This is a genomic window from Maritimibacter alexandrii (assembly GCF_005871115.1).
Taxonomy (GTDB): Bacteria; Pseudomonadota; Alphaproteobacteria; order Rhodobacterales; family Rhodobacteraceae; genus Maritimibacter; species Maritimibacter alkaliphilus.
The window spans coordinates 336,251-389,415 of the sequence record NZ_SWKQ01000009.1 but is presented as its reverse complement, the minus strand read 5'-3'; the positions used below and the strand labels follow the sequence as shown (position 1 = coordinate 389,415).

The following is a 53,165-nucleotide window of genomic DNA, read 5'->3' as shown; positions in this document are numbered from 1 at the left end:
TTCGGCGCGATGCCCGCGTCCTTGTATTCGTCGATCATCTTCTGGGCGTAGTCGGCCTGCGTGAACCCATCGAAGGGCATTTCGACCGACGGTGATTTCAGCTCGGGCGTGAAGTCGGCGCCCAGCTCGTCGAACAGCGCGATCGACTCGGCATGGGTCATCAGCGTGCCTCCCATGGCCGCGTAAAGGTCGGTGCGCCAGCCTGCGGTGCCGTCCATATAGGCCTCGACGATTTCGCCGACGGGGTTCGCGGCATCCATCTTGCCGGTCAGCGTGCGGAACTCGGCCAGCGTGATGTCCGAGGTGCGGCATTCGGCGACGGCGGGGGTGTCGCCGTCGGCACCCGCGAACGGCGTGGTGCACTTCGCGCCGAGGTCCGTGGCAAGGATGTCGGTCGTGGTGTGCAGGTCGTTCTGCGCGTGGCGACAGACCAGTTCCTTGTCAGCGGTAAAGGTCACGTCGCATTCGAGGATACCGGCCCCCATCCGCGCGGCGGCGCGGTTCGATTCCACAGTGTGCTCGGGGAACATGAGCGGCGCGCCACGGTGACCGATCGAGAATTTCTGCGCGGTCATGTCCATGTCCTGACAGGCCATGAGCTTGTCCTTGAGCGCGCCCTCCTCCATCCGGTCGATCAGGTAGTAGGGGCGGGGGCCCAGTTCGATGGGGGCGGCGATGGCGGCGCCTGCCAGAATCGCGCTGGCGAGGGCGAAGGTGAGCGTGCGGGTCATGTCGGAATACTCCCTGTTGACCTGTCCGATGCGCATAGAATGGGCGGGCTTGAAACCGGGGCATGACGGTTTCGCGAAACCTTGGTGACAGTCCTTCCGGGGGCGGCTAGCGTCTGGCCATGACAGGCATTCTCACCGTGACGTTGAACCCCGCGCTGGACATGTCGACCTCGGTCGACAGGGTGCGGCCCGATGACAAGCTGCGTTGCGCCATGCCGTCGCTCGACACCGGCGGCGGCGGCGTCAACGTCGCGCGCGCCATCGGCGAGCTTGGCGGGCGGGCCGGCGCTTTCGTCGCGCTGGCGGGGCATAAGGGCGCGCAGTTTCGCGATCTTCTGGAGGACGAGCCGCTTGACCCGGTGGTGTTCGACATTCCCGGCGACACGCGCCAGTCGCTCGCCGTGACCGACGAGGGCACGGGCGAGCAGTTCCGGTTCGTCATGCCGGGGCCGCGCTGGTCGCCGGCTCTGGCCGAGGCCGCGATCCGGGCCATCGTCGCGGCGGCCCCGCGGGACGGTTTCGTGGTTCTGTCGGGCAGCCAGCCGCCCGGCGTCCCGGTGCATTTCCCCACCGGACTGGCCGCCGAGATCGAAGCGGTGGGGGCGCGGCTCATCCTCGACACCTCCGGCCCGCCGCTGCGCGCGCTTCTGGGCGTCGGCCATGCCCGCCATCACGTGCTCAGGCTCGACGGGGCCGAGAGCGCCGAACTGGCGGGACGAAGGCTCGTCACCCGCGAAGAAGTCGCGGATTTCGCCCAGTCCCTCATCGTGGGCGGGATCGCCGAGGTCGTGGTGCTGGCGCTTGGGGCGGACGGGTCGGTTCTGGCGACGGCGCAGGGGCGCTGGCACGCCAACACCATCGACGTCCCGGTGAAGTCCAAGGTCGGCGCGGGCGACAGCTTTGTGGGGGCCTTCACGCTTGCCCTGTCGCGCGGGGCGGCGCCCGAGGCCGCGCTGGTGCAGGGCTGCGCGGCGGCCTCGGCCGCCGTGACGACGGATGCGACCGCGCTGTGCCGGCGCGAAGATGTCGAGGCCTTGGCGCGCACCGCCACCCTGACGCCCCTGTGACAGCGTGACTGTTTCGCAAACCACCAAAGCGTGCTAACTTCCGCGCCCATTGGACAACGGTGTTTCGACAGTCAGGGATCGACCATGAAACGCATCATTCTCGGCGCGGGCTTTGCGCTCGTGCTGGCCGCCCCGGCCTCGGCGGCGGGCATCATCGAAACCGCCTGCATGAAATCGGGTCGCACGGCGGCCTCTTCGGTTCTGTGCAACTGCATTCAGGGCGTGGCCGATCAGCTGCTCGCCCCGCATGAGCAGCGCAAGGGCGCCGCGTTCTTCGCGGACCCGCACAAGAGCCAGGAGACGCGCCAGAGCGCGGATGCAAACGACGGCGCCTTTTGGCGCAAGTGGAAGGATTACGGCGTGATCGCAGCGAAAAGCTGCGGCTAGATCGCCTTCAGCAATCCCTTGGTGCAGGCTTCGACAAGGTCGAGCGTCTCGTCGAACGCGCGGGTGTAATAGGGGTCGGGCACGTGATCCATGCCCGTCTCGGGTGCATAGTCGGTGAACAGGCGCACGGGCGTCGTGTTGCCGGGTGGGCGCTTCCGTTCGATGTCGCGCAGGTTCTCCGCGTCCATCGCGAGGATCAGGTCGAAGGTGTCGAAGTCGGCCGCGTCGAACTGGCGCGCCCTGAGCGGTGACAGGTCGTAGCCACGCCTGCGCGCCGCGCGCTGCATGTCGCCATAGGGTGGCTCGCCGATATGCCAGCCGGACGTGCCCGCGCTGTCGAAAGTCAGGTCATGGTCCGCGCCCATCCGGCGCGCGACGCCTTCGGCGGTGGGCGAGCGGCAGATGTTGCCCAGACAGACGAACAGGATACGCGTGGTCACGGCTCAGTCCTCACCGTCGCGCAGCCTGAGGTGCGCCTTGATCTGCCCGTGGTCCGAGGCGAGCTTGTTGTAGGGGGCTTCGGGGTGCGAGCCGTCGGTGATATGGTCGTTCAGGACCGAGAAATACTCCATATCCGCGATCCGCTTGTCGTAATCCGGGTGGAAGTGGCGGCTGAGGTAGATCTGGTCGATGCTTTCGAACACCCCCGCGAAGGCGGTGGTATAGACCATGTCGCGCAGGGACTTGCGAACGAACAGCCCCTCGGCGGCGTGCAGGCGGTTGCGCTCCACCTGTTCCTTGATGGTCGCGGCTTCCTCCGAAGAATAACGGTCGGAATAGCTTTCGGCGTCGTGGCGCAGCATCCACTGGTAGTTGCGGAACGGCACCTCGCCCGAGACGATCTCGGAACTCACCGCATGTTCGCCGTCGTTGAAGTCGCCCATGACGGCGACCGGATGGCCCTTTGCCAGCTCCGCCACGATCTCACGCCGCAGCACCCAGGCTTCGGCCATGCGGCGCACGGCGGCGCGCATTGACCCCATCGCGCGGCCCACGGGATCGTAATGGACAAGGTCTTCTTCCGGGGCGAAGTCCGCGCCTTCGGGCCTGATGAACTCGCCCAATTTCGACTTCAGGTGGCAGTTGAAGAGGGTAATGACCTGATCCCCAACCGGAATTCGAACCTTGAGGATCGGGCGCGACAAGCGGCGCAGCGTGAACGCTCCGGCGTCGAGGTCGCCGTTCAAACCGCGCAGGGGTTGGAACGGGATGGTCAGGGGCGTGGTGAAATCCTGAATGACCTCCGGTTCCCTCATGAAGCCGAAGCGCGACAGGACCGCCACACCGGGGCGGCGCTTGCCGGGCTGCCCCGTGTCGGCGGCATTGCGGGCAAAGGCCAGCGCCGCGTCGTCATAAGGCTCCACCCCCAGTTTCCGGAAAATGACCTTGCGATGATACGCCTTGCCCTTCGACGGGATCACCGCATCGTTCAACGTGCGCGCCCGGTCGGAAGCCTCCGCGATCACCTCGCGCAGCGGTTCCTCTTCGAAAATCTCCTGAAAACCGATCACATCGGCATCAAGATCGACAAGCTGGCTCGCCATCCAGTCGCGCTTCCACGCGTATTCCTCGGGCGTGTAGGACTGGAACTCGTAATACTCCTTGTCCGGCCCGATCAGGTTCTTGACGTTGAAGGATGCGAGGGTGAACTCCATCAGGGGCTCCCTGTGTCAGAGGGTGTCGAGGGCTTGGGCGAAACTCGTCGGGTCCACATTGCCGCCGGAGGCGACGACGATCAGCGTGTCGGCCTCGGTCTCGCGCGCATGGAACAGCGCGGCGGCCAGCGCCACAGCGCCACCGGGTTCCACCACGATCTTCAGCCGCAGAAATGCATGGGCCATGGCGCGCAAGGCGTCTGCATCGGGCACGGCGAGGCCGGGTCCGCAAAGCGCGTGCATGATCGGGAAAGTCAGTTGTCCCGGTGCGGGCGTGATGATCGCGTCGCAGATCGAGCCGGTGAGCGCCGGGTTGCGCTGGATGCTGCCGGAGGCGAGCGACCGTGCCACGTCGTCGAACCCCTCCGGCTCGACCGGCCTGACCCGCATTCCCGGCGCGTCGGCGTTGAGCGCGATTGCCGTGCCGGAGGTCAGCCCGCCACCCCCGCAGGGGATCAGGACTTCGGCTTGCGTGACGCCAAGCGCCTTGGCCTGCGCCGCGATCTCAAGCCCCACCGTGCCCTGGCCCGCGATCACCTCGGGCTCGTCGAACGGTTTGATGAGCGTCAGCCCGCGTTCCTCGGCCAGCGCCGCGCCGATCGCGTCGCGGTCTTCCGTCGCGCGGTCATAGGTCACGACCTCGGCCCCCAGCGCGCGGGTGTTTTCAAGCTTCAGCCGCGGCGCGTCCGACGGCATCACGATCACCGCAGGCACGCCGAAATCCCGTGCCGCCTGCGCGACACCCTGCGCATGGTTCCCAGAGGAAAACGCGATGACCCCCTTCTTGCGCACTTCGGGGTGGATCGAGGACACCGCCGAGCGTCCGCCGCGATACTTGAAGCTGCCGGTGACCTGAAGGCACTCGGCTTTGATCAGAATGCGCTTTCCCGCGATCTCGTCGAGAAACGGAGAATGAAGAAGCGGCGTCACGCGGGCATGGCCGTGAATGCGGATCGCCGCCGCCCGGATCATGTCGAGGTTCATCGGCAGTCGTCCAGCCACGCGTTGATCGTTTCGACCGCCTCCGGTTCGTCCAGAAACGGCGCGTGGCCGCGCCCCGGCACTTCGGCGTAGCGCATTTCGGGGATGCGGTTTCGCATTTCGGCTGCGGTCTCGGCGGTCAGCACGTCGGACCCGGCGCCGCGTATGACGGCGAGCGGTTTTGCGGCCAGAGCCATGAAGAGCGGCCAGAGGTCCGGCATCTCCGCATTCATCGCGGCGAGGAAACTTTCACGCAGGGCGGGATCGTACCGAATGTCGAGGCCATCGTCGGTTTCGACGTAGGACCGTTCCGCTTCTTCGCGCCAACGGGACGCGGGGACATCTTCGAACCCGTTGACCGTCTGCGCCCGGATCGTCGCCATTTCGTCCAGCGTGGCGGCTTTGGGTTTGCGCCCGATGTAGCCGTCGATGACCTTCAGCCCTTCGCGATCCACCACGGGGCCGACATCGTTCAGGCAGACGCCAAGCACCCGGTCGGCCTGCGTGGCGGCGATCACCATCGAGATCAGGCCACCGCGCGACGTGCCCAGAAAAGCCGCCTTGTCGATCCCCAGATGCGCCATCAGGGCCAGCACGTCACCCGCCTCGGCAGGCACGGTATAGGTCGACCAATCGGCCCGGTCGCTTTGCCCGCGCCCGCGATAATCCATACGGATCAGGCGCACATTCTTCAGGTGCGGCGCGACGAAATCGAAATCGCGATGGTTCCGGGTAAGGCCGGACAGGGCGATCAGCGGCAGTCCTTCGCCCTCGTCGGTATAGGCGATGGACAGCCCGTCAGGCGTCGTGAAGTGCTGAACCTCGGTCATCAGATGGCCTTCGCGATGTCGGGAATGGTCGTGAGATCTGTGAGCATTTCGTGCGGCGGGTGACCAAGCCGGTCCATCGGTTCGCCCGCGCGGTTCACCCAAGCCGTGAAGAAGCCGTATCCGCAGGCCGCCGAGGCATCCCACCCATTCGACGAAACGAACAGAACCTGCTCGTTTTCACAGCCGAACCGTTTGTTCACGAGGTCGTAGACCGCATCCGCCGGTTTGAAGATGCCGACGCTTTCGACGCTCAGGCAATCGTCGAGAAGATCGCCGATCCCCGCGGACTGCACGGCGCCGTCCAGCATGTCCGGCGAACCGTTGGAAAGGATCGCGGTCGAAAAGCCCGCCTCTTTCAGCGCGGCGAGCATCGCGGGCACTTCCGGATAGGCCGAAAGCTCCCAATACAGCGCCAGCAGGCGTTCGCGCAGCGCCTCGTCGCCGAGCAGCCCCTGTTTGTCGAGCGCCCAGTCCAGCCCGTCCTGCGTGACGGTCCAGAAATCGGTGTGCTCGCCCGTGACCGCGCGCAGCCATGTGTATTGCAGTTGTTTCGTGCGCCAGTCGGCGGCGAGGGCGGGCCAGACCTTGGCCAGCGCCTCGTTCCCCGGTTCCTCCGCAGCCTCCCGCGCGGCGGCGGACACGTCGAACAGCGTGCCGTAGGCGTCGAAAATGCAGGTGGTAATGGCCATGTCGTCCTCCCGTTTCGAGCGGGAGACTTGCATGGGTGCCGCGCGAGGGAAAGGGGTCAGAACTGCCCGGTCACGACCAGCAGCACCCACCAGCCGCCGAGGAAGAAGGCCGAAAGGGTGGTGAGGTAGGCCGGGATCGCCGTCATGAGCGCGCGGCCGGGCATCGGCGGGCGTTCCTTGGGGATCGGCGGGCGGATCGCATAGGCCAGTGCGCCGATCACCGAAATCAGGAACAGGCCGGGCGTATCCGTGGCCCACGACATGCCGATCATTCCAGCGAAGAGCGAGGCCGCGGGCAGGGCCGAGACGCGCGGAAAGCCGGGGCGCATCATCAGTTGCACCAGCGTGCCGCCGGACAAGGGCCAGATCGGCAGAAGCGCGATGAAGTTGAACGCGCCGAGCGTCAGCGCCAGCGTGCCGAAAAGGTGTTGCAGCGGGTGGCCCGCGAACAGGTCGGACAGGGCGAAGGCCAGCACCATCGGGGCAAGGCCCAGCGCGGGGCCCATGAGCACGACGAAGAAATGTTCGAGATCGGTGAGATGCGGATCGCGCGACACCGGCCCGGACCGGGGCATCGGGATGAGGCGAAAGCGCACGTCCGCGTGGCCCGCAAGACGGTGACCCAGCACGATGCCAAGCTCGTGTATGGTAAGCGCGATCAGCAACGAGGCACTCGTCACCACGTCGAAGGTCAGCGCGATGGCGGCGAGGATCGTGCCCAGAATGATGACGTGGGAACCTGAGACACCGATGAGCGGAATAGGTCTGCGGCCTGCGTACATGGCGGGTCGCACTACCGTCACGGTAGCGCCGACCAACACCATGCTTAGCAGAAAAAAGGTCATGTGACCCCGGCGTTCACAGGGGGCCGCCCGGAGAGATTACGAGGGACGTATCCGGGGCGGCCCTGCCTTTGTTATGCCGGGATTGCGGCAGGTCAGGCAACGATTAAGGCCGAAACTGATTGTTTCCAATTGCGCGGTGGCGCGAAACGGGGGTCAATGCGCCCATTGTCCAGGCATCGGAGGATCGGACATGCCCAGACGGCTAGAGATGCTGCGCAGCCATGCGCGCGAGACCCGCGAAGCCCTCGAGGCCGAATACGAGCGCCGGATCGAGGCGCTGGGCGGGCGATGGGAGCGAGGGCGGCTGATCTTCGACGCCGAGGTGCGGCGGCGCCAGAGGCGGGCCAGACAGGCGTTCGCCGAATATGTGCGCGGCATCAAGCCGCTCAACGTCATCACCGCGCCGGTGATCTATTCCGTGCTCATCGCCTTCGTTGTGATGGACCTGTTCGTCACGGTCTACATGCACGTCTGCTTCCCGGTCTACGGCATCCCCAAAGTGCGCCGGCGGGACCATGTGAAGGTCGACCGCCACCGGCTGCCCTATCTCAACTGGGTGCAGAAGGTGAACTGCGTCTATTGCGGATATGGGAACGGGGTCATCGCCTATGCCCGCGAAATCGCCGCGCGGACCGAGGCCTATTGGTGCCCGATCAAGCACGCGGAACGCTGGGACGGGGCGCATGACCATTACGCGGGCTTCATGGACTACGGCGACGAGCGCGATTTCGTCTCGCGCTGGGCCGACAGCCGGTCGCAGATCACCGGGGGAAAGCGGGCCGATCGGCCCGTGCACGTGGATGTGAACCAGGACTAGGAAAGCCGGTCAGTTCCGGCGGAAGGTCAGGTAATGCGGCACGCGGCCCTCGCGCAGGGCCTTTTGTTCGTAGCGAGTCGACAGCCAGTCGCCCCACGGCTCGCGCCAGTCGGCGGGGCCTTCGGCCAGCCAGTCGAACCCGGCCTTGGGCACTTCTTCAAGCGTCTGGCGCACGTAGTCGGGAATATCGGTGGCCACGCGGAACTCGGCCCCCGGTTTCAGGACACGGTGCAGCGGTTCGAGGTGCTCGGGCGTCACGAAGCGACGGCGGTGGTGGCGTTTCTTGGGCCACGGGTCGGGGTAGAGCAGAAACGCTTTCGAGATCGAACCCTCCGGCAGCACGTCGAACAGGTCGCGCGCATCGCCCGCGTGGACGCGGATGTTCGTCGCCTCGGACTGGCGCAGCTTGCCCAGCATCATCGCGACCCCGTTCACGAAAGGCTCGCAACCGATCAGGCCGACGTTCGGATAGGTCTCGCCCTGATGGACAAGGTGCTCGCCCCCGCCGAAGCCGATTTCGAGCCAGACGTCGCGCCCGCCGAACAGGCTGGCGAGGTCGAGGTTTTCACGCTCCGGGTTCTCGTCCCAGCCGACCGGGCCGGGGGAGAGTTTCGGCAGGTCTTCTTCGAGATAGGCGATCTGGCTTTCGCGCAGCCCCTTAGCCTTGAACCGTCCGTAGAAATTGCGCCACGGCGCGCCGCTTTGATGTCTCGTCTCGCTCATGCGCCGCGCATACCCGCAGGCGGGAGGCGGATCAATATGTGCTGGTGTGCACATAAAGTGTATGAAATTGGAGAATGGTGCAAGACGCGGCGCTGATGCATCTCTTGGCCATCGCCCGGATGGGCCAACAGTCAAGGAATGAAACAATGAACGCACAAACGCTCGCCTATGTCGCGCCTCTCGCACGGCTTCTCCTCTCCGCGATGTTCATCATCTCGGGTCTTCAGAAAATCACCGGATACGCCGGGACCGCAGGGTATATGGAGGCGATGGGTGTGGCCCCCGGCCTTCTGCCCATCGTGATCCTCGTCGAAGTCGTGGGCGGGATCGCGCTGCTCGTGGGCTTTCAGGCGCGTCTGGCGGCCTTTCTGCTTGCCGGGTTCTCGGTCGTGTCGGGGCTTCTGTTCCACCTGATCCCGTCCTTCGGGATGGAGGACGCGATGGCCGCGCAGGGTCAAGTGATCTCGTTCATGAAGAACGTGACCATCGCGGGCGGGATGCTGATGGTCGTGGCGTTCGGCCCGGGCCGCGTGTCGGTGTCGCGCAATGAGGCTGGGCTCGTCCCCGCCGAGTGATTTCGCCCGGCCTTGCGTCCGGTCGACCTGAGCGGGGGAGGCGCTGCCTCCCCCACACCCCCTCCGAGGTATTTTCAGACCGAAGAAGAGGACGGGTAGTGCCAAAATGAAAGGCCCCGGCATAGTGCCGGGGCCTTGCGTCATTCATTTCTGGCTCGTCAGACCGCCGCTTTGAACGCGTCCACGAGGTCCGTCTTTTCCCACGAAAAGCCCCCGTCGTCCTCGGCCGGGCGGCCGAAGTGGCCGTAGGCCGCCGTGCGCTGGTAGATCGGGCGGTTCATGCCGAGATGTTCGCGGATGCCGCGCGGGGTCAGGTTCATGACCTTGGCCGCCGCCTTTTCGATCGCGGCTTCGTCCACCGTGCCCGTGCCGTAGGTGTCGACGTAGATCGACAGCGGTTTGGCGACGCCGATGGCGTAGGACAGTTGCAGCGTGCATTTCTTGGCAAGGCCCGCCGCCACCACGTTCTTGGCGAGGTAGCGCGCGGCATAGGCCGCCGAGCGGTCCACTTTGGTCGGGTCTTTGCCCGAAAAGGCGCCGCCGCCGTGGGGGGCCGCACCGCCATAAGTGTCGACGATGATCTTGCGGCCCGTGAGGCCCGCGTCGCCGTCCGGCCCGCCGATGACGAACTTGCCGGTCGGGTTCACGTGCCATTCGGTCTCGTCCGTGATCCACTCGGCCGGCAGCACCTCTTCGATGTAAGGCGTGACGAGGGCGCGCACGTCGTCCGAGGTCATGGTGTCGTCGAGGTGCTGGGTCGACAGGACGAGCGAGGTCACCGCGACGGGCTGGCCGTTTTCATACCGCACCGAAAGCTGGCTTTTCGCATCCGGACCAAGCTGGACAATGCCTTCGTTCTTGCGGGCATCGGCCAGACGCTTGAGGATCTTGTGGGCATAGAGGATCGGGGCGGGCATGAGCGCCGTCGTCTCGTCCGTCGCGTAGCCGAACATGATGCCCTGATCGCCCGCGCCCTCGTCCTTGTTGTCGGCTGCGTCGACGCCCTGGGCGATGTCGGCGGACTGGGCGTGAAGGTAGTTGTCGACCTTCATGTTGGCCCAGTGAAAGCCCTTCTGTTCATAGCCGATGTCCTTGACGCAATCGCGCGCGATCTCTTCCACGCGTTCGATCACGCTGGCGGGGCCGCGCACCTCGCCGCCGATGACGACGCGGTCGGTGGTCGCGAAGGTTTCGCAGGCCACGCGGGAATAGGGGTCTTCGGACAGGAAGGCGTCGAGAACCGCATCGGAAATCCGGTCGCAGACCTTATCCGGGTGGCCCTCGGAAACGGATTCCGAAGTGAATACGTAGTTGGATCGTGCCATGAAAAGTGCTCCGTTATGATATCCCCGCCACGTCAGGAAGCCGTTGTGGCGGTTGGGTCACCTTGCGTTACAGGGGTGCCGCAACCGGGTCAACGGATTTGCGCCGCGCGAAGGCCAGAAGCCCGGCGAACAGCGCCGAAAGCGCCACAATGAAGGGCAGATCGCCGATCCGGGCATAGACAGTGGGCGGCAGAGGTGCGGGAAGGTCCGCGTCGAGGAACCCGGCTTCGTTCAGGGGCAGCGCGGCGGTGACATTGCCCTTGGCGTCGATCATGGCGCTGATCCCGGTGTTGGCGGCACGTGCGAGCGGCAGGCCGAACTCGATGGCGCGGAACCGGGCGTGGACGAGGTGTTGCTGCGGGCCGGAAAAGGTGCCGAACCACGCATCGTTCGTCAATTGCAGGATCATGTCGGCGCGTCCCTTCGCGCCCCGGATGTCGCGCGGAAAGATCGCCTCGTAGCAGATCAGCGGCAGGGCCTTGCCCAGCGTGCCGGGAAGCTGGTGGATCACCGGGCCGTCGCCCTCTTCGAAGCCATAGCCGGATTGCTGGGCCAGACCCCGGATGCCGATCTTGGCGAGCTGGTTGCCGAAGGGGACGAATTCCCCGAACGGGACGAGGTGGTGCTTGTCGTAAATCCACGCAGGCTCGCCCGGCGCATCGTAGTAGACGATGGAATTGCGATAGGTCGATCCCTCGCGCCGCTGGATGCCCGCCACGAGGGGCGCGGGGGCGGCGGAGCGGAAGGCGCGTTCTTCAAGCAGCGGGGCTTGACCCTGAAGCGCGGGGATCGAGGTTTCGGGCCAGACCACCAGATCAGGCTCGCGCCCATCGGCGGGGGCCGAGGAGAGCGCCGTGGCGCGTTCGAAGAAGGTCATGACCCAGTCCGGCTCCCACTTCAGGTGCTGGGCCGCGTTGGGCTGGACGAGCCGCAGGACGTTTTCGGTCGTGGGGGGCAGGGGCCGCTGGTCGGCGAGAAAGCCGAAACCGGCAAGCGCCACGCCCGCCGCGACCACGCCGACCCTGAGCCAGCCGGAATAGATCGCGACATAGATGAGCGCCGCGAAGAAGAGTGTGACCCAGCCGAGCCCATAGGCGCCGATCCACGCCGCAATCTGCGCGACCGGCGTGTCGATCCAGATCAGCCCCGGCCCACCCCATGAAAACCCGGTGAAGGCCCAGGCCCGCACGTATTCGGCGAGCCCCAGCGCGATCGGCAGCGCGACCCAGCGCAGGGCCGGGCGGACGAGCGCGGCAAGGGCCGAGGCCACGCCCCAGTACAGCGCCATACCGCCGGCGAGCAGGATGACCGCGAAAGGTGCCATCCAGCCGTGTGCCTTGATGTCGACGAGGAAGGGATTGACCAGCCAGCTCCACTGCACCGCGAAGAACCCGGTGCCGACCATCCAGCCGAGCACGCCCGCGCGTTTCCAGCTCGGGGCGTCCAGAACCAGACCCAGACCCATCGCGAAGGCGACGATGCTGACGGTGTAAAGGCCGAAGGGTTCGTGACCGACCGCGGCCATGCCGCCAAAGAAAAGGGCTGCGAACAGCCCCTTCCACTTCGCCGCGGCAAGCCGCTGCATCGCCTCGCGCATCTACGCCTTGCCTTCGCCCGGAAGCCTGACGCGCAGGCGCTTGATCCGCCGGGGTTCGGCATCGACCACTTCGAACTCGGCACCCGAGGGATGTTCGATCACCTCGCCGCGCGCGGGCACGCGGCCCGCCTCGAGAAAGACGAGACCGCCCAGAGTGTCGATCTCTTCCTCTTCCACGTCCTCGGTGACGAGCGACAGGCCCGACGCCTCTTCGAATTCTTCAAGCGGCGCGCGCGCCTCGACCAGCCACGACCCCGAAGGTTCCTGCATCCACAGGGCGCCCTCTTCCAGATCGTGTTCATCTTCGATCTCGCCGATGACCTGCTCCACGAGGTCTTCGAGCGTCACCAGACCGTCGACGCCGCCGTATTCGTCGATGACGAGCGCCATGTGCATCCGGTCCGTCTGCATCTTTTGCAACAGGACGCCGATGGGCATGGACGGCGGCGCATAGATCAGCGGGCGCACGAGGTCACCCATATCGAAATCCGGGCTGTCACCGTTGAAGCCGTGCTTGAGCGCGAAATCCTTGAGGTGGACCAGCCCGATGGGCGTGTCCAGCGTGCCCCGGAACACCGGCAGGCGCGTGTTGCCGGATTCGCGGAATTTCTCGACCAGATCGGGGAGCGAGATATCCTCGGCGACCGCGACGACCTCGACCTTCGGGATCATCACGTCCTCCACGCGCATCCGGCGCAGGTTCAACATGCCAAGGGGAACGGCGCGGGCGCTGTCGCCACCGCCAGCCGGAGCATCATGTGCCTCGGCCTCATCCGTGTCCGAGGGGCTGAGCGCCCCGATGATACGTCCGAAGAATCCTTCGGACCGTGCGTTTTCCTCTTCCTCGCGCGCGCTCTGCGCCGCGCTAGAAGACCCGTCGGTGTCGCCCATCTGTCCTTTCCACTGGCCCGGAGATCACGTCTCCGTCCCTCCATATGGGTCGGCGAGACCCATCTTGCCAAGTATTTCCGTTTCCAGCCCTTCCATCAGGGCCGCATCTTTGTCGTCTATGTGGTCATAACCCAACAGATGAAGGGTTCCATGTACGACAAGATGGGTCACATGATCCACCATCGGTTTGCCGGCCTCGGCGGCTTCCCGCGCGCAGGTGTCATAGGCGATGGCGATATCGCCCAGTTCCATGTCCTCGGGCGGGTAGGGGTCGCCCCCCGGCTGATCCGCGCCGCGTTCCTCGGATGGCCATGACAGCACGTTGGTCGGCGTCGGCTTGTCCCGGAACTCAATGTTGAGCGCGGCGATCCGGTCGTCATCGCAGGCAAGCAGCGCGATCTCGGCACCCGCGATGCCCAGCCTTGCGAGCGTCGCCGCGCAGGCGGTTTCGGCCAGAGCTTCGAGCCCCAGCGCCACCCAGCGGTCGTCCTCATATACCACGTCCACGATCATCGGGCCGCTCTTACCCGGCTTCGGGCGTCACGGGAACGCTCATTGCGCCATCACGTCGTCTTGCCGCACCCCGGTCAGATCCTCGCTCACCGCCCAGAGCCGCGCCGCGATATCCTCACGCTCGGCGTAGTCGGCGGTCGAGGCGACACCCACCGGGCCGACCAGTTCGCGAAAGCCCACCGGGCCATAGTTATCGCCGCCGGTCACATCATCGGCTGTGGCGGCGTAGAGGATCGCCTCCGACGCCTTCTCCGGCACCTGCGAGATGAACGGGATGATGAAGGTGCCGACGATCCAGCCCATGATCGGGATGGTTGCTAGGCGGTCATAGACCCCCTGCGAGCGTGAGAACCCCGGATGCGCGGCGACCGAAGTGATGCCCCAGCCCTGCGCCTCGCTGCGCCGCTGAAGCTCTTTCGCGAACATCAGGCAGGCGAGCTTGGTCTTGCCATAGGCCACCATCGGCTTGAACTTGCCCTTGGTCTGAAGGTCGTCGAAATCGAACTCGCCGTATTTGTGCGCCCCCGAGGACAGCGCGACGACCCGCGCGTTCGACCGTGACAGAAGCGGCAGCAACCCGACCACCATCGCGAAATGGGCAAGGTGGTTGACCCCGAACATCATCTCGAACCCGTCCTTGGTCTCGCTGCGCCCCAGTTCGGCCATGACGGCGGCGTTGCAGATCAGGATGTCGAGCCGGTCCAGCTCGGCCAGCGTCTTGGCCGTGAAGGCCTTGACCGAGGCCATGTCGGCAAGGTCCACCTGCCGGAAACTGAGCTTGGTTCCCGGCACCTCGGCACGGATCTTGTCCAGCACAGCCTCGCCCCGTTCGACCGAGCGTCCGGCCATGATGACATGCGCCCCGGCACGGGCGAGACCCGCGACGATCGCGGTGCACAACCCGCTCGTCCCCGTGACCATCGCCACCTGGCCGTCGAGCGACCCCATATCCTCAGGCGTCCATGCCATGCGTCACCTCGTGTTGTCGAAACGAGGCGTATCATCCATCGCGTCAGCTGTATACGCGGGCCTCAGGCGCTTTGTTTCTGGGGCCGGGCGATGCCCGCCTCGCGCAGGATGTCGGCGACCAGATGCTCTCGCCGATAGGCCATGATGTGCACGCCCGAGACGCCCGCGATATCCTTCACCTGCTGGATGAGTTCGACACAGATCCTGCGCCCCTCGTCCCCCGGTTTTTCGGCCTTTTCCAACCGGTCGATCACGCTGTCGGGGATATGGATGCCCGGCACGTTCGAGCGCATCCAGCGCGCGGCCTTGGCCGAGGCGAGCGGGCCGACGCCCGCAAGGATGAACACCCGCTTGTCGAGCCCCATGTCGCGCACCCGCTCCATGAACCGTTCGAAACGCGGAATGTCGAAGATGTAGTTGGTCTGGATGAAATCCGCCCCCGCCTCGACCTTTTTGGCGAGCCGGTCGGCGCGGTAGTCGACCGGATCGACGCAGGGGTTTTCGGCCGCCCCGATGAAAAGGCGCGGGGGTTTTGCGATCTCGCGCCCCGACAGGAACCGCCCCTCGTCGCGCATCGTCTTGATGAGCCGGATCAGGGAAACGCTGTCCAGATCGAACACCGGCTTCGCGCCCGGCTGGTCCCCGGCGCCCACGTCGTCGCCCGTGAGGCACAGCACATTGCGCACGCCCATCGCGGCGGCGCCCAGCACGTCGCCCTGAATGGCGATCCGGTTCCGGTCGCGACACGAGATCTGGTAGACCGAGCCATGCCCCGTGCGCGTGAGGAGCGAGCAGATGCCGATGGACGACATATGGCAATTGGCCCCGGACGCATCCGTCGCGTTGATCGCATCCGTGACCTCGGCCAGCGGTTTGGCGGCGGCGAACACATCCTCGGGGTCGGCGCTGTCGGGCGGGTTCAATTCGGACGTGACCGCGAACTCGCCTGCCCTCAGGGTGCGCTCCAGCACGGACCCGGCCTTGTGCCCTTCCGGGATCGGTTCATAGGGGCGGATCGCGTTGGGGTCGGAGTAGAACATGCTCATCGCGCGGCCCCTTCCTTGCGGGTCTCTTCGGTCAGCGGGGCCGAGGTCGGTGCACTGGCGCGGGCCTCGGGGTAGGTGCGCGCCAGCGCGGTTCGGTTCGCCTCGGTCCCTTCGGTCAATTGCTGCACGCGTTCCCGGCTGGCGCGCAGCCAGGCGGAACTCCCTTCCAACCGCCGATCAACGGGGGGCAGGACGACCCCGATCTTGTCGCCGTGCTTCATCCGCGAGGCGCCATCCCATGCCTCGACCCAGACGCAACGCATGTCGGGCTTCACCTCGCAGAACCCGCCCGGACGCACTCCGCCGCAGGGGCCATTGCGCAACTGCTTGGGGCAGTTCATCGGACAGGACATGCCGGTCGAGGACAGCACGCATTGCCCGCACATCTTGCAGTCGAACAAAAGCCCCTTGGTCACGCGCTCGACGGCGGCGACGGGGCGTTCGAGCCGCGCATATCCGAGCTTGGACAAGAGCGGGTCCAGCGAGACGAGAAGGCTTTCGAGCCTTTGGTAAACCCATTCGAACTGGCGTGAGCGGCGGACTGCGAAGCGGCGCAACGCGTACATGGCGACCTCCCTCTGGCTGCCCCCACGATAACGCAAATGATCCGAGTTGTAGCTGTGATTGTCTCCAAGCTGGCGGTCTGATGCGAGACTTGGCTTGGGCGGATCAATCGGAAAGCAGTGCAGCCCAAACACTGGACGGCTGTTTCAGACCAAGCCGCTCCACGATTTCACCCTTTAAGACGGGCAATGTCTTCGTCCTCCATTCACGTAGTGGTGAAAATGTCGTGGACTTAAGGCCGACGGTTGCCCCAAGTCGGTTTAAGGTCTGCTGCGAGAAAACATTAATGTGGTCCACCGGAGCACAGAGTTTTCCATTTTCACGCACGACCCCTTCGGACAAAGGTCCCTTCTTTGCTGCTTTATAGAGCGGAGCACCATTCGGCGTGGCCAACACAATCGCGCCGCCGGGAGCTAGTGAGCCAGCCAGCAAGCGAATCATGTCTTGAGGAAAAGATAGGTGCTCAAAAACCTGGTTGCTGAAAATGATATCGAATTGGCGTCCTTCAGTTGAAGCAATCACTTCCAGCCCCCGATTTTTTGCGTATTCAACCTTTTCGGCGGCAAGTTCGACACCTGTTGCTTTCACTCCCATTCCGGCTGCCGCTGCACAGTGGTCACCCCATCCCATTCCAAAATCAAGAAATCGTATATCCCGCGCATGTTTCTTAGTTAGTGACATGCAGGCGCGCACTTGCCTATTGATGGTGTCGAAATGCTTGATTGACTGTCGTGCGTACTTGTCCCTGAACAAGTTTTTCGAGTTGATCCAACGACCGTAAACCTCTTCAGCAAAGGCATCCGAAGGAACGCGCGTTTGAAAGATCATATCGCAAGCATTGCATTGCGCGAGAACGAAGGCTTCTTCGGCTAGCCTTTCTGGCGCCGGGTCGCCCGACTCAAATGCCTTGCGGATTTGGGACACAACGCGATCTGAAGTATAGGGCTCTTCATAAATTTTCTTGATATCTCTTGATCTGCAAACTGGGCATTCTTCACGGGGAAGTAGCAAGTTCTCGGTCATTTCCATAAAGCGTTTTCATAGTATGGGTTCATATTCATTCCCTATGTCTATTAGCGCAATTCTGCGAGTTCCACTTGGACGGCAAGAACAACGAGCGATGAGTACCTTGTTCTAGCCCTTGGCCGGGTCGGCGGCGTCGTAGGCTTCGATGATCTTGGCGACAAGGTGGTGGCGCACCACGTCCTTCGCCGTGAAGTAGTTGAACGCGATGTCGTCGATGCCCTTGAGAAGCGTTTCGGCATCGTGCAGGCCCGAGTTCACGCCGCGCGGCAGATCCACTTGACTGCGGTCGCCGGTGATGACCATGCGCGAGCCTTCGCCGAGCCGGGTCAGGAACATTTTCATCTGCATGGTCGTGGCGTTCTGCGCCTCATCCAGCACCACGAAGGCATTCGATAGCGTGCGCCCCCGCATGAAGGCCAGCGGCGCGATTTCGATCCGCTTTTCGGCGATCAGCTTTTCGACCTGCTTGCCCGGAAGGAAGTCGTTCAGCGCGTCGTAAAGCGGCTGCATGTAAGGATCGACCTTCTCCTTCATGTCGCCGGGCAGGAAGCCCAGACGCTCGCCCGCTTCGACGGCGGGGCGCGACAGGATGATCTTGTCGACATGGCCCGAGATGAACAGGTTCACCCCCACGGCGACGGCGAGATAGGTCTTGCCGGTGCCCGCAGGTCCGATGCCGAAGGCCAGTTCGCGTTTGAACAGGTTTTTCACATAGGCCTTCTGCGCGTCCGTGCGCGGTTCGACCAGCTTCTTGCGGGTCTTGATCTCGACCCGGCCGCCCTTGAACATCTCAAGCTGCGCATCCGGGCCGGGACCGTCTTCGTGGTGGCCCATCCGGATCTCGCCGTCGATGTCTCCGGCCTCGATCTGCTTGCCCTGTTCGAGCCGCTGATAAAGCGCCTGCAAGACTGCTGCCGCCTGCCCACGCGCCTCTCCGTCACCGACGACGGCAAGCTGGTTGCCACGGCGCAGGATATGCACGTTCATCTGGTGTTCGATCTGGGCGAGGTTTCGGTCGAATTCCCCGCACAAGTCGATGAGCAATCGGTTGTCGGGAAACTCCAGCAGGGTTTCGTGAATGTCTTCGGGTTTCGGCGGGTTTAACGCATCTAGTCCCAAGTATGTCTCCGTATCACGGGTGCCTGTACTAATGATGGTGCCTCCGACCCCTCGCACACGCAAGCATTAGTGCGCGAAAATTACGCAACTGATACAAAAAGGGCGCTTTCGGGTCGGCTTCGGATTAAGCGGTGTGCACAAATGAAAGCCCCGACGGGCGCGAATGGTTCCCGCGCCCTGTGATGTTATCCATCCGAGGCTGAACGAGTCGTTGCCGGGGCGTGCGGCAAAGGAAAAGGCCCGGCACTTGGCCGGGCCTTGTCGATGTCTTCGGTCGTGCCGGATCAGCGCGGCAGATAGTCCGGAAGGTCCGGCGACACGCGCCATTCGCCGATCACGGCGCCGCGCGGAAGTTCGTTGGAGCAGCGCGGCAGGCCCGATTTCGGGTCCGAACGGTCGCCGCCGTAGCCTTCGAGGCCGTCGTCGGTGATCCATGCTTCGCAGCCGTCGGGCAGAACCGCGACAGCGGCGATGCCGTCACGCGGGCCGGGGGAGTCGCCGATGGTGCGGTCGACGTTGGTCGCGATCAGCTTGGGCGCGCCGCCATCATAGGCGGTGGCCGAACAGCCTGCCACGACGACAGGCGCGAGCAGCGCAATAAGTGCGGTCTTCATTTTCATGGGTTCGGGTACCTGTAGCAGACGATTTCCACGCGGCGGTTCTTTTGCATGTTGGCCGCAGAGTTGTTGGGCGCGATCGGACGGCGCTCGCCGAAGCCGACGACACGGTCCACGACCGCCCCCGACTGGCGCGCGACACCGGCCACGGTGTTGGCGCGGTTCTGCGACAGGCGCATGTTGTATTCGTCCGACGCACGGCTGTCGGTATGCCCGTAAACGGCATAGGCGAAGGCGCCGGCGCTTGCGAAGAACTGGCGCAGCCACTGCTGGCCCTGTGCGGTCAGCTGGTAGCTGTCGGTCTTGAACAGGACATCCGTGTTCTGAACGGCACAGGTGTTCTTTTCCAGACACATATGGCGCCCGGTCTTGGGATCGCGGCGCGACACCATATACCCTTCGACGCCACCGTCCGCCCACCAATGCATGCATCCATCCGGGTCTACCCAAAGCCCCCAGTTGATCTTGCCGGTGACTGTCACTTGCGATTGCGCTGCGGCTGGGGTCGTGACCCCCGCAGCAGCGGAGAGCCCCAGAACGGCTGCGGCAGCCAGCGTTCTGAGACTGGAAATAACCCGGTACTTCACTCCTGATCCCCCAAAAAATGGCCGTGTGGCGACGGCGCGATATCTATTGGAGGAAGGTTAAACCGATGAAAGTCTTTATGTAAATGCTGGGCAGATTGAATTTGTCCAAGCTGTGTGGACATTCTGTATCATATATGTGGATTGCTAGTGATTGCTGGGAAAATCCACACAATTCCTAGTGTTAGTGAGTGGGCCCTACACCAAGGCGCCGGCCAGTGAATTGGGCCCGGCCTCGGTGATTCTCACCCGTCTGAGGTCGCCGGGGGCGATTCCCTCTGCTTTCACGTGAACGGCGTGAAGGTAGTCGGATTTCCCGGCCATCTGGCCCTCCATCCGGCCCGGTTTTTCAAACAGAACGCCGATTTCGCGGCCCACCATGCCGTCCATCACGCCGCGCGCCTGTTCGTTGATGAGGGCTTGCAGGCGGTGCAGACGGTCCGACGCCTCGGCCTCGTCCACCAGCGGACGCTCGGCGGCGGGCGTGCCGGGGCGCGAGGAATACTTGAAGCTGAAGGCCTGCCCATAATTCACGGCACGGATCAGGTCGAGCGTGTCCTCGAAATCGCGATCGGTCTCTTCCGGGAAGCCGACGATGAAATCGCCCGAGATCAGGATGTCGGGGCGGGCCGCCCGGATGCGTTCGATCAACCGCAGGTATTCTTCGGCGGTGTGCTTGCGGTTCATCCGTTTGAGGATGCGGTCCGACCCCGATTGCACCGGCAGATGCAGGTAGGGCATCAGTTTCGCGCATTCGCCATGCGCCGCGATCAGGTCGTCGGACATATCGTTGGGGTGCGAGGTGGTGAAGCGGATACGCTCCAGCCCGTCGATGTCGTTCAGCGCCCAGATGAGCCGCGCGAGCGACCAGTCGCCGCCGTCGCCCGCGCCGTGATAGGCATTCACATTCTGGCCCAACAAGGTAATCTCACGCACCCCGCGTTCGACCAGCTCGCGCGCTTCCCGCAGAATGCGCTCCGGCGGGCGGCTGACCTCGGCACCGCGCGTATAGGGCACGACGCAGAAGGCGCAGAACTTGTCGCAGCCTTCCTGCACGGTCAGGAACGCGGTCGGCGCGCGCTTGGCGGTCGGGCGGTTCTTCAGAACCTCGAACTTGTCCTCGAGCGGGAAGTCGGTATCGAGCGCCTTTTCGCCCCGGCCGACCTTTTCGACCATCTCGGGCAGGCGGTGATAGGTCTGGGGGCCGACGACAAGATCGACCATCGGCTGACGCCGCATGATCTCTTCCCCTTCGGCCTGCGCCACGCAGCCCGCGACGCCGATCTTCAGGTCCGGTTTCGCATCCTTCAGATCCTTGAACCGCCCCAGCTCGGAATAGACCTTTTCGGCGGCCTTTTCGCGGATGTGGCAGGTGTTCAGAAGGATCATGTCGGCCTCGTCCGGCGAGCCGACTTCGACATAGCCCTGACCGCCCATGGCCTCGGCCATGCGCTCGCTGTCGTAGACGTTCATCTGGCAGCCGTAGGTGCGGATGAACAGTTTCTTCGGGTCCGTGCTCTGATCGGTCATGTCGCGCGTTCTCCGGGGCCTTCGATCAAGGCGGCGTCGTAACGCGTTTGCCCTATCGCCGCAACGGTTGCATTGGCGCGGGCGTTCAGGGAAAGTTTACCCAGACCCCGCCACAAGGGGCATTTGGGGCAGAGAATGCGTTACACATCGCTCGCACAGTTCATCGACCGGGGCAAAGCGGCCTTTGCGAAGGGGCCAGTGGCGCTGATCTTCGTCGAGGATCTGGTCGAGGTCGAAAGCGCGATCCGCTACCATCAGTTGACCGGGTTTCGCGGGATCGTTCTGTTCGCGCCGCGGGAACTGGACCTGACCCATTCGCTCGAACAGGAAATTCACCGGGTGGATTATCCGGTGCTGCATGTCGGCGACGTGCAGAAGGCGGTGAATGCCGTTATCGACATCGCCGAGGGCACTTGGCTTTATTACTGCTACAACGCCGAATACCTGTTCTTTCCGTTCTGCGAGACGCGCAACGTCAACGAACTTCTGGTGTTTCACACCGAGGAACGGCGCAGCGCGATGCTGGCCTATGTGGTCGACCTTTATGCCGGTGATCTCAAACGCTATCCCGATGCGGTGTCGCTCGATCACGCCTGGCTCGACAAGTCGGGCTACTATGCGCTCGGGCGCCCGGACCCTGAGAACAACAATTACCCCAAGGAGCGGCAGCTCGATTTCTTCGGCGGCCTGCGCTGGCGGTTCGAGGAACACGTGCCCAAGGACCGGCGCAAGATCGACCGGATCGCACTGTTCAAGGCCCGGCCCGACCTGGTTCTGCGCGCGGACCACACGTTCAACGACGAGGAATACAACACCTACGCCTGTCCGTGGCACAACAACCTGACGGCGGCGATCGTGAGCTTTCGGACCGCCAAGGCGCTGAAGTCCAACGCGGGGTCCACCTTCGACATTCCGACGTTCAAATGGCACAACTCGGTGCCGTTCGACTGGACGTCGCAGCAGCTTCTGGACCTCGGGTTGATGGAGCCGGGGCAGTGGTTCTGACTGGTTGAGGCCCGTGGTGAGCGCGGCGCGGCGAAGCAGAGGCCCCGGGTTTACATCAAATCACATGCGCCTATGTTTAGGGGGAACCCCGCAAGCACCCGCGCGTTCACGCGTGGCCTTGCCGAACTCACTCCCGACCAAACGAGGCACTTATGACCGAAGTCAAATCGGGCGACACCGTCCGTATTCACTACACCGGCACACTGAACGACGGCACCGTCTTCGACAGTTCCGACGGGCGCGATCCGCTCGAATTCACCGTGGGCTCGGGCCAGATCATCCCCGGACTGGACAAGGCGATCCCCGGCATGACGCCCGGCGACAAGAAAACCGTTCCGGTCCCGGCGGACGAGGCCTATGGCCCGCATCATCCCGAAGGTGTGACCGAGATTCCGCGCGGCGACATTCCCGCCGACATCCCGCTGGAAACCGGCATCATGCTTCAGATGTCCACGCCGGACGGGCGCCAGATCCCGGTGACCGTGACCGACGTGACCGAGGAAAAGGTCACGATCGACGCCAACCACCAGCTTGCGGGCAAAGACCTGACGTTCAATATCGAACTGGTCGAAATCGCCTGATCCGACCCGACCGGGGGTCTCCGCCGACGGCGATGCCAAGGCGGAACACCCCCCGGCGGCCCGGCGTTTTCCCTTCGACAGACAAGGAAGGAGGACGCCATGACCGCTGTAATGGCTAAAGCCGCCACGATGATCGCCGCGCCTCCGCTCGTATGCTACGAGGCGTTCGCGACCCCCGACCGGATGACGGAATTCTGGTTCCCCAGGGTGTCCGGCCCGATCGAGAAGGGCGTGACCCTGACGTGGTACGTGGGCACGGCGCCCGATGCCCATCCCATCACCGTCGAGGTGGTCGAGGCGATGCCGGGCGAACGCATCGACATCCGCTGGGGCGACGGCACGCAGATGACCGACGTGTCGTGGACCTTCATCGAGAAGGGCCCGATGACCGAGGTGAAAGTCACCGAAACCGGGTTCGAGGGCGACGAGGCCGCACAGGCGGCGCAAGCCATCGATTCAACGGGCGGGTTCAGTCAGGTGCTCATCGCTGCCAAGGCGCTGATCGAGCACGACGTATCCATCAATGTGGTCGAGGATCGCGCGGCCGGCTGATCAGCGTTTGGCGCGCAGCCGGATCACTACGTCGACTTTCGACACTTCGGCCCCGTCCGGCGCCGCGGGGAGGGCCGCGATTTCAAGATCTTCCTCGGGCGCATCCATCAGCTCACCCGAATCTTCCCAGAAGAAATGCGGGTGGTTGGTGGTGTTGGTGTCGAAGTAGCCCTTGGTGCCGTTCACGAGGATTTCGCGCAGAAGCCCGACCTCGGAGAACGACCGAAGCGTGTTGTAGACCGTCGCAAGCGATACCTTTTCACCGGCCTCGCGCGTCGCGTCGAACAGGCTTTCGGCGGTGACATGCCGATGCTCGCCGTCGCCGACCAGCAGCGCCGCGATGGCCACGCGCTGCCGCGTCGGGCGCAGCCCGGCGCTTTCGAGCCACTTGCGGCCCATATCCTGTGACTGGCTGTGGGTCATCTTCACCCTCTGACTTCGTCTGGCGGTATATATAGTCAACAATACCTGTGCATTTCAATCGGATTCCCCGCACCCACCGTGAAGGCAGGGCAGGAGCGCCGCACTTGCCACTCACTTCGCGCGGGTGATAGACGGGCCGAAGCAAACCGATGTACCGTTCATAACACGTAGCCAGGGGGCCTGATGGCAGAGTATCCAACGAGTTTCGACAAGGACGACCTGCTGAAGTGCGCCCGCGGCGAGCTTTTCGGCGAAGGAAACGCGCAACTTCCCGCGCCGCCGATGCTGATGATGGACCGGATCACCGATATCTCCGGCGATGGCGGCAAGCACGGCAAGGGCCACGTGGTCGCGGAATTCGATATCGTGCCGGATCTTTGGTTCTTCGACTGCCATTTCCCCGGCAACCCGATCATGCCCGGTTGTCTCGGCCTCGACGGACTGTGGCAGCTCACCGGTTTCAACCTCGGCTGGCGCGGCTGGCAGGGGCGCGGCTATGCGCTGGGTGTGGGTGAGGTGAAGCTCACCGGCATGGTCCGGCCCGACCGCAAGAAACTGACGTATTACGTGGACTTCACGAAAGCCGTGCAGACCCGTCGCCTGACGATGGGTGTCGCCGACGGGATCGTCGAAGCGGACGGCGAAGTCATCTATCAGGTCAAGGACATGAAGGTCGCGCTTTCGGAAAGCTGACCGAAACCATCCGGGGACGGGCGCACCAGATAAGGAGCCAGAAATGCAACGTGTCGTCGTGACAGGTCTTGGGGTCGTGTCCCCCATCGGTCTGAACACCGAAGAGGTCACGCAGTCGCTGAAGGCTGGCCGCTCAGGCATCACCGCCAATGCGGACATGGCCGAATACGGCTTTCGCAGCCAGATCGCGGGGGCGGTGGATATCGACCTCAAGGAAAATGTGGACAAGCGCGCGCTTCGGTTCATGGGGCCGGGCGCGGCCTATGCCTATCTCGCGATGGGGCAGGCGATTGCCGATGCCGGGCTGGACGACTCCGATGTGGTCAACGAACGCACGGGGCTGATCGCTGGCTCGGGCGGCCCGTCGACCAGTTCGATGTTTCAGGCCCACCAGACGGTTCTGAAATCCGGTTCGCCCAAGCGCATCGGCCCGCTCGCCGTGCCGAAATGCATGTCCTCGACGATCAGCGCGAACCTCGCCACGCAATACAAGATCAAGGGCATCAACTACTCGATCACCTCGGCCTGTTCCACGTCGCTTCACTGTATCGGCAGCGCCGCCGAGCAGATCATGATGGGCAAGCAGGACGTGATGTTCGCGGGCGGGGCGGAAGAGCTCGACTGGACCCTGTCCTGCCTCTTCGACGCGATGGGCGCGATGTCGTCCAAATTCAACGACACGCCCGACAAGGCCTCGCGCGCCTTCGACAAGGACCGCGACGGGTTCGTGATCGCGGGCGGCGGCGGGATCGTCGTGCTCGAAAGCCTCGACCACGCGCTGGCACGCGGTGCCAAAATCTATGGCGAAGTGACGGGTTTCGCCGCGACTTCGGACGGGCACGACATGGTCGCGCCGTCGGGCGAGGGCGGCGAACGGGCCATGCGGTTGGCGCTGTCCACGCTGCCCGAAGGTCGGAAAGTGGGCTATATCAACGCCCACGGCACCTCGACCCCGGTTGGCGATGTCGGAGAAGTTGAAGCGGTGCGCCGCGTCTTCGGCGAAGGCTCCACCCCGCTCATCAGTTCGACCAAGTCCATGACGGGCCACGCGCAGGGCGCGGCGGGTGCGATGGAGGCGATCTTCTCGATCCTCATGCTGGATCAGGATTTCATTACCCCGTCGATCAACGTCGAAACACTCGACCCGGCGATCCACGAGGGCGAGATCGCGACGACACTGGTCGAAAACGCGGGGCTCGACACCGTGATGACCAACAGCTTCGGCTTCGGCGGGACCAACGGGTCGATGCTGATCAGCAAATATAACGGATAGGGACCGGGGACATGGGTGAGTTGATGAAGGGCAAGCGCGGCCTTGTCATGGGCGTCGCCAACGATCGCTCGATCGCGTGGGGGATCGCCAAGGCGATGGCCGACGAGGGCGCGGAGCTCGCCTTTTCCTATCAGGGCGAGGCCTTCGGCAAGCGGGTCGAACCGCTGGCCCAGTCGCTCGGCTCCGACATCCTTGTCGATATGGACGTGACCGACGATTCCAAACTCGACGCGGGCTTCGCGGCCTTGTGGGAACGGTGGGACCGGATCGATTTCCTCGTCCACGCCATCGCGTTTTCGGACAAGTCGGAACTGACCGGGCGGTTCCTCAACACCTCCCGCGCGAACTTCAAGAACTCCATGGATATCTCTTGCTACTCGCTGATCGAAGTGGCGCGGCGGGTCGAGCCTTACATGACCGACGGCGGCACGATCCTGACCCTGACCTATGGCGGGTCCAACCGCGTGACGCCGTTCTACAATGTGATGGGCGTGGCCAAGGCGGCGCTGGAGGCGAGCGTGCGCTACCTCGCCAACGACCTCGGCCCGCAGGGCATTCGCGTGAACGCGATCAGCCCCGGTCCGATGAAAACGCTGGCGGGCGCGGCCATCGGCGGCGCGCGCAAGACGTTCCGGCACACCGAGGCGAACTCGCCCCTGCGCCAGAACGCGACGCTCGAATCCATCGGCGGCACGGCGGTCTACCTCGCCTCGCCCTATGGCGAATGCACGACGGGTGAGATCATCACCGTCGATTGCGGGTTCCACGTGCTCGGGATGCCGCAGCCGGAAAACCTGTAGGCTCACGACCATCTATCAATGCAGGGGCGCGGGCCACGGTCCGCGCCCTTTTCGTGTCCGGCGCATGGGCCGGACGCTCTGCCAGTGGACGCCCCGATTGACCTGCGCTATCAGCGCCCGAACGCAGCGAGGAGGCTTTCCATGTCCGGCCACGGCACCCCGATCCCGATGACCAGCCGCAAGTCCGGCCCGCTCAAGGGCGTGGCCGACGTGCCGGGGGACAAGTCGATCAGCCACCGCTCGCTCCTGCTCGGCGCGATGGCCGTGGGTGAGACCCGCGTGACCGGGCTGCTCGAAGGCGAAGACGTGCTGGCGACCGCTGCGGCAATGCAGGCTTTCGGGGCCGAAGTGGAGCGGTTGGGCGACGGCGAATGGCGGGTGAACGGTGTCGGCGTCGGTGGCTTTGCCGAGCCTGAAGACGTGATCGACTGCGGCAATGCGGGCACCGGCGTGCGGCTCATCATGGGCTGCATGGCGACCTCGCCGATCACCGCGACCTTCACGGGCGACGCCTCGCTCCGCTCGCGCCCGATGGGCCGGGTGACTGATCCCATCGCGCTGTTCGGCGCGCAAAGCTACGGACGCACGGGCGGGCGGCTCCCGATGACCGTGGTGGGCGCGAAGAACCCGGTGCCGGTGCGATACAAGACGCCCATGGCCTCGGCGCAGGTCAAATCCGCCGTGCTGCTTGCGGGCCTCAATGCCCCGGGTGAGACCGTGGTGATCGAGGCCGAGGCGACGCGCGATCACACCGAGCGGATGCTGGCGGGGTTCGGGGCCGAGATCAGCGTCGAGGACACGGGCGAGGGTCGCGTCATCACGCTGGTTGGTCAGCCGGAACTGAAGCCCCAGACCATCGCCGTGCCGCGCGATCCGTCCTCGGCGGCGTTCCCGGTCTGCGCGGCGCTGATCGTGCCGGGGTCCGACGTGCTGGTGCCGAACATCGGCCTGAACCCGACCCGCGCCGGGCTGTTCACCACGCTCATCGAAATGGGCGCGGACCTGACCTATGAGAACGAACGCGAAGAGGGGGGCGAGCCTGTGGCCGACCTGCGCGCGCGTTTCTCGCCCGACATGAAAGGCATCCGTGTGCCGGAAGAGCGTGCGGCGTCCATGATCGACGAATACCCGGTGCTGTCCGTGGTCGCGGCCTTTGCGACCGGCAAGACCGAGATGGTCGGCGTGCATGAGCTGCGCGTCAAGGAAAGCGACCGGATCGACGCAATGGCGCGTGGGCTCGAGGCGAACGGGGTCACCATCGAGGAAGGCCGCGACTTCATGACCGTGCACGGCTTGGGTCCGGATGTTGTGCCGGGGGGCGGCACCGCTGCCGCGCGGCTCGACCACCGGATCGCGATGAGCTTCATGGTCATGGGTATGGCCGCGCAATCGCCCGTAAGCATCGATGACGGCCAACCCATCGCCACCTCGTTCCCGATTTTCGAGCCGCTGATGGCGGGTCTCGGCGCGACCATCGAGCGTTCGACCGCCTGATATTGGCGGTTCCCTCGCCGCCGTTCCTCTGGCTTAGTGACGGTGGGGATTGGGAGCGACGCATGGGACGTATCGGGATTTTCTGGTTTTTGCTCGCCGTGACGCTTTTGGTCTACGGGCTTCTGGTCGGCTGGGCGGGGCAGGACATGATCGCGCTTACCAACGGGGCGGCGATCCCTGACCTGCGGGTAACGGGATACGGGGTCGACGACATCCGGGCGCTGCTCGAAGGGGCCGAGCCGGGGTTTCCCGAAGCCTATGCGCGCATCTCGCGGACATGGGACGTCGCCGTGCCGGTCCTGTTCGGTGTGACCTTCGCCTACGGGATCTGGCTGGGGGGCGGGGCGTGGCGCTGGCTTGCTCTGGTGCCGGTGGTCATGGGCCTGTCGGACCTGACCGAGAACGCGCTGGTCACGCAAAGCCTGCTCGCCGGCCCCGACGCCCTCGATCCGGGCACGATTGGGCGGGCGAGCGCCGCCACCATGCTCAAATGGCTGCTTCTGCCTGTGTCGATCTTGCTCCTCGTCGCGACTTTCTTCAAAACGCGGGCACGAGCGAGCAAGGGGTAGCGGTTTGAGCTTCACGGTAGCCATCGATGGGCCTGCGGCAGCGGGCAAGGGCACGATTTCCAAAGCGGTGGCGCGGCATTTCGGCTTCGCCCATCTGGACACGGGCCTGCTCTATCGCGCCGTGGGCAAACGCGTGCTGGACGGCGAAGACGCGGTGGCGGCGGCCCGGTCGCTGCGCGCCGAGGACCTCGAGGTGCTGGGGCTGCGCACGCCCAAGGTCGCGCAGGCGGCGAGCAAGGTGGCGGTCGAACCCGAGGTGCGCGAGGCGCTGGTGGATTTCCAACGCGCCTTCGCGGCACGCGCAGGCGGCGCGGTTCTGGACGGGCGCGACATCGGGACCGTGATCTGCCCTGAGGCCGCCGTGAAGCTTTTTGTGACAGCCAGCCCCGAGGTGCGGGCGGTGCGCCGGCACAAGGAACTGCTCGAAACCGGGCATGACGCTGGCTACGACAGCGTTCTGGCCGACGTGCGCGCGCGCGACGAGCGGGACCGGACCCGCGCGACGGCGCCCTTGAAGCCAGCGGATGACGCGGTGACCATCGACACGAGTCACATGACGATCGAGGCGGCGGTGGCGGCGGCGGTCGCGATGGTGAACAAGGTGCGCGGGGCCTGAGAGGTTTCGCCCGCTTGCGCGGGCGACCCGCTGGGGGGGGAGGCGCTGCCTCCCCGTCGCCATTGTCTCTCGGACCAATGGCGCGACAACGGCAACCACCCTCCGAGGTATTTGTGGACCAGAGAAGGTGGACCGTCAGGCCCCTTTGCCGAAACGCGGGAAGAGGCGGCGCTTCGGTTGGCCTGCGTCTTGTGTGTAGCCGAATGCTTCGAAGTCTTTCGCATAGAGCACGACGATCTGGTCTAGGTCTTTGTCTGCAAGTTCCCGGCGCGTTGCGCCATCCACGCTCCGGTTTCTATGGGGGAGCGGGGCCCCGAGGTTTGCCGCGTTCTGAAGTGCAGGCCTGTCACGACCAAGCGTTTCGAGGTGGAATATCCGGTCTGGCAGGAGCGTGCCGTCGTCGCCTGCCAAGAAATCGACCTGCGGACGGACGAAGTGGAACTTGGCGCTGCGGTCGTCCGGGTCGCGCATGAACTGCGCAGGCAGCCAGTCGTGGACGAACGCCCTTAGAGTCTCGACCGGGCGCAGATGGTTGAACAGCGACACGGCCCGCGCGACAGGGTCGCGGACCACGGTGAAGGTGAAGTAGTCGGCCCACATCTCATCCGTCACGTAGTGGTGGCGGGTGTAGTCGCGCGCGGACAGATGGGCGAGGCGGGGTGGACCGACGGCTTTCGACGGGTTGCGCCCCAGCATCAGCGGCGCGCGCTGGCCCCATGTCAGGCCCAGATCGTCCAGAAACGCCTGTTCGACGCTTTGACCGCCGCATTTCGGGATATGGACGAAGATCGTGCGGTGGGGATGCGAGATCATGCGCCGAACCGGGCCTCGATGAGCGGCTTATAGGCCTGCCAACCCCGCGCCATCGACGGGTCGATCCCCTGACGCACCTGCCATTTGGACAGCGTCGGCATGTCGCCCCCGGATTTCTCGGGCGCGGCGCAGGCGTCGGTCCAGTCGAGGCCGAGCGCTTTCAGAACGGGGGTCAAAGTGGCGCGCGGCGCGGCTGTGAGGGTGTCGAGGTGGATGTCATGCCACGCGGACCCCGCGCGCGCCGCGCCGAGCGCGCAGAAGTCGAGGTGCCGGTCGTATTGCGCGCTCAGATCGCCCCAGTCGTAGCTGTAGCGGTGCCCGTCGCGGAAGTCGTTCTTGAAGCAGGACCAGCAGGTCGCCTGTTTGTCGCGCCGCATGTGGATGATCTGCGCGTCAGGAAACAGCATCGGGATCGCCCAGGCGAAATAGTAGTTTTCGGGCATCTTGTCGACGAAGATGCCTGTGTTGGGGACGCCTTGCAGATAAGCGGTGCGGGCGGCCTCGAGCCGGTCGGTGTCCAGCCCGTCGAGAAAGGCGATGTGCGGGTTGCGGCCTGTGCCGTCGCGCATGAGCGCAGGCCCAAGCGCGATCCGTTCGCCAAGGTTCGTGATTTCGGGGTGTGCGGCGAGCATCTGACTGATGAGCGAGGTGCCGGAGCGCGGCATTCCAAGGACGAAGACCATCCGGGGCGGTCTCGCGTCCAGCCGCAGGTCGGGGGCGGCGCGCACGGCGGCAAGCGTGTCGCGGGCAAGCGCCGCCATCGCGCCATTGTCGTATCGGACGCCTTTCAGGCGATTGGCCGCGACCACCGCGTCGAAGGCTCGCTGGGGTTTGCCGAGATCGTCATAGGCCTTGCCCAACATGAACAAAAGTTGCGCGCGCAGCGGGGTCGACAGCGCCTTCTGCCTCGCGAAACCTTCGATCCGGGCCAGCACCTTGTCGCCGGGAGTATAGGGCGTGCCGTAGGTGTAGATCCACAGACCGGCGAGGCTGCCGGGATCGGCCGCGAACACCTTGTCGAGCGCCGCGTGCATGTCATCGAACCGGCCCGCGTTCAGGGCCGCTTCGGCGGTGACGAGGTGCTGGTGCAACGTGTCGGTCATGGTCTTCCCTTCCCGGCGCAGTCTGCCCGACATCGAGACCCCATGGAAAGGTGCCGCGCGGGGCCGCCCGCCGCTTTCACGCGCCGGTCAAAGCGACCGCGCCAGCGGGAACAGGGCACGCAGCCGGGGCGAGCGAAGCCACAATCCGCCCCACATGAAAAGGCCGAGGTAGATGGAGAAGAGCTTGTTCGACAAAAGCGGCATGTCGGCGAAGATCTGCATCGTCATCGCACCGCCGAGGATCGCCATCGACAGCACCGCGCCAAGCACCGCCGTCAGCGGAACGGCATAGAGCAGCACGCAGATCAGTTCGAGGATGCCGATCATCAGAACCGGACTGCCCTCCCACCCGAGCGACACCATGGTTTCGTCGGCAATCGGCATCCCGGACAGTTTCGGATAGACCGACGCGCCGAGGATGAAGAGGATATAGAGGCCGGACAACACCCAGCCGAGACGTGTCATGGTCTTCTGCGACATGAAAAACTCCTGATCGTACGCGCCATCGAAGCACTGCCGCTCCCCGTCCTGTCAAGGTGCTTTGCCCTTGCGTTATGGGGCCGAGAGCCGTATACGCGCGCCCAGACAGGCGTTAAGCCGCATGCCAGAGAGCGAGCAGGGTCGGGTAACCGGCCCTCTTTGTTTTGCGGAGCCTGTCTGGAAACCCATGAAAGACCGGCGGAGACAACCGTCTGGCCCGAATAGAACTGTAAAGGAACTGATCCGCTTATGAGCGCTAACGCATCTATGGAGGAATTCGAGGCCCTCCTTAACGAATCCCTCGAAATGGACACGCCGGACGAAGGTACGGTTGTCAAAGGCAAGGTCATCGCTGTCGAAGCCGGCCAAGCCATCATCGACGTCGGCTACAAGATGGAAGGCCGTGTCGATCTTAAAGAATTCGCGAACCCCGGCGAAGCGCCCGACATCACCGTCGGCGACGAAGTCGAGGTTTACCTGCGCGCGGCTGAAAACGCCCGTGGCGAAGCCGTCATCTCGCGCGAGATGGCCCGCCGCGAAGAAGCCTGGGACCGTCTGGAAAAAGCTTACGCCGACGACGCTCGTGTCGAAGGTGCGATCTTCGGTCGCGTCAAAGGCGGCTTCACCGTCGATCTCGGCGGTGCCGTTGCGTTCCTGCCCGGCTCGCAGGTCGATGTGCGCCCCGTGCGTGACGCTGGCCCGCTCATGGGTCTCAAGCAGCCGTTCCAGATCCTCAAGATGGACCGCCGCCGTGGCAACATCGTCGTGTCGCGCCGTGCCATCCTTGAAGAATCGCGTGCCGAGCAGCGTGCGGAAGTCATCGGCAACCTGTCCGAAGGCCAGACGGTCGAGGGTGTGGTCAAGAACATCACCGAGTACGGCGCGTTCGTCGACTTGGGCGGCGTCGATGGCCTGCTGCACGTGACCGACATGGCCTGGCGCCGTGTGAACCACCCGTCCGAGATCCTCTCGATTGGCGAGACGATCAACGTTCAGGTCATCAAGATCAACAAAGAGACGCACCGCATCTCGCTCGGCATGAAGCAGCTTCAGGAAGATCCGTGGGATCTGGTCGCTGCCAAGTATCCGCTCGAGAGCGTCCACAAGGGCCGCGTCACGAACATCACCGACTACGGTGCGTTCGTCGAGCTGGAGCCGGGTGTCGAAGGCCTCGTCCACGTTTCGGAAATGTCCTGGACCAAGAAGAACGTCCACCCGGGCAAGATCGTCTCCACCTCGCAAGAGGTCGAGGTCATGGTTCTCGAGATCGACCAGGCGAAGCGTCGCGTTTCGCTCGGCCTCAAGCAGACCATGCGCAACCCGTGGGAAGTCTTTGCCGAGACGCACCCCGAGGGCACGCAGGTCGAAGGCGAAGTCAAGAACATCACCGAATTCGGTCTGTTCATCGGACTCGACAACGACATCGACGGCATGGTGCACCTGTCGGACATCTCGTGGGACCAGCGTGGCGAAGACGCCATCCAGCAGTTCCACAAGGGCGACGTGGTCAAAGCCGTCGTCACCGAGGTGGACACGGACAAAGAGCGTATCTCGCTCTCGATCAAGGCGCTCGACGGCGACCCGTTTGCCGAAGCCGTTGGCGGCGTGAAGCGCGGCCAGATCATCACCGTGACCGTGACCGCGATCGAAGATGGCGGGATCGAAGTGGAATACGAAGGCATGAAGTCCTTCATCCGCCGCTCCGACCTGTCGCGTGACCGTGCCGAGCAGCGCCCCGAGCGTTTCCAGGTCGGTGACCACGTCGACGTGCGCGTGACCAACGTAGACGCCAAGTCGCGCCGCCTCGGTCTGTCGATCAAGGCCCGCGAGATCGCCGAAGAGAAAGAAGCCGTGGAGCAGTTCGGTTCGTCCGACTCCGGTGCTTCGCTCGGCGACATCCTCGGCGCCGCGCTCAACAAGGGCGACGAATAAGCCTTTCGCGTAAAGCGATGAGAATTGAGACGGCCCCGGAGCGTTCCGGGGCCGTTTTCTTTTGTCGCGGCGACATGGCGCGCCGACCGCGATACACTTGGTTCAGGAGGGGCGTATGAGACAGAAACGCAAGGAATGGATGGGTGTCGTCGGCGCATTGGGTCTGGCCGCGTTTCTTTTGGGAATGTTCGGCGGCATCTACTCGCTCGGCATGGCGATCGCGCTGTCGGTGTCGGTGTGGGCGGTCGGCGCCACGCTCGTCCTCGTCCTGACCGACCCGCCCGAGGGCGACTGATCCGGCGCCCGAATCATAAGGTGCTAACCATGCGGTTCGCGGGGTCGTGGCGGGCGGTTTCGCCGGGCGCACCACCTAACGGTCGGGATTTCCATGAAAAAATCGGCACTTTGCCGCCAAATTCGGCGCGCGGCCCAAGCCTCGGCTGTTTCGCGACGAAATCTTTCCCCCTATAGTCAGGGGGTAAGCGGCGTGCTGCCAACAAACGCCGGTCAGTCCTTCGGGGGGAAGACGGGATGATCCGTTCGGAGCTCATTCAGAAGATCGCGGACGAAAATCCGCATCTCTACCAGCGCGATGTCGAGCGCATCGTGAACACCATCTTCGAAGAAATCATCGAAGCGATGGCGCGCGGCGACCGGGTCGAGTTGCGCGGTTTCGGCGCCTTTTCCGTCAAGCAACGGGATGCCAGAGTAGGGCGGAACCCGCGCACGGGTGAATCGGTTGATGTCGAAGAGAAGCACGTGCCTTTCTTCAAGACCGGCAAGCTGCTGCGCGACCGACTGAACGGGAACTGAAAGGCCCTTTCCCATGCGTTACATTCGCTACGCGTTTCTGGGCGCGCTGGCCGTGGTGCTTATCACCGTGGCGCTCGCCAATCGCAACATCGTCGAACTTCGTCTGCTGCCGGAAGAAATGGCCGGTTTTCTGGGCTGGAGCTGGACCATCAATCTGCCGCTTTTCATCGTCATCTTCCTCGCCATCATCGCGGGCGTGATGATCGGGTTCGTCTGGGAATGGTTCCGGGAACACAACCAGCGCGCCGAAGGGCGCCGGGCCAAATCCGCCGCCGTGAAGTTGGCGGGCGAGGTGCAGAGCCTCAAGCGCGAGAAGGCCGGGCCGAAGGACGATGTTCTGGCGCTTCTGGAGGATGGGCGGTAAGCACACGCCCATGACCGACATCCGAGTGAAAATCTGCGGGCTGACGAGCGCGGAGGCGGTGGCCGCCGCCGCCGACGCCGGTGCGCGTTATGTCGGCTTCGTGTTCTTCCCGAAATCCCCGCGCAACATCTCGGTCGATCTCGCTGCGGAGCTGGCCGCCGAGGTGCCGCCGGGCATCGCCAAGGTCGCGTTGGTGGTGAACGCGGACAACACGCTGCTCGACGAGATCACATCGCGCGTGCCGCTCGACATGCTGCAACTTCACGGGTCTGAGACGCCGGAACGGGTGGCCGAGGTGCGCGCGCGCTATGGCCTGCCGGTGATGAAGGCGGTCGGGATCGCGGATGCCGCCGATCTTGCGCGCATCGACGACTATATCGGCGTCGCCGACCAGATCCTCGTCGATGCCAAGCCCCCGAAAGAAGCGGAGCTTCCCGGCGGCAACGGTCTGGCGTTCGACTGGCGGCTCTTGCAGGGGCGGCACTGGACGGTGCCGTGGATGCTGGCCGGCGGCCTGACCCCCAAAAACGTGGCTCTGGCGGCGAAGCTGACGGGTGCACGGCAGGTCGATGTCTCGTCGGGCGTGGAAAGCGCGCCGGGGGTGAAGGACGAAGGGCTCGTCCGCGACTTTCTGGGGGCGGTCGGGTGACCGTGGCTTTCCGCGCCGCGCGCGCCGACGATGTGCCCGCGGTGATGGCCCTGCTCATGGAGGATCGTGCGCCGGGTGCGCAACCTGTGCGGGACGACGATCCGGTCCAGATGTACCTCGCCATGATCGCAGACGGCACGACCCAGCTGATCGTGGGGTGGCGCGCGGGCGAGGTCGTGGCCTGCTATCACCTGACGATCCTCCACCTGGTGTCGCCGTCCACGCCGATCCACGCACAGGTGGAATCAGTGCGTGTGCGCGCGGACCTGCGCGGGCAGGGGATCGGCGCGGCGATGATGCGCGATGCCGAGGACCGGGCGCGGGCGGCGGATGCCACGCTCATGCAGTTCACATCGAACGCCTCGCGCGGTGACGCGCATCGGTTCTATGAACGGCTGGGGTTCAAGGCGACGCACGCGGGATTCAAGAAGGATCTGATCTCGCGTTAACCGGGGATTCACCGCGACTCGGCCATGGTTAACCCATGACACATCTCATCCCGCCTCAGAGCCCCGACCATTGGCTGTCCGCAGCTTTCACCTCCAACACCGCTACCTCCGGCGGCGTCATCAAGCGCCGGATCAGCGACATCGACCGGATCGTCGGGCGCGACCGTTTTCTGGGCGAAGTGCGCGCGCGCGGGTTTCAGGCCGTCGAAAACGGCGACAACCTGATCGTCTTCTGCAACGCCCAGCCCGTGCGGCTGGCCGCCGCACGCGCGGGGGTCACGGCCCACTGATTGCCACGCTGCCGTGCTTGCTCTTGCCCGATGCCTATTCTAGGAACGGGCAAGACTGCCCGGGAGCGCGATATGGCTGACGATCTCTTCAATTCCTTCATGAACGGCCCAGACGAGAAGGGCCGGTTTGGCGATTTCGGCGGACGTTTCGTGTCCGAGACGCTCATGCCGCTGATCCTCGAGCTTGAAGCGCAGTATGAACATGCCAAGACCGACCAGAGCTTCTGGGACGAAATGGAATTCCTGTGGAAGCACTATGTCGGCCGCCCGTCGCCGCTTTATTTTGCCGAGCGTCTGACCGAAGAGCTTGGCGGGGCGAAAATCTATCTCAAGCGGGATGAGTTGAACCACACCGGCGCGCACAAGATCAACAACGTGCTGGGGCAGATCATCCTCGCCCGCCGTATGGGCAAGACCCGGATCATCGCCGAAACCGGCGCGGGCCAGCACGGGGTGGCGACGGCGACCGTCTGCGCCAAATTCGGGCTGAAATGCATCGTCTACATGGGCGCGCATGATGTCGAGCGTCAGGCGCCCAACGTGTTCCGCATGAAGCTGTTGGGGGCCGAGGTCGTTCCGGTGACCTCCGGTCGCGGCACGCTGAAGGATGCGATGAACGACGCGCTGCGCGACTGGGTGACCAATGTGCGCGACACGTTCTACTGCATCGGCACGGTGGCCGGCCCGCACCCCTATCCGGCGATGGTCCGCGATTTTCAGGCGATCATCGGCAAGGAAGCCAAGGAACAGATGATGGAGGCGGAAGGGCGCCTTCCCGACACCATCATCGCGGCCATCGGCGGCGGGTCCAACGCGATGGGCCTGTTCTATCCGTTCCTCGACGACAAATCCGTGCGCATCATCGGCGTCGAAGCCGGCGGCAAGGGCGTGAACGAAAAGATGGAGCACTGCGCGTCGCTGACCGGCGGTCGCCCCGGCGTGCTGCATGGCAACCGCACCTATCTGCTTCAGGACGAAGACGGTCAGATCCTCGAAGGGCATTCGATATCGGCGGGTCTGGATTATCCGGGCATCGGGCCGGAGCATTCGTGGCTGCATGACATCGGTCGCGCCGAATACGTGTCGATCACAGATACCGAGGCGCTCGAAGCGTTCCAGCTTCTGTGCCAGACCGAAGGCATCATTCCGGCGCTGGAGCCGTCTCACGCGATGGGCCATGTGATGAAAATCGCGGGCGATCTGCCCAAGGATCACATCATCTGCATGAACCTGTGTGGGCGCGGCGACAAAGACATTTTCACGGTCGCCAAAGCGCTGGGCACGGATATGGCGGGTCTGAGCGACTAGTGATCGGCCTATAAACTCAGGTTTAGACCCGTCTGCGCCGGGTTTAAAACGCCGGTCATAAACTCGACGCTCATAGCCTGACCCATGCGTTCGCCGCAGCCTCTTCTCGGGTGCCACGATCCAGGCACCGGAGGAGAACGCAAAGGAACGCATAATGAAACTCGACATTTTTAAAGTGACGGCAGCCGTATTGCTGTCGGCCGGCATCGCTACGGCCGCGCCGCAGGACACGATCAACGAGATCGTGAAGGGGCTCGCAGGCGAAGGATTCACGCGGGTCGAAATCAAGAACCGACTGAATGGCGTCAAGATCGAAGCCCACGGCCCGAACGGTTCGGTGGAACGGATTTACGACGGGAAAGGCGTGCTGATGAAGGAAGAAACGCACAGCCGTCAGGGCACGTTCGGCTTCGGTGACCGTGACCGGGATCGGGACCGCAGCGGCCAGCGCAGCGCCACCAATGGTTTCGCCCATGACGACGACGGTCCCGACCATGACCGCGACGACGATCACGGCGGCCGTGACCGGGACCGTGACCGCGACCGTGACGACCACGGCGGACATGACAGCGACGACGATCACGGTGGGCGCGACCGCGACCGCGAAGACCGTGACCATGGCGGTCGGGATCGCGAAGATCGCGACGACGACTGAGCCTGCGACACAGGAACGCTCCCATCGCGATTGCGGCATCGGGTGGGGGCGTGCCATCTTGCGGGCGGGAGGAATGGATTTGCGGCGTCTCGTGATCGTGGCGGTTTGGCTTTTGGCGGGCACCGGGCTCGCCCGCGCCGACGTGGATCTCGACACGTTGATGCGAAGCCTGTCGCAACAGGGGTTCACGCGGATGCAGGTCTCGACGACCCTGCTGGGCAGAACCCGGATTTTCGCCACCTCAGACCAGTTTCATCGCGAAATCGTCGTGAACACGAACACGGGCGAGATCCTTCGCGATTTCTGGCAGGTGCGCTCCGAGTCCTCTTCCCGGTCCCAGGCGCAGATCCTCGATCCGTCCGGGGTGAGCGACAGGGACGACCGCGACGACCGAAGCGGATCGTCGGGCTCAAGTGGCCGCTCGGGGCGGGACGATCGCGACGACAGAGACTCGTATGACGACGACGATTACGACGACGATTACGACGACGACGACCGTGATCGCGACTCCGATCGTGAGGATGACGATTGATGCAGGGGCGGAGGCGATTGGCGCAGGACCGGGTCATCATCGTGATCGCGCTGGTCGTTCAGGCGCTCTGCGCCGGGTTCTTCATTTCCGATATTCTTTCCTCGCGCATCGGGTTCAGAAGCACGCCGATCCCGTGGCGGATGCGCGAGCTCATCGAAATCGGGGCTGCGCTTGGGCTCCTGCTCGGGTTCGTGCTGGGCGTTCTGGCTCTGACGCGGGTGCGCCGCCACCACCGGCTGGCCGAAGAGCGCCTGCGCGAGGCGTCGGCGGCGTTTCTGGACCTCGTGGCCAAACGGTTCGACGACTGGGCCCTGACGCCTGCCGAACGTGACGTGGCGCTGTTCGCCATCAAGGGGATGAGCCTGGCCGATATCGCGGCGGTCAGGGGCACGTCCGAAGGCACGGTCAAGGCGCAGACCAACGCCATCTATCGAAAAGCGGGGGTGAGCGGCCGGGCCCAGATGTTGAGCGACCTGATTGACACGCTGATGGACGATCAGGTGATGCAGGACTTTCCACCACCGACCGTCCCCGAACCGCATGAGATCGCGGCCAAGACGCGCGACGTCGAAGTCCGCTCATGAAAAGAGGCGGCGCACTGCGCCGCCTCTGATCCGTGAGAGAGACCTCACTTAGTTGGTGGAGTTCTTCACTTCCGTATCGGACTCCGTCTCGGCGTCGGCCGAAGCGCTTTCTTCCAGATCGTTGGTGGCTTCAGCGCCGCCACCGGCTTCGGTCCGGGTGTTCAGGTCGATGTCGATGTCGGGATCGATCGAACCTTCTTCCGGCAGAATCTCGGTGGTCTGGTTGCTGACGTTCGTGTCATCCGAGTCTTCGATCTCTTCGTCGGTGAAGATGGTGGTCGCGGCGTACTGGTCCACGCCCATCTCCATCTGCGTCATGGTGTCGGACACGACCATGCCGTCGGCGTCGAGGATCAGAATGCGGCCACCAGCGTCGCTGGACGCCATGAAGGTCAGGTTGCCGTCGCGGCCCTGACGCACGGTGTTCACGTCGTAGCCTTCGGCGGTCAGGTCGGCCATGCCCTTGGCATAGACTTCCTGATTCAGGCCCGATTCCACGTTCTGAGCGAAAGCGGCCGTGCCGGCGATAAGGGCGACGGTCGAAAGGGTCATCAGCTTGCGTTTCATAACTTCAGTCTCCTGTTGTCCCCGCGTCTCGTTTAACCGCGGGCCCCGGCTGCTGTTGGCGGTCAGTTCACGTGGACCCTCATGGTCCGTCGAGGACCGCCCGCCGGGCGCTATGGTCTGCCAACACGAGACTCGATCATTTGGTTCCTCACCCCGGTGCGTTTTTTTCAAATGATTGATTTTTTACGAAAAAGGGTGGCGCCAAGCGTTGACGCCACCCTGTCCCCACCGATGTGATTTCGCCCCTGCGGTCAGGAGCCGAGACCCACGGACACATCAAGGCCGATGCCCAGTCCGCCGTTCTTGCTGCCCGAGGCGCTGACGTCGGCATCGACATCGGCCTCGAGGCCCGATTGCCCGTCCGACGACCCGACCGCGGCGCCGACATCGGCGTCGAGACCGAGACCGGACGAGCCGTCCGTGCCGGATGTGCCGACGGTGGCTCCGGCCTCTGCCGCAAGACCTGCACCGCCGTCCGAGCCAGCCACGCCGACGCCCACGTCTGCGTCGACACCAGCGGCGACATCCGCCCCGGTGGAGCTGCCGTCGGTCGCAGGCCCATCGCTGCCGGGGTTATCTCCGCCAGCCATGTCGTCGCCGTCACCCGGCGGCGTCGTCGGATCGTCGGACGCGGCACCGCCCGTCCGACCGTTTCCGGTGTCCGGGCCGATCGGCGTGGTGACGGACTGGCGGGCGGCGGTGCGCAGGTCGCCGGTGCAGGCGACCTGTTCATCCGACACCACGTTGCCGTCTTCGGACAGGATCAGGATCCGCCCGTCGTCACCGGCGCAGGCGTAAAACGTCAGCCGCCCCAGGCTGTCCTGGCGAACGGTGCCGACCGAATACCCTTCGGCGCGAAGTTGCGTGGTGCCCATCTGATAGACGCTGTCGTTCAAAGCCGTCTGTGCGATGGTCGGTGCTGCGGAACAGGCAGCGGCGATCGTTACTGCGGAAACACGTTGCGTAAAAGTCATTGTCTGGTCCTCTTCGGTCTGCGGTGACCCCCACCCAGATGGGGACGCGACAACCCGAGGCTTGATCGGACGAACCCGCCCGACCATCGGGCTGAACACGTAACCTACATGTTGGCCAAACTGCCGGCGGCCCGGATCAGTTCCCAATTGAGACGCAACAAATCGTTTCGCGTGAAAGTTGTGGCGCTTCCGCAATGCGAAGAGGCGGCACCGAAGTGCCGCCTCTCGCAAAGGTCAGGTCTGTCGGTCAGCTGTGTGACCGTGCGACCCCGGATTAGCTGTCGCTGTCAGCCGACAGGCCAAGGTTCAGGCCGGTGTTGAGGCCGATGGACGCGCTGCCGTCGCCATCGTCGCCTTCGCCTTCGACCGACACACCGGCGTCCACGCCAGCGCCAAGGCCGACCGAGGCGGAGTCGCCGCCGTCGTCGCCTTCGGCGTCGATCCCGACGTCAAGGCCGGTCCCGACGTTGACCGAGGCGGAGCCGTCGCCATCGTCGCCTTCAGCGTCGATGCCGATGTTCGTGTCCGACCCCACGCCAGCCGACAGGCTGCCCGAGTCGTCGCCATCGTCCGACATGGTTTCCACACCGATCATGGTGTCGGAGTCGGCCATTGCGCTCAGCGAGCCGCCGTCTTCGTCACCTTCGGCTTCGATCGCGGCCGAGGCGCTCAGGTCGGTCATCGTGTCCGACATGACTTCGCCGTCTTCGCTCATGATGAGGATACGGCCATTGGTGTTGTTGCGGGCCATGAAGGTCAGCGAGCCTTCGCCGTCCTGACGCACCGAGTCGACGTTGTAGCCATCGCCGCGCAGTTCGGCCATGCCCATCGCATAGACTTCCTGGTTGAGTTCAGCTTGGGCCGAGTCCTGTGCGAAAGCGGTCGCGGCAGGCGTAGCGGCCAGAAGGGCGATTGCAGTCATCGTAGCAAAGCGGTTCATAATCTCTCTCCAATCTGCTGTGGCACCCCTTGGATGCCCCTTCCAATGCGTTGGTCGCCGGGATCGCATCGACCGTCGTGGCCGGATGAGGGCGCCCCCCGTTGGAAGCTGTGACCGGACAACAGCCTCAAAGTCCGAAAGTTCCTGTCTCGGTTGCGAAAAAACTTTAATTTTTCCAATGGGCTATCGGCTGAAACTTTTCACGGGGCGGACTCGTGCCAGTTCAGTTGGTGCTGGAAACAAAGAGAATTTTTTTGAAGTGACTGTTCGCTTCGGGGGCCGGACGCCAGCCAAGGCCAAATCAAGGGCCGCAACTTTTTTTCGGGTCGTTCAGATCGAATGCTCTTCCAGCACCCTCAGCGGGACGACTTCGAGCGCGCGTCCGTGGGTCGCTTCCAGCCGGACCTTGGGCGCGCAACCCTCGTCATGGGCCTGAAGGAACCGGGCGGCACACAGGCACCACTGATCGCCGGGCTTGAGGCCGGGAAAGCTGAACTCGGGCCGGGGTGTCGACAGGTCGTTGCCCACGTATTTCGAATAGGCGAGGAACTCGGCGGTCATGACCGCGCAGACCGTGTGATTGCCGGTGTCCGCGTTGCAAGTGTTGCAATAGCTGTCACGGAAGTATCCCGTCTTGGGGTCGTCCGAGCATAGCAGCAATGTCCCGCCAAGGACGTTGATCGGTTCAATCGGTTCTGGCTTCATGGGCGGTCCGGGTGATCTGTCTCAGTCTCTCGATATTGTCTTCGAAGACGCCGGGTTCGGTAAAGCCCCGGTCGGCTGAATTGATCGCGATGACGACGTCGCGGGTGCGGTCGATCCAGATGTATTGACCATAGACGCCGATGGCGAATACCTCGCCGGGCTGCGGATCGGCGGGCAGCCACCATTGGTAGCCATAGCGCGCCTCTCCTTGCGCGGTCGGCGCTGTGGGGGCCGTCGATGCCTCCACCCAGTCGGCGGGAACGATCTGCTGGCCCTGCCACATGCCGTCCTGCGCGATCATCTGGCCGAAGCGGGCATAGTCGCGGGTCCGCAGGTTGAGACCGCCCAGCACAAAGGCATTTCCGTCGCCGTCGGCCATGTAATAGGGGTCGGCTTCCAGCCCGAGCGGCTCGATGATCCGGTCTTCGAGAAGCGGTGGAATGCGTTCGCCCGTCGCGCCGCGAATGACCATGCCAAGCACATGGGTATCCATCGAGACATAATACCACTCCGCCCCCGGCTCGGCGCGACGATCCATCAGGTCGCGGGTGAAATCGTCAAGCGACCCGCCAAGCGCGATCACGCGGCCCATGCGGTTGATGTCGGACCAGAAGTCCAGATAATCCTCGTCGAACGCGACGCCCGAGGCCATGTTCGCAACCTGCGCGATGGTGGCACCGTCATAGGCCGTCCCTTCGAGCGATGGGGCATATGTGGTGACCGGATCGTCGATGGAGGCGATCACGCCCTCGTCGATCATGATGCCGAGAAGGGCCGACAGCCAGCTTTTGGCGACCGACCATGACACGCGTCGATCTTCGGGCGAGGTGCCTTGGTAATAGTCCTCATAGACGATCTCGCCCCCGGACAGGACGACCATCGCGGTCACGGTGCGGGTTTCGATCCAGTCGTCGATCCCGGCGGGCAGCGTCATCGCCTCGCCCTCGGGCAAGGCCGAAACCGGGCCGTCGCCGCGCGACATCGGAACCGTGTTGAACAGCGCGTCCATGTTCGAGAAATTTTCGACGATGCGTCCCTCGTCGAACAGCGTCTGCACGGCCATGAGACGTTTGAGTTCCTCGCCGCGCGTGATGCCGATCAGGGCGGCAATCGCGACGATGGCGACGAGGATGTAACCCAGTTTGCGCATGATAACACTCCCGATGCCCGGACTATGGCGTCAGGGGGCCTGCCAGTCCACCCAACGCCCGTGGAAATCGACGCGGCCAAGGTTATGCACCTCGCCGCCGGGCCATGTGGTCAGGGTCATGGCCGCGCCCGGCCCCTGTCCGTCGGCTTCCATCGACAGCCGCGCGATCGGGGCGTCGAGGGTCGCGGCCTTGCCCGCCGCTTCGAACGCGATTTCGCAGGCGGCCTTGGTGGCGGGCGGGAAGTATTGCCACGCGATCGTGTGGAACACGAGGTGGATGTGGCCGGGCCGCCGGATCGCCACGCGGATCGGCAGGAACGACATGGCGTCGCTCTGATCCACCTGCGCGTCATAGACCGCGATCGCCGCCCGCGTGCGCTCGATCCGCTCGGGCTGGTCGGCCCAGAGGTAGGACAGCAGGCGAAGTTCATCCGCCGGGTCGTGCACGTCGAGCGGGGCCACGTCGATCCCGCGCCGGTCCGTAACCTCGATCTTCGCTTCGGGCGGGCAGGGGCCGGTCCAGTCGGGCGACAGCGTCACGGCGGGATCGGCGGGCCCGCGATAGCCGCAGGGCAGGTCGAGCGCGTAGCGATCCCACATCAGGTTCAATCCGGCGCTCGCGCCCAATTCCGTCAGCACGAAGGGCAGGCCATAGCGGTCGGCGAGCCAGTGACCGGCGGCGATCATCACCGCCGAGCGGCGAACCTCGTTCGTCTGCGGCGGCAGCGCGAGATAGGTGAGCAGCGTGTCGGTCCGGGTTGCAAGCGCCGCGTCGAGGGCGGCGCCAAGCGTCGCGTCGTCCGTCGCCGGGTTCGGCGGGTAACAGGCAGCAAGTTCCGGGTCTTCGCCCGCCAGTACCAGAGCGTGCAGCCCGCCCAGCAGGCGCAGGGGCACCGATTGGCCCGAGGGGCCGATGTCGCCCTCGAAGGCGAGCATCCGGTCCATCACCGGGCTACCCGGTGCGATGCGGTCGGCGACAAGGCGCAAGACACGGGCGGAGAACGGCGAGCCTAGAGCTTCGTTGCTCTTGGCCTGTTCGCGGAAGGCGGTGGCGATAGTCATCTGAACTTGTCGACCAGTTTCTGAAGCGGTGAACGGTCTTCCTGCGGTGCCGGCGGCTCCTTTGCCTTCGCAGGGGCGGGTTTCGGCGCGGGTTTTTCGGGCTTGGGTTTGGCACCCCCCGTGCGCAGCGCGACGGCATTGGTGAACTTGGCGTTATCGTCGCTCACAAGGTGCTCGGCCCCGTCCGAGATGCCGCGCAGCATGTCGTCGAGCCACTTTTCTTCCTGCTTGGCGAAGTCGGACAGCACGTAGGGCGACACGCGGTCCTTGTGGCCCGGATGGCCGATGCCCAGCCGGACGCGGCCATAGTGCGGGCTGATATGCTGGTGGATCGAGCGCAACCCGTTATGGCCCGCATGGCCCCCGCCCAGCTTCAACTTCACCTTGAACGGCGGCAGGTCCAGCTCGTCGTGGAACACCGTCACGTGCGTCGAGTCGAGTTTGTAGAAGCGCATCGCTTCGCCCACCGACTGACCCGACAGGTTCATGAACGTTTCGGGCTTGAGCAGGATGACCTTCTCGCCACCCAGGTTGCCCTCGCTCACCTGTCCCTGAAATTTGGACCGCCACGGGGCGAAGCCGTGATCCTCGCGAATCCGGTCCACGGCCATGAAGCCGATGTTATGGCGGTTGCCCGCGTATTTGCTGCCCGGATTGCCGAGGCCGACGAAGAGTTTCATGGCGGCAATCTAGGGGCGGACGGGCGCGAGGTAAATGTCCTGCCGTCCCGCTGGACTTTCACCCCGCCCGGTCTAGGATCGTCGCCAAAACCGGGCAGGGCGGACCATGGCGCAATTCACATTGAAAGACATCACGCTTCGCGTGCCGGGCAAGGCGCTGACCAAGCCGCTGCGGGTGGCGTTGGAGACGGGCCGCTACGAATGGAACGAGCGCGACGCGATCGAACGGCATGTGAAGCCGGGCGACAAGGTGCTCGATATCGGGGCGGGGGCCGGCTACATCTCGATCATCGCCGGGCGCGCGGCGGGGCCCGAGAACGTGATCTCGGTCGAGGGCAACCCGGTGATGATGGAGGCGCTGCGCCACAACCTCGACGAAAACGGGGCGCAGGCGACGCGGGTGCTGCACGGCGCCGTGGTAGCCGACAATTTCGACGAGGATACGGTTCTGTTCGCGGCGCGCGATGCGTTCTGGTCGTCCTCGATCGCGAACGAAAAGACCAATCCCGACAAGATCGTCGAGGTGCCCGCGCTGAAGCTGTCGGCGCTGCTCGACGAACACCAGCCCACGATCGTGTCGATGGATGTGGAAGGGGGTGAACTGGAACTGTGCCAGCAGCCCTGGCCGCCCTGCGTGCGCATGGTGGTGATGGAGATCCACACCAGCCAGTATCCACCCTCGGCGGTGAAGGCGATCTTCGACGGCATGTCGAAAAACAACATGACGCTCATGCCGTGGGGCACTCGGGGCGAGGTCATCGTGCTGCAAAGGTGCGATAAATGAAAAACGGGGCCTGATCGGCCCCGTTTCTTTTGTTCCACGATGGGAAGAGACTTACGCCTCTTCGCCCTCGGTCACATCCTCTTCGGCTTCGCCCTCGTCCTCGTCCGCACCGGCGGAGCGCAGGCCCGACGGGGCCGAGATGTTGGCGATCACGAAATCACGCTCGACGGTCGGCTTGGCGCCCTGCGGCAGTTCGACGTCCGAGATGTGGATCACGTCACCGATGTCACGGCCGGCGAGATCGACGACGATCTTTTCGGGAATGTCACCCGCGACCACATCAAGCTCGACTTCCGGACGAACGTGCACGACCACGCCACCCTTCTTCACGCCCGGAGCCTTCTCTTCGTTGATGAACTCGACGGGAATGAACAGGTTGATGCGCGAGGTGCGGCGCAGGCGCAGGAAATCGACGTGGGTCGGAAGATCCTTGACCACGTCGCGCTGCACGTTGCGGCAGATCACGCGGACATCGTCCTGACCTTCAACCTTGAGGTTGAAGAGGGTCGACAGGAAACGACCGTCCTTGAGCTTCTTGAGAAGCATGTTGAAGTTGATGTTGATCGGCAGCGGATCGACGTCGCCACCATACACGATACCAGGTACGTTGCCTTCGCGGCGTGCTTGACGAGCGGCCCCCTTGCCCGTCCCCGTCCGTACCGTGGCGTGAAAGTCAGGTATTTCACCAGCCATGGGTTTTCTCCAGATTGTAAAGGTCTGCGGCGTTCCTCCAAGGGTGCAACCCCGCATGAGTGTGCGCGTATACGCGGGAATCATGGGTTTGGGAAGGGAAAAAGCGCGCGCGCCCCGGCGGCCTCGCGGTGGCCCGCCGGGCCGGGCGAAACGGATACCCTTTTCTTCATCGTTCTCCGAATACTTGGGGGGGGGGTACGAGGGGCAGTACCCCTCTCATGGACCGGCCGGGGGCGCAGGCCCGCGACGAAACACGAATGCGTCGTGACGCCCGTTCCCGTTTGCGCTATCGGTCCCGGTGCATGACCCTGTTCGACGCCCTCAGAATCTCCCGCGGACCGGCCTTCGTCCTGATGGCGACGGGCGTCTATTGGGGTGGCCTCGCGGGCATGATGCCCGACGTCAAGGCGCATGTGGCGGCCTCGGACGGGGTGATGGGCGCGGTGCTGGTGGCGCCCGCCGCAGCCTCGATCCTCGCGATGGGGGCGGCCCCCTGGGCTGCGCGCCGGTATGGCGGATACACTCTGCCGGTCGCGGCGATCCTGATCGCGCTGACGCTGCTTCTGTATCTCGTCGCCGATACGCCTTTGGCTCTGGCCGGCGCGCTGTTCGCGGGCGGTTTCGCGGTCGCCTTCGCGGATATGACCGCGAATATCCGCATCGCCCATGTCGAGGCGCGGCGCGATGTGCATCTGATGAACCTGAACCACGCGGCCTATTCCTTTTCCTTTGCGATCACGGCGCTTCTGATCGCGGGGCTTCGCGGCGGTGGCTGGGATTTCAGGACCATCGCGATGATCCTGTCCGGCGTCGCGCTGGCCTATGCCGTGCTGGGGTGGGACAGTCGCGACCCGTCGAGCGGCGATGACGAGGCCGAGAGCGGCCCGGCGCGTCCGCCCATGATCGTGGTGCTTCTAGCCGGGGGGATGCTGTTTTGTTCCTTCGTGGCCGAGAACGCGACCGAGGGCTGGACCGCGCTGTTCATCGAACGCACGCTCGGCGGCGCGGTCGGCGAGGGCAGCTTCGGTCCCGCCGTCTTCGGCTTCGTCATGGGGGCCGCGCGCCTGTCGGGGCAGGCGCTGGTGCGGCGACTGGGGGCCGAACGGCTGATCCTGTCCTCGGCGGTGCTGGCGGTGATCGGGGCCATCGTGATCGCCCTGTCGCCGAGCCAGATCGTGATGCATGGCGGGGTGGTTCTGACCGCGCTCGGCGTTGCGGTCATCGTGCCCTCGACAAACTCGATCCTTGCGCGAAAAGTGAAAGGTCCGGCCCGGTCTATCGCCATTTCGCGGGCCTGGATGTTGGGATTGATGGGGTTCTTCATCGGCCCGGCCCTGATGGGCGGGCTCGCGGAACTGGGCAGTCTGCGCCTGTCCTTCGCCGCCGTGGCGGTTTCCTCCGCCGCGATCATCCCGGCGGTTCTGGCGCTGTCGCGGCGGTAGAGTTCCCGAATTGTGCGGGCTGACGCCCGCGCCGGGTTTGCGCGTCCCCGCCTCGGGCGGGCACACGCGGTGGGCGCCCTTGCCCGACGGCGCTCGCGACGACGGTCGGAGCATGGGCTGGGGAGGCGCTTGAGGGGGCGATCCGCCCCTCAAGGCGCCATGTCCAGCATGGGGCGAGTCGCCTGCGCGTCAAGGACGAGCCGCGCCGGGGCGCGGTCGCTGGCGCGATCCTTGACCCGCAGACGAATCGCGGAGGCTCAGGCCCAGTCGCCGGAGAAATCGCGCGGGATGCGCAGGATGTCGCGGTCGACCTGATTGATGTCGCGGTGTCCGCAGAAGGCCATGGAGGTGTCGAGTTCCTTGTGGATCACCTCCAGCGCGCGGGTCACGCCCGCTTCGCCCATCGCGCCCAGACCATAGACGAAGGCGCGGCCGATATAGGTGCCCTTCGCGCCCATCGCCATCGCCTTCAGCACGTCCTGACCGGAGCGGATGCCGCTGTCCAGATGCACCTCGATCCGGTCGCCCACCGCCTGAAGGATCGGGTCCAGCGCGCGGATCGACGACAGCGCCCCATCCAGTTGGCGCCCGCCGTGGTTCGACACGATGATCGCATCGGCACCCACCTTGGCGGCCATCACCGCATCCTCGGCTTCCATGACGCCCTTCAGGATCAGCGGGCCGCCCCACATCTCTTTGATCTTTTCGATCTTGGACCAGTCGAGCGCGGGGTCGAACTGATCGTTGGTCCAGGACATGAGCTTCGACGGGTCCGAAATCCCCTTCACATGCCCGACGACGTTGCCGAAACTGCGCCGTTTCGTGCCCAGCATCCCCATGCCCCAGCGCCATTTGGTCGACAGGTTCACGAGGTTTCGGACGGTCGGTTTCGGGGGGGCGGAAAGGCCGTTGCGAATGTCCTTGTGCCGCTGCCCCATGATCTGAAGGTCGAGCGTGATAACCAGCGCCGAGCAGCCCGCATCCTTGGTGCGCTGGATCAAGCGCGACAGGTAATCCTCGTCACGCATGACGTAGAGCTGGAACCAAAAGGGGGCCGTGGTGTGCTCGGCCACGTCCTCGATGGAGCAGATCGACATGGTGGACAGCGTGAAGGGCACGCCGAACTTTTCGGCGGCGCGGGCCGCCTTGATCTCGCCATCCGCGGATTGCATCCCGGTCATGCCGACCGGGGCGAGCGCGACGGGCATGGCCACGTCCTGTCCGATCATCTGCGTCTTCGTGGTCCGGTTCGACATATCGACGGCCACGCGCTGACGCAGGCGGATCGCGTCGAAATCCGACACGTTCTCGCGAAAGGTCTGCTCGGTCCACGAACCGCTTTCGCAATAGTCGTAGAACATCTTGGGCGCGCGACGCCGGTAGAGGCGTTTGAGATCGTCGATGTTGGTGATGACGGTCATGGATACCTCCCCCGGACCTGCTGTCCGCGCGACGCTACAGCCGGCGATCACCGTGCGCAACGCGACCGATTGCGCTTGCGCCCGGCGCGACGCCCCGCAAGGTGGCGCCATGTCTATCGTATTGATCGGATTGCTGGCGAGCCTTGGCGCCGGGCTCATGACGGGGGTCGGGGCGCTGCCCGTTCTCTTCGGTCGCACCATCACCCGGAAATGGTCGGACATGCTCTTGGGCTTCGCGGCCGGGGTGATGATCTCGGCCTCGTTCTTTTCGCTCATCCTGCCCGGTCTCGACATCGCCAAGATGGAAACGGGAAGCGTCTGGGCGGCTGCGGCCATCGCGGCGGGCGGGATTGTTCTGGGCGCGCTTGCCGTCTACGCGATGAACGAAGCCTTGCCGCATGAGCATTTCATCGCCGGGCCCGAGGGCGCGGACCCCGGTGCGCTGTCGCGCATCTGGCTGTTCGTCATCGCGATCACGATCCACAACTTCCCCGAGGGCATGGCCGTGGGCGTGGGGTTCGGCGGCGGCGACGTGGCCAACGGCATGTCGCTGGCCACCGGCATCGGCCTTCAGAACGCGCCCGAGGGTCTTGCGGTCGCCGTGGCCCTGCGCGGGCTGGGGTATGCCAAGGGGCGCAGTTTCCTGATCGCGCTCATGACCGGGCTGGTGGAGCCGGTGGGCGGGCTGATCGGTGTCGTCGCGGTGACCATGGCCGAGGCGCTGCTGCCCTGGGGGCTGACCTTCGCCGCCGGGGCCATGCTCTATATCATCAGCCACGAGATCATCCCCGAAACGCATCGCGGCGGGCACCAGCACCGTGCGACGACCGGGCTTATCGTCGGACTGGTCCTGATGATGTTTCTGGATGTCACGCTGGGCTGATCGCCGGGCCGGTGGCCAAGTTTCGCTTGCGCATGTCGCGCCACATGGCACTGTCGCCGCATGACAGCACGCACTGCCTTACGAATAGGTCTCTTGCTCTGGAGCGTCGCGTTCATTCTGGCGTTCATCGACTTCGGAATGACCGAACCATCCAGCGACGGGTTCACCGCCGGGCTGAACAAGGTCGCCAAGTTCATGGCGTGGCAGGCGGTGGCGCTCGTCATCTCCGTCATCGTCTGGGCGATCGGCAGCCGGTTCGAGCGTCGGTCGGCCCAACGGGTCGCAAGCCGTATTCCGGGGATCATCATGATCGCGATCGCACTCGCCTTCGGCCTGTTCATACTGAGCTCGGGCCTGATCGGCGGCATGGCGGGCGGAACGGAAACATCCCCACAAATGCCGGTGACCAAACCGGCGGAGCCTGCCCAGTGACACAAAGGTATTTCGAGGATCTGCCGATCGGGTTCACCTACCGATCCGGCGAGGCGGAACTGACCCGCGAGGCCATCGTGAAATTCGCCCGCGAATGGGATCCGCAGCCGTTCCATGTCGATGATGCGGCGGCGGCCGAAAGCCATTTCGGAACGCTGATCGCCTCGGGCTGGCACACGCTTTTGATCGCCTTCAACCTCGCCATGCAGTCGGGCGTCTGGGACGAAGCGTCGATGGGCGCCTCGGGGATGGACGAGGTGCGGTGGTTCCTGCCAGCGGTTCCGGGCGACGTCATCCACGTGCGGGCCGAGGTCGTGACGGCGGAACGGTCGAAATCGCGGCCCGACCGGGGGCGGGTGAGTTTCCGCAACGACGTGCATCGCGCCGACGGCAAGCGGATCGCGAGCTATATCGGCAATCACCTGATGAAGGCGCGCGGCACCTCGCTCGCCTGACGCATGCCCGATGGGCGATCAGGCAGGGACGTGTCCGGGCTTGGCAGGCGCGGGTTCCGGCGCGCCCGACACCTCCCACACGTCGCGCTGGCCGATCATCTGCTCTTTCGGCGCGTGGGTCACCGTCAGCCCGGCATTCTCGATCAGGGCGAGCACTTCGCCCACGATCATGTCGGGCGAGGTTTCGGCGCGGCCCACCGGGATCGGACGGCGCAACTCGCGCTTGCCGGAAGGAAACAGGGTGAGCGTCTCGTATGTGCCCGAGCCGCGCCGTTCCACGCGCACGATATGGCTCCACGGGATCATGCCATGCACCCCGACCTGCGCGCCTTCGGGCGTCAAAAGCGCCAGCCGCCGCCGCATGTGGGTTTCGGTCAGCCCGACCCAGCCCAGCATCACACCGATCAGAACCGGCACGGCGAGGATCACGCCGAGCGGTGTTTTCCACAGCGCATCGAGATCGGTCGTCGCCACGTTGAAGATGCAGATCACACCCAGCGCCAGAAACGCCGCCCCGATCCAGCGCATCGTGCGGAACGACGGCGGGGCCGCGTATATTTCCAACGTGTTCGTCATGTCTTGTCCCGCCAGCGGTTCACGATGGGATAGCGGCGGTCGAGCCAGAAGCTGCGCATCGTCAGGCGTGCGCCCGGCGCGGATTGGAAACGCTTGTATTCCGAGATGAAGATCAGGTGTTCCACCTTTTTCACCGTGTCCCGGTCGAAGCCCTGCGCCACCAGCTCGGCCACCGACAGTTCCTTGTCCACCAACCCTTCTAGAATGGCGTCCAGCACCTCGTAAGGCGGCAAGCTGTCGCTGTCTTTCTGATCGTCGCGCAGTTCCGCGCTGGGCGGTTTGTCGATGATGGACACCGGAATGACCTCGCCTTCGGGGCCCATCATCCAGTCGCGGTGGTTCGCGTTGCGCCAGCGGCACGTCTCGAACACCCGCATTTTGTAAAGGTCTTTGATCGGGTTATAACCGCCCGCCATGTCGCCATAGATCGTGGCGTATCCTACCGCGACCTCGGACTTGTTGCCGGTGGTCAGCAGCATTTCCCCGAACTTGTTGGACATCGCCATGAGGAGCAGACCGCGCAGGCGGGACTGGATGTTTTCCTCGGTCAGATCGGGGGCGTAGCCTTCGAACAGCGGGGCGAGCGTTTCCGTCACGGCGTCGCGGGGGCCTTTGATCGGCACGAAGTCGTAGTGACAGCCGAGCCTCTCGGCCACCGCCTTGGCGTCGTCCAGCGAGCCTTGGCTGGTGTATTCGGACGGCAGCATCACGCAGCGCACGTTTTCGGGGCCAAGCGCGTCGGCGGCGATGGTCGCGACGATAGCGCTGTCGATACCGCCGGACAGACCCAGAAGCACCTTCTTGAACCCGGTCTTGCCCATGTAGTCGCGCAGGGATTGCACCATGACGCGGTAGTCGGCCTCATAGGCAGGCAGGGCGGGCACCACCTCACCCGGCACGATGCGCCAGCCGTCGTCGCCGCGTTCAAGGTCAATGTGCCGGATCACCTCGTCGAATTCGCGAAACTGAAACGCAAGCTCGCCCTGCGCGTCCATGCCGAAACTCGCGCCGTCGAACACCTGATCGTCCTGTCCGCCGACCATGTTGAGGTAGATGAGCGGCAGGCCCGTCTCTTCGACCCGCGCGCGCATCACGCCGTGGCGCGTCTCGACCTTGCCCCGGTAATAGGGCGAGCCGTTCGGCACGGCGAGCACCTCGGCACCCTTTTCGGCAAGGTTTTCGCAGACCGCATCGGGCCACCACGCATCCTCGCAGATCGGGATGCCCAGCGTGAGCGGCCCGACCTTGATCGGGTCCTGCGGTTCTGCGTGGCTGAACAGGCGTTTTTCGTCGAACACCGTCTCGTTCGGGAGCATTTGCTTCAGGATGCGCCGCCGCACCC

64 protein-coding genes and 1 riboswitch (2 of these 65 running past the window's edge) are annotated in these 53,165 nt (G+C 64.5%); of the genes, 29 read left to right on the top strand and 35 right to left on the bottom strand.

The window, feature by feature from the left end:
- A protein-coding gene (locus tag FCT00_RS02730; RefSeq protein WP_171042861.1) for a glycerophosphodiester phosphodiesterase family protein crosses the window boundary here: on the bottom strand, positions 1–731 show its 5' portion. It extends 475 nt beyond the left edge of the window; the window shows 731 of its 1,206 coding nt (coding positions 1–731); its start codon is at positions 729–731; the stop codon falls past the left edge of the window.
- 119 nt (positions 732–850) lie between these two features.
- Between FCT00_RS02730 and FCT00_RS02725 the strand changes: the two genes are divergently transcribed.
- Positions 851–1,798 (top strand): 1-phosphofructokinase family hexose kinase, encoded by a 948-nt coding sequence (locus FCT00_RS02725; protein ID WP_138421744.1) that lies wholly within the window; start codon positions 851–853, stop codon positions 1,796–1,798.
- 84 nt (positions 1,799–1,882) lie between these two features.
- Positions 1,883–2,185: a hypothetical protein gene (locus tag FCT00_RS02720; protein WP_008334210.1), complete on the top strand. Its 303-nt coding sequence runs from the start codon at positions 1,883–1,885 to the stop codon at positions 2,183–2,185.
- Here the strand turns inward: FCT00_RS02720 and FCT00_RS02715 are convergent.
- From FCT00_RS02715 to FCT00_RS02690, 6 genes are read right to left on the bottom strand one after another with little or no spacing between them, the layout of a single operon-like run.
- Positions 2,182–2,625 carry a low molecular weight protein-tyrosine-phosphatase gene (locus tag FCT00_RS02715; RefSeq protein WP_138421743.1) on the bottom strand — a complete coding sequence of 148 codons (444 nt, stop codon included), beginning with the start codon at positions 2,623–2,625 and terminating at the stop codon, positions 2,182–2,184. The two genes, FCT00_RS02720 and FCT00_RS02715, sit on opposite strands and share 4 nt — an antisense overlap.
- A gap of 3 nt (positions 2,626–2,628) precedes the next feature.
- Entirely contained in the window at positions 2,629–3,843 is a 1,215-nt protein-coding gene (locus tag FCT00_RS02710) for an endonuclease/exonuclease/phosphatase family protein (protein WP_171042923.1), read from the bottom strand.
- Between the two features lie 12 nt (positions 3,844–3,855).
- Positions 3,856–4,824, bottom strand: coding sequence for a threonine ammonia-lyase (locus FCT00_RS02705; RefSeq protein ID WP_138422545.1), 969 nt, complete (start codon positions 4,822–4,824; stop codon positions 3,856–3,858).
- Positions 4,821–5,651, bottom strand: a complete 831-nt coding sequence (locus tag FCT00_RS02700) for an alpha/beta fold hydrolase (RefSeq protein ID WP_138421741.1) — start codon at positions 5,649–5,651, stop codon at positions 4,821–4,823. Before FCT00_RS02700 ends, FCT00_RS02705 begins: the two co-directional genes overlap by 4 nt.
- Entirely contained in the window at positions 5,651–6,340 is a 690-nt protein-coding gene (locus FCT00_RS02695; RefSeq protein WP_138421740.1) for a haloacid dehalogenase type II, read from the bottom strand. Before FCT00_RS02695 ends, FCT00_RS02700 begins: the two co-directional genes overlap by 1 nt.
- 56 nt (positions 6,341–6,396) lie before the next feature.
- Positions 6,397–7,185, bottom strand: coding sequence for a zinc metalloprotease (locus tag FCT00_RS02690; protein WP_040885173.1), 789 nt, complete (start codon positions 7,183–7,185; stop codon positions 6,397–6,399).
- A gap of 190 nt (positions 7,186–7,375) precedes the next feature.
- Between FCT00_RS02690 and FCT00_RS02685 the strand changes: the two genes are divergently transcribed.
- Entirely contained in the window at positions 7,376–8,002 is a 627-nt protein-coding gene (locus tag FCT00_RS02685) for a hypothetical protein (RefSeq protein WP_138421738.1), read from the top strand.
- Between the two features lie 9 nt (positions 8,003–8,011).
- Here the strand turns inward: FCT00_RS02685 and trmB are convergent, their stop codons facing one another.
- Entirely contained in the window at positions 8,012–8,725 is a 714-nt protein-coding gene (gene trmB / locus FCT00_RS02680; protein ID WP_138421737.1) for a tRNA (guanine(46)-N(7))-methyltransferase TrmB, read from the bottom strand.
- Between the two features lie 146 nt (positions 8,726–8,871).
- Here trmB and FCT00_RS02675 point away from each other — a divergent pair, with 146 nt between their 5' ends.
- The gene (locus FCT00_RS02675) at positions 8,872–9,300 is read left to right on the top strand and encodes a DoxX family protein (protein ID WP_138421736.1); all 429 of its coding nucleotides are present in this window, start codon (positions 8,872–8,874) and stop codon (positions 9,298–9,300) included.
- A gap of 158 nt (positions 9,301–9,458) precedes the next feature.
- On the opposite strand, the gene metK is transcribed toward FCT00_RS02675, so the two are convergent.
- From metK to miaB, 12 genes are all read right to left on the bottom strand, one after another.
- Positions 9,459–10,625: a methionine adenosyltransferase gene (gene metK, locus FCT00_RS02670; RefSeq protein ID WP_008334258.1), complete on the bottom strand. Its 1,167-nt coding sequence runs from the start codon at positions 10,623–10,625 to the stop codon at positions 9,459–9,461.
- Positions 10,626–10,631: 6 nt separating this feature from the next.
- Positions 10,632–10,680: riboswitch (SAM-SAH riboswitch) on the bottom strand.
- A 12-nt stretch (positions 10,681–10,692) separates the two neighbouring features.
- Positions 10,693–12,222, bottom strand: a complete 1,530-nt coding sequence (gene lnt, locus FCT00_RS02665; protein WP_235888927.1) for an apolipoprotein N-acyltransferase — start codon at positions 12,220–12,222, stop codon at positions 10,693–10,695.
- Positions 12,223–13,113 carry a hemolysin family protein gene (locus FCT00_RS02660; protein ID WP_138421735.1) on the bottom strand — a complete coding sequence of 297 codons (891 nt, stop codon included), beginning with the start codon at positions 13,111–13,113 and terminating at the stop codon, positions 12,223–12,225. It abuts the gene before it with no gap.
- Positions 13,114–13,137: 24 nt separating this feature from the next.
- Positions 13,138–13,626 carry an rRNA maturation RNase YbeY gene (ybeY, locus tag FCT00_RS02655; protein ID WP_138421734.1) on the bottom strand — a complete coding sequence of 163 codons (489 nt, stop codon included), beginning with the start codon at positions 13,624–13,626 and terminating at the stop codon, positions 13,138–13,140.
- 39 nt (positions 13,627–13,665) lie between these two features.
- Positions 13,666–14,595 carry an SDR family NAD(P)-dependent oxidoreductase gene (locus FCT00_RS02650; RefSeq protein WP_138421733.1) on the bottom strand — a complete coding sequence of 310 codons (930 nt, stop codon included), beginning with the start codon at positions 14,593–14,595 and terminating at the stop codon, positions 13,666–13,668.
- A gap of 62 nt (positions 14,596–14,657) precedes the next feature.
- Positions 14,658–15,641, bottom strand: coding sequence for a methylenetetrahydrofolate reductase (locus FCT00_RS02645; RefSeq protein ID WP_138421732.1), 984 nt, complete (start codon positions 15,639–15,641; stop codon positions 14,658–14,660).
- Complete coding sequence (locus FCT00_RS02640; RefSeq protein ID WP_138421731.1) at positions 15,638–16,207, bottom strand: methylenetetrahydrofolate reductase C-terminal domain-containing protein; 570 nt, start codon at positions 16,205–16,207, stop codon at positions 15,638–15,640. Before FCT00_RS02640 ends, FCT00_RS02645 begins: the two co-directional genes overlap by 4 nt.
- A 103-nt stretch (positions 16,208–16,310) precedes the next feature.
- Positions 16,311–17,234 (bottom strand): class I SAM-dependent methyltransferase, encoded by a 924-nt coding sequence (locus FCT00_RS02635; protein ID WP_138421730.1) that lies wholly within the window; start codon positions 17,232–17,234, stop codon positions 16,311–16,313.
- A gap of 105 nt (positions 17,235–17,339) precedes the next feature.
- On the bottom strand, positions 17,340–18,350 hold the full coding sequence (locus FCT00_RS02630; RefSeq protein WP_040885179.1) for a PhoH family protein: 1,011 nt from the start codon (positions 18,348–18,350) through the stop codon (positions 17,340–17,342).
- A 284-nt stretch (positions 18,351–18,634) separates the two neighbouring features.
- Positions 18,635–18,970 (bottom strand): hypothetical protein, encoded by a 336-nt coding sequence (locus tag FCT00_RS02625; RefSeq protein ID WP_008334249.1) that lies wholly within the window; start codon positions 18,968–18,970, stop codon positions 18,635–18,637.
- Positions 18,967–19,554: an OmpA family protein gene (locus FCT00_RS02620; RefSeq protein WP_050771986.1), complete on the bottom strand. Its 588-nt coding sequence runs from the start codon at positions 19,552–19,554 to the stop codon at positions 18,967–18,969. The genes FCT00_RS02625 and FCT00_RS02620 overlap by 4 nt, the downstream gene beginning before the upstream one ends.
- A 195-nt stretch (positions 19,555–19,749) precedes the next feature.
- On the bottom strand, positions 19,750–21,081 hold the full coding sequence (gene miaB / locus FCT00_RS02615; RefSeq protein ID WP_008334245.1) for a tRNA (N6-isopentenyl adenosine(37)-C2)-methylthiotransferase MiaB: 1,332 nt from the start codon (positions 21,079–21,081) through the stop codon (positions 19,750–19,752).
- A 135-nt stretch (positions 21,082–21,216) separates the two neighbouring features.
- On the opposite strand from miaB, the gene FCT00_RS02610 reads away from it, so the two are divergent.
- From FCT00_RS02610 to FCT00_RS02600, 3 genes are all read left to right on the top strand, one after another.
- Positions 21,217–22,086, top strand: coding sequence for a hypothetical protein (locus FCT00_RS02610; protein ID WP_138421729.1), 870 nt, complete (start codon positions 21,217–21,219; stop codon positions 22,084–22,086).
- A gap of 152 nt (positions 22,087–22,238) precedes the next feature.
- On the top strand, positions 22,239–22,667 hold the full coding sequence (locus FCT00_RS02605; protein WP_008334242.1) for an FKBP-type peptidyl-prolyl cis-trans isomerase: 429 nt from the start codon (positions 22,239–22,241) through the stop codon (positions 22,665–22,667).
- A gap of 99 nt (positions 22,668–22,766) precedes the next feature.
- The gene (locus FCT00_RS02600; RefSeq protein WP_040885177.1) at positions 22,767–23,219 is read left to right on the top strand and encodes an SRPBCC family protein; all 453 of its coding nucleotides are present in this window, start codon (positions 22,767–22,769) and stop codon (positions 23,217–23,219) included.
- Here the strand turns inward: FCT00_RS02600 and irrA are convergent, their stop codons facing one another.
- Positions 23,220–23,642, bottom strand: a complete 423-nt coding sequence (irrA, locus tag FCT00_RS02595) for an iron response transcriptional regulator IrrA (protein WP_008334240.1) — start codon at positions 23,640–23,642, stop codon at positions 23,220–23,222.
- 183 nt (positions 23,643–23,825) lie between these two features.
- Here irrA and fabA point away from each other — a divergent pair, with 183 nt between their 5' ends.
- The 6 genes from fabA to cmk all read left to right on the top strand — a co-directional run bounded on the left by fabA (position 23,826) and on the right by cmk (position 29,087).
- Entirely contained in the window at positions 23,826–24,335 is a 510-nt protein-coding gene (fabA, locus tag FCT00_RS02590; RefSeq protein WP_008334239.1) for a bifunctional 3-hydroxydecanoyl-ACP dehydratase/trans-2-decenoyl-ACP isomerase, read from the top strand.
- 43 nt (positions 24,336–24,378) lie between these two features.
- Positions 24,379–25,608: a beta-ketoacyl-ACP synthase II gene (locus FCT00_RS02585; protein ID WP_138421728.1), complete on the top strand. Its 1,230-nt coding sequence runs from the start codon at positions 24,379–24,381 to the stop codon at positions 25,606–25,608.
- A gap of 11 nt (positions 25,609–25,619) precedes the next feature.
- Positions 25,620–26,408 (top strand): enoyl-ACP reductase FabI, encoded by a 789-nt coding sequence (locus tag FCT00_RS02580; protein WP_138421727.1) that lies wholly within the window; start codon positions 25,620–25,622, stop codon positions 26,406–26,408.
- A gap of 141 nt (positions 26,409–26,549) precedes the next feature.
- Positions 26,550–27,902, top strand: a complete 1,353-nt coding sequence (gene aroA / locus FCT00_RS02575; protein ID WP_138421726.1) for a 3-phosphoshikimate 1-carboxyvinyltransferase — start codon at positions 26,550–26,552, stop codon at positions 27,900–27,902.
- A 62-nt stretch (positions 27,903–27,964) separates the two neighbouring features.
- Complete coding sequence (locus FCT00_RS02570) at positions 27,965–28,471, top strand: hypothetical protein (protein ID WP_138421725.1); 507 nt, start codon at positions 27,965–27,967, stop codon at positions 28,469–28,471.
- A gap of 4 nt (positions 28,472–28,475) precedes the next feature.
- Positions 28,476–29,087 (top strand): (d)CMP kinase, encoded by a 612-nt coding sequence (cmk, locus tag FCT00_RS02565; protein ID WP_138421724.1) that lies wholly within the window; start codon positions 28,476–28,478, stop codon positions 29,085–29,087.
- Between the two features lie 135 nt (positions 29,088–29,222).
- On the opposite strand, the gene FCT00_RS02560 is transcribed toward cmk, so the two are convergent.
- The 3 genes from FCT00_RS02560 to FCT00_RS02550 form a co-directional block, all read right to left on the bottom strand.
- A complete protein-coding gene (locus FCT00_RS02560) occupies positions 29,223–29,900 on the bottom strand; it encodes a sulfotransferase family 2 domain-containing protein (protein WP_138421723.1) in 678 nt (225 codons plus the stop codon).
- Positions 29,897–31,003, bottom strand: a complete 1,107-nt coding sequence (locus FCT00_RS02555) for a sulfotransferase family protein (RefSeq protein ID WP_171042860.1) — start codon at positions 31,001–31,003, stop codon at positions 29,897–29,899. Before FCT00_RS02555 ends, FCT00_RS02560 begins: the two co-directional genes overlap by 4 nt.
- Before the next feature lie 87 nt (positions 31,004–31,090).
- A complete protein-coding gene (locus tag FCT00_RS02550) occupies positions 31,091–31,483 on the bottom strand; it encodes a DoxX family protein (protein ID WP_138421721.1) in 393 nt (130 codons plus the stop codon).
- Between the two features lie 249 nt (positions 31,484–31,732).
- Between FCT00_RS02550 and rpsA the strand changes: the two genes are divergently transcribed.
- From rpsA to FCT00_RS02495, 11 genes are all read left to right on the top strand, one after another.
- Positions 31,733–33,415 (top strand): 30S ribosomal protein S1, encoded by a 1,683-nt coding sequence (gene rpsA / locus FCT00_RS02545; RefSeq protein WP_040885185.1) that lies wholly within the window; start codon positions 31,733–31,735, stop codon positions 33,413–33,415.
- A gap of 115 nt (positions 33,416–33,530) precedes the next feature.
- A complete protein-coding gene (locus FCT00_RS02540) occupies positions 33,531–33,710 on the top strand; it encodes a hypothetical protein (protein WP_138421720.1) in 180 nt (59 codons plus the stop codon).
- Between the two features lie 236 nt (positions 33,711–33,946).
- Positions 33,947–34,228 (top strand): integration host factor subunit beta, encoded by a 282-nt coding sequence (ihfB, locus tag FCT00_RS02535; protein WP_008334268.1) that lies wholly within the window; start codon positions 33,947–33,949, stop codon positions 34,226–34,228.
- Between the two features lie 13 nt (positions 34,229–34,241).
- The gene (locus tag FCT00_RS02530) at positions 34,242–34,592 is read left to right on the top strand and encodes a lipopolysaccharide assembly protein LapA domain-containing protein (RefSeq protein ID WP_008334269.1); all 351 of its coding nucleotides are present in this window, start codon (positions 34,242–34,244) and stop codon (positions 34,590–34,592) included.
- A 10-nt stretch (positions 34,593–34,602) separates the two neighbouring features.
- The gene (locus tag FCT00_RS02525) at positions 34,603–35,241 is read left to right on the top strand and encodes a phosphoribosylanthranilate isomerase (protein ID WP_138421719.1); all 639 of its coding nucleotides are present in this window, start codon (positions 34,603–34,605) and stop codon (positions 35,239–35,241) included.
- A complete protein-coding gene (locus tag FCT00_RS02520; protein ID WP_138421718.1) occupies positions 35,238–35,690 on the top strand; it encodes a GNAT family N-acetyltransferase in 453 nt (150 codons plus the stop codon). Before FCT00_RS02525 ends, FCT00_RS02520 begins: the two co-directional genes overlap by 4 nt.
- 35 nt (positions 35,691–35,725) lie before the next feature.
- Complete coding sequence (locus FCT00_RS02515; RefSeq protein WP_138421717.1) at positions 35,726–35,980, top strand: N-(5'-phosphoribosyl)anthranilate isomerase; 255 nt, start codon at positions 35,726–35,728, stop codon at positions 35,978–35,980.
- Positions 35,981–36,052: 72 nt separating this feature from the next.
- Entirely contained in the window at positions 36,053–37,288 is a 1,236-nt protein-coding gene (trpB, locus tag FCT00_RS02510; RefSeq protein WP_008334273.1) for a tryptophan synthase subunit beta, read from the top strand.
- A gap of 154 nt (positions 37,289–37,442) precedes the next feature.
- The gene (locus tag FCT00_RS02505) at positions 37,443–37,943 is read left to right on the top strand and encodes a hypothetical protein (RefSeq protein ID WP_138421716.1); all 501 of its coding nucleotides are present in this window, start codon (positions 37,443–37,445) and stop codon (positions 37,941–37,943) included.
- The gene (locus tag FCT00_RS02500) at positions 37,906–38,475 is read left to right on the top strand and encodes a hypothetical protein (protein ID WP_235888926.1); all 570 of its coding nucleotides are present in this window, start codon (positions 37,906–37,908) and stop codon (positions 38,473–38,475) included. The genes FCT00_RS02505 and FCT00_RS02500 overlap by 38 nt, the downstream gene beginning before the upstream one ends.
- Positions 38,475–39,059, top strand: a complete 585-nt coding sequence (locus tag FCT00_RS02495; protein ID WP_235888925.1) for a helix-turn-helix transcriptional regulator — start codon at positions 38,475–38,477, stop codon at positions 39,057–39,059. The genes FCT00_RS02500 and FCT00_RS02495 overlap by 1 nt, the downstream gene beginning before the upstream one ends.
- A gap of 48 nt (positions 39,060–39,107) precedes the next feature.
- Here FCT00_RS02495 and FCT00_RS02490 read toward each other — a convergent pair whose 3' ends face one another.
- From FCT00_RS02490 to pth, 7 genes are all read right to left on the bottom strand, one after another.
- Complete coding sequence (locus FCT00_RS02490; RefSeq protein ID WP_008334277.1) at positions 39,108–39,626, bottom strand: hypothetical protein; 519 nt, start codon at positions 39,624–39,626, stop codon at positions 39,108–39,110.
- A gap of 251 nt (positions 39,627–39,877) precedes the next feature.
- Entirely contained in the window at positions 39,878–40,600 is a 723-nt protein-coding gene (locus tag FCT00_RS02485; protein ID WP_138421715.1) for a hypothetical protein, read from the bottom strand.
- 274 nt (positions 40,601–40,874) lie between these two features.
- Positions 40,875–41,540 (bottom strand): hypothetical protein, encoded by a 666-nt coding sequence (locus FCT00_RS02480; protein ID WP_040885191.1) that lies wholly within the window; start codon positions 41,538–41,540, stop codon positions 40,875–40,877.
- A 330-nt stretch (positions 41,541–41,870) separates the two neighbouring features.
- Entirely contained in the window at positions 41,871–42,245 is a 375-nt protein-coding gene (locus FCT00_RS02475; protein ID WP_138421714.1) for a DUF2237 family protein, read from the bottom strand.
- Positions 42,226–43,395 carry a serine hydrolase domain-containing protein gene (locus tag FCT00_RS02470; RefSeq protein WP_138421713.1) on the bottom strand — a complete coding sequence of 390 codons (1,170 nt, stop codon included), beginning with the start codon at positions 43,393–43,395 and terminating at the stop codon, positions 42,226–42,228. Before FCT00_RS02470 ends, FCT00_RS02475 begins: the two co-directional genes overlap by 20 nt.
- A gap of 30 nt (positions 43,396–43,425) precedes the next feature.
- Positions 43,426–44,457, bottom strand: a complete 1,032-nt coding sequence (locus FCT00_RS02465) for a DUF2332 domain-containing protein (protein ID WP_138421712.1) — start codon at positions 44,455–44,457, stop codon at positions 43,426–43,428.
- On the bottom strand, positions 44,454–45,137 hold the full coding sequence (gene pth, locus FCT00_RS02460; protein WP_138421711.1) for an aminoacyl-tRNA hydrolase: 684 nt from the start codon (positions 45,135–45,137) through the stop codon (positions 44,454–44,456). Before pth ends, FCT00_RS02465 begins: the two co-directional genes overlap by 4 nt.
- 106 nt (positions 45,138–45,243) lie before the next feature.
- Here pth and FCT00_RS02455 point away from each other — a divergent pair, with 106 nt between their 5' ends.
- On the top strand, positions 45,244–45,921 hold the full coding sequence (locus FCT00_RS02455) for an FkbM family methyltransferase (protein WP_138421710.1): 678 nt from the start codon (positions 45,244–45,246) through the stop codon (positions 45,919–45,921).
- A 51-nt stretch (positions 45,922–45,972) separates the two neighbouring features.
- Here FCT00_RS02455 and FCT00_RS02450 read toward each other — a convergent pair whose 3' ends face one another.
- A complete protein-coding gene (locus FCT00_RS02450; RefSeq protein WP_040885193.1) occupies positions 45,973–46,614 on the bottom strand; it encodes a 50S ribosomal protein L25/general stress protein Ctc in 642 nt (213 codons plus the stop codon).
- 302 nt (positions 46,615–46,916) lie between these two features.
- Between FCT00_RS02450 and FCT00_RS02445 the strand changes: the two genes are divergently transcribed.
- On the top strand, positions 46,917–48,056 hold the full coding sequence (locus tag FCT00_RS02445) for an MFS transporter (protein ID WP_008334287.1): 1,140 nt from the start codon (positions 46,917–46,919) through the stop codon (positions 48,054–48,056).
- Positions 48,057–48,313: 257 nt separating this feature from the next.
- Here FCT00_RS02445 and FCT00_RS02440 read toward each other — a convergent pair whose 3' ends face one another.
- On the bottom strand, positions 48,314–49,477 hold the full coding sequence (locus tag FCT00_RS02440) for an alpha-hydroxy acid oxidase (protein WP_138421708.1): 1,164 nt from the start codon (positions 49,475–49,477) through the stop codon (positions 48,314–48,316).
- A gap of 109 nt (positions 49,478–49,586) precedes the next feature.
- On the opposite strand from FCT00_RS02440, the gene FCT00_RS02435 reads away from it, so the two are divergent.
- Genes FCT00_RS02435 through FCT00_RS21575 form a run of 3 tightly spaced genes read left to right on the top strand, consistent with a single transcriptional unit; the run spans position 49,587 to position 51,247 of the window.
- Entirely contained in the window at positions 49,587–50,360 is a 774-nt protein-coding gene (locus FCT00_RS02435) for a ZIP family metal transporter (protein ID WP_138421707.1), read from the top strand.
- A gap of 60 nt (positions 50,361–50,420) precedes the next feature.
- Positions 50,421–50,792 carry a hypothetical protein gene (locus tag FCT00_RS21580; RefSeq protein WP_212747990.1) on the top strand — a complete coding sequence of 124 codons (372 nt, stop codon included), beginning with the start codon at positions 50,421–50,423 and terminating at the stop codon, positions 50,790–50,792.
- A complete protein-coding gene (locus tag FCT00_RS21575) occupies positions 50,789–51,247 on the top strand; it encodes a MaoC family dehydratase (protein ID WP_008334291.1) in 459 nt (152 codons plus the stop codon). Before FCT00_RS21580 ends, FCT00_RS21575 begins: the two co-directional genes overlap by 4 nt.
- 18 nt (positions 51,248–51,265) lie before the next feature.
- On the opposite strand, the gene FCT00_RS02425 is transcribed toward FCT00_RS21575, so the two are convergent.
- Together FCT00_RS02425 and FCT00_RS02420 are read right to left on the bottom strand one after the other, a co-directional pair.
- On the bottom strand, positions 51,266–51,823 hold the full coding sequence (locus FCT00_RS02425) for a LapA family protein (protein ID WP_138421705.1): 558 nt from the start codon (positions 51,821–51,823) through the stop codon (positions 51,266–51,268).
- Positions 51,820–53,165: the 3' portion of an NAD+ synthase gene (locus FCT00_RS02420; RefSeq protein WP_138421704.1), read on the bottom strand. It continues 316 nt past the right edge of the window; the window shows 1,346 of its 1,662 coding nt (coding positions 317–1,662); the start codon falls outside the window, past its right edge; the stop codon is at positions 51,820–51,822. The genes FCT00_RS02425 and FCT00_RS02420 overlap by 4 nt, the downstream gene beginning before the upstream one ends.

Bases quoted from the DNA above. Each gene is read 5' to 3' on its own strand.
- FCT00_RS02725 (WP_138421744.1), top strand. From the start codon at position 851: ATGACAGGCATTCTCACCGTGACGTTGAACCCCGCGCTGGACATGTCG.
- FCT00_RS02720 (WP_008334210.1), top strand. From the start codon at position 1,883: ATGAAACGCATCATTCTCGGCGCGGGCTTTGCGCTCGTGCTGGCCGCC.
- FCT00_RS02705 (WP_138422545.1), bottom strand. From the start codon at position 4,824: ATGAACCTCGACATGATCCGGGCGGCGGCGATCCGCATTCACGGCCAT.
- FCT00_RS02700 (WP_138421741.1), bottom strand. From the start codon at position 5,651: ATGACCGAGGTTCAGCACTTCACGACGCCTGACGGGCTGTCCATCGCC.
- FCT00_RS02695 (WP_138421740.1), bottom strand. From the start codon at position 6,340: ATGGCCATTACCACCTGCATTTTCGACGCCTACGGCACGCTGTTCGAC.
- FCT00_RS02690 (WP_040885173.1), bottom strand. From the start codon at position 7,185: ATGACCTTTTTTCTGCTAAGCATGGTGTTGGTCGGCGCTACCGTGACG.
- FCT00_RS02685 (WP_138421738.1), top strand. From the start codon at position 7,376: ATGCCCAGACGGCTAGAGATGCTGCGCAGCCATGCGCGCGAGACCCGC.
- trmB (WP_138421737.1), bottom strand. From the start codon at position 8,725: ATGAGCGAGACGAGACATCAAAGCGGCGCGCCGTGGCGCAATTTCTAC.
- FCT00_RS02675 (WP_138421736.1), top strand. From the start codon at position 8,872: ATGAACGCACAAACGCTCGCCTATGTCGCGCCTCTCGCACGGCTTCTC.
- metK (WP_008334258.1), bottom strand. From the start codon at position 10,625: ATGGCACGATCCAACTACGTATTCACTTCGGAATCCGTTTCCGAGGGC.
- lnt (WP_235888927.1), bottom strand. From the start codon at position 12,222: ATGCGCGAGGCGATGCAGCGGCTTGCCGCGGCGAAGTGGAAGGGGCTG.
- FCT00_RS02660 (WP_138421735.1), bottom strand. From the start codon at position 13,113: ATGGGCGACACCGACGGGTCTTCTAGCGCGGCGCAGAGCGCGCGCGAG.
- ybeY (WP_138421734.1), bottom strand. From the start codon at position 13,626: ATGATCGTGGACGTGGTATATGAGGACGACCGCTGGGTGGCGCTGGGG.
- FCT00_RS02650 (WP_138421733.1), bottom strand. From the start codon at position 14,595: ATGGCATGGACGCCTGAGGATATGGGGTCGCTCGACGGCCAGGTGGCG.
- FCT00_RS02645 (WP_138421732.1), bottom strand. From the start codon at position 15,641: ATGAGCATGTTCTACTCCGACCCCAACGCGATCCGCCCCTATGAACCG.
- FCT00_RS02640 (WP_138421731.1), bottom strand. From the start codon at position 16,207: ATGTACGCGTTGCGCCGCTTCGCAGTCCGCCGCTCACGCCAGTTCGAA.
- FCT00_RS02635 (WP_138421730.1), bottom strand. From the start codon at position 17,234: ATGGAAATGACCGAGAACTTGCTACTTCCCCGTGAAGAATGCCCAGTT.
- FCT00_RS02625 (WP_008334249.1), bottom strand. From the start codon at position 18,970: ATGAAAATGAAGACCGCACTTATTGCGCTGCTCGCGCCTGTCGTCGTG.
- miaB (WP_008334245.1), bottom strand. From the start codon at position 21,081: ATGACCGATCAGAGCACGGACCCGAAGAAACTGTTCATCCGCACCTAC.
- FCT00_RS02610 (WP_138421729.1), top strand. From the start codon at position 21,217: ATGCGTTACACATCGCTCGCACAGTTCATCGACCGGGGCAAAGCGGCC.
- FCT00_RS02605 (WP_008334242.1), top strand. From the start codon at position 22,239: ATGACCGAAGTCAAATCGGGCGACACCGTCCGTATTCACTACACCGGC.
- FCT00_RS02600 (WP_040885177.1), top strand. From the start codon at position 22,767: ATGACCGCTGTAATGGCTAAAGCCGCCACGATGATCGCCGCGCCTCCG.
- irrA (WP_008334240.1), bottom strand. From the start codon at position 23,642: ATGACCCACAGCCAGTCACAGGATATGGGCCGCAAGTGGCTCGAAAGC.
- fabA (WP_008334239.1), top strand. From the start codon at position 23,826: ATGGCAGAGTATCCAACGAGTTTCGACAAGGACGACCTGCTGAAGTGC.
- FCT00_RS02585 (WP_138421728.1), top strand. From the start codon at position 24,379: ATGCAACGTGTCGTCGTGACAGGTCTTGGGGTCGTGTCCCCCATCGGT.
- FCT00_RS02580 (WP_138421727.1), top strand. From the start codon at position 25,620: ATGGGTGAGTTGATGAAGGGCAAGCGCGGCCTTGTCATGGGCGTCGCC.
- aroA (WP_138421726.1), top strand. From the start codon at position 26,550: ATGTCCGGCCACGGCACCCCGATCCCGATGACCAGCCGCAAGTCCGGC.
- FCT00_RS02570 (WP_138421725.1), top strand. From the start codon at position 27,965: ATGGGACGTATCGGGATTTTCTGGTTTTTGCTCGCCGTGACGCTTTTG.
- FCT00_RS02560 (WP_138421723.1), bottom strand. From the start codon at position 29,900: ATGATCTCGCATCCCCACCGCACGATCTTCGTCCATATCCCGAAATGC.
- FCT00_RS02555 (WP_171042860.1), bottom strand. From the start codon at position 31,003: ATGACCGACACGTTGCACCAGCACCTCGTCACCGCCGAAGCGGCCCTG.
- FCT00_RS02550 (WP_138421721.1), bottom strand. From the start codon at position 31,483: ATGTCGCAGAAGACCATGACACGTCTCGGCTGGGTGTTGTCCGGCCTC.
- rpsA (WP_040885185.1), top strand. From the start codon at position 31,733: ATGAGCGCTAACGCATCTATGGAGGAATTCGAGGCCCTCCTTAACGAA.
- FCT00_RS02540 (WP_138421720.1), top strand. From the start codon at position 33,531: ATGAGACAGAAACGCAAGGAATGGATGGGTGTCGTCGGCGCATTGGGT.
- ihfB (WP_008334268.1), top strand. From the start codon at position 33,947: ATGATCCGTTCGGAGCTCATTCAGAAGATCGCGGACGAAAATCCGCAT.
- FCT00_RS02530 (WP_008334269.1), top strand. From the start codon at position 34,242: ATGCGTTACATTCGCTACGCGTTTCTGGGCGCGCTGGCCGTGGTGCTT.
- FCT00_RS02525 (WP_138421719.1), top strand. From the start codon at position 34,603: ATGACCGACATCCGAGTGAAAATCTGCGGGCTGACGAGCGCGGAGGCG.
- FCT00_RS02515 (WP_138421717.1), top strand. From the start codon at position 35,726: ATGACACATCTCATCCCGCCTCAGAGCCCCGACCATTGGCTGTCCGCA.
- trpB (WP_008334273.1), top strand. From the start codon at position 36,053: ATGGCTGACGATCTCTTCAATTCCTTCATGAACGGCCCAGACGAGAAG.
- FCT00_RS02505 (WP_138421716.1), top strand. From the start codon at position 37,443: ATGAAACTCGACATTTTTAAAGTGACGGCAGCCGTATTGCTGTCGGCC.
- FCT00_RS02500 (WP_235888926.1), top strand. From the start codon at position 37,906: ATGGCGGTCGGGATCGCGAAGATCGCGACGACGACTGAGCCTGCGACA.
- FCT00_RS02495 (WP_235888925.1), top strand. From the start codon at position 38,475: ATGCAGGGGCGGAGGCGATTGGCGCAGGACCGGGTCATCATCGTGATC.
- FCT00_RS02490 (WP_008334277.1), bottom strand. From the start codon at position 39,626: ATGAAACGCAAGCTGATGACCCTTTCGACCGTCGCCCTTATCGCCGGC.
- FCT00_RS02485 (WP_138421715.1), bottom strand. From the start codon at position 40,600: ATGACTTTTACGCAACGTGTTTCCGCAGTAACGATCGCCGCTGCCTGT.
- FCT00_RS02480 (WP_040885191.1), bottom strand. From the start codon at position 41,540: ATGAACCGCTTTGCTACGATGACTGCAATCGCCCTTCTGGCCGCTACG.
- FCT00_RS02475 (WP_138421714.1), bottom strand. From the start codon at position 42,245: ATGAAGCCAGAACCGATTGAACCGATCAACGTCCTTGGCGGGACATTG.
- FCT00_RS02470 (WP_138421713.1), bottom strand. From the start codon at position 43,395: ATGCGCAAACTGGGTTACATCCTCGTCGCCATCGTCGCGATTGCCGCC.
- FCT00_RS02465 (WP_138421712.1), bottom strand. From the start codon at position 44,457: ATGACTATCGCCACCGCCTTCCGCGAACAGGCCAAGAGCAACGAAGCT.
- pth (WP_138421711.1), bottom strand. From the start codon at position 45,137: ATGAAACTCTTCGTCGGCCTCGGCAATCCGGGCAGCAAATACGCGGGC.
- FCT00_RS02455 (WP_138421710.1), top strand. From the start codon at position 45,244: ATGGCGCAATTCACATTGAAAGACATCACGCTTCGCGTGCCGGGCAAG.
- FCT00_RS02450 (WP_040885193.1), bottom strand. From the start codon at position 46,614: ATGGCTGGTGAAATACCTGACTTTCACGCCACGGTACGGACGGGGACG.
- FCT00_RS02445 (WP_008334287.1), top strand. From the start codon at position 46,917: ATGACCCTGTTCGACGCCCTCAGAATCTCCCGCGGACCGGCCTTCGTC.
- FCT00_RS02440 (WP_138421708.1), bottom strand. From the start codon at position 49,477: ATGACCGTCATCACCAACATCGACGATCTCAAACGCCTCTACCGGCGT.
- FCT00_RS02435 (WP_138421707.1), top strand. From the start codon at position 49,587: ATGTCTATCGTATTGATCGGATTGCTGGCGAGCCTTGGCGCCGGGCTC.
- FCT00_RS21580 (WP_212747990.1), top strand. From the start codon at position 50,421: ATGACAGCACGCACTGCCTTACGAATAGGTCTCTTGCTCTGGAGCGTC.
- FCT00_RS02425 (WP_138421705.1), bottom strand. From the start codon at position 51,823: ATGACGAACACGTTGGAAATATACGCGGCCCCGCCGTCGTTCCGCACG.